Annotated in this window: 49 protein-coding genes and 1 pseudogene; 26 read left to right on the forward strand and 24 right to left on the reverse strand. The window is 64.3% G+C overall.

Features of this window, described 5'->3' with window-relative positions; genetic code table 11:
- The 4 genes from ACFC3J_RS08595 to ACFC3J_RS08610 form a co-directional block, all read right to left on the reverse strand.
- Positions 1–213, reverse strand: a 213-nt coding sequence (locus ACFC3J_RS08595) for a flavoprotein (protein ID WP_375195764.1), incomplete at its 3' end; no start/stop codon positions are given.
- A gap of 54 nt (positions 214–267) precedes the next feature.
- Entirely contained in the window at positions 268–672 is a 405-nt protein-coding gene (locus ACFC3J_RS08600; RefSeq protein WP_375195765.1) for a heme-binding protein, read from the reverse strand.
- 54 nt (positions 673–726) lie between these two features.
- Positions 727–2268: a 2-polyprenylphenol 6-hydroxylase gene (gene ubiB / locus ACFC3J_RS08605; RefSeq protein WP_375195766.1), complete on the reverse strand. Its 1542-nt coding sequence runs from the start codon at positions 2266–2268 to the stop codon at positions 727–729.
- A gap of 6 nt (positions 2269–2274) precedes the next feature.
- On the reverse strand, positions 2275–3006 hold the full coding sequence (locus ACFC3J_RS08610; RefSeq protein WP_375195767.1) for a class I SAM-dependent methyltransferase: 732 nt from the start codon (positions 3004–3006) through the stop codon (positions 2275–2277).
- Between the two features lie 176 nt (positions 3007–3182).
- Here ACFC3J_RS08610 and mutM point away from each other — a divergent pair, with 176 nt between their 5' ends.
- The 4 genes from mutM (at position 3183) to ACFC3J_RS08630 (ending at position 6875) form a co-directional block, all read left to right on the forward strand.
- Entirely contained in the window at positions 3183–3995 is an 813-nt protein-coding gene (mutM, locus tag ACFC3J_RS08615; protein ID WP_375195768.1) for a bifunctional DNA-formamidopyrimidine glycosylase/DNA-(apurinic or apyrimidinic site) lyase, read from the forward strand.
- 120 nt (positions 3996–4115) lie between these two features.
- Positions 4116–4379, forward strand: a complete 264-nt coding sequence (rpsT, locus tag ACFC3J_RS08620) for a 30S ribosomal protein S20 (RefSeq protein ID WP_192667763.1) — start codon at positions 4116–4118, stop codon at positions 4377–4379.
- Positions 4380–4821: 442 nt separating this feature from the next.
- A complete protein-coding gene (gene dnaA, locus ACFC3J_RS08625) occupies positions 4822–6237 on the forward strand; it encodes a chromosomal replication initiator protein DnaA (RefSeq protein ID WP_375195769.1) in 1416 nt (471 codons plus the stop codon).
- Positions 6238–6269: 32 nt separating this feature from the next.
- On the forward strand, positions 6270–6875 hold the full coding sequence (locus ACFC3J_RS08630; RefSeq protein WP_375195770.1) for a peptidylprolyl isomerase: 606 nt from the start codon (positions 6270–6272) through the stop codon (positions 6873–6875).
- 72 nt (positions 6876–6947) lie between these two features.
- Here the strand turns inward: ACFC3J_RS08630 and ACFC3J_RS08635 are convergent, their stop codons facing one another.
- The 4 genes from ACFC3J_RS08635 to secB form a co-directional block, all read right to left on the reverse strand.
- Entirely contained in the window at positions 6948–7598 is a 651-nt protein-coding gene (locus ACFC3J_RS08635) for a DUF4136 domain-containing protein (RefSeq protein WP_375195771.1), read from the reverse strand.
- Between the two features lie 214 nt (positions 7599–7812).
- On the reverse strand, positions 7813–8817 hold the full coding sequence (gene trpS / locus ACFC3J_RS08640; RefSeq protein WP_375195772.1) for a tryptophan--tRNA ligase: 1005 nt from the start codon (positions 8815–8817) through the stop codon (positions 7813–7815).
- Between the two features lie 14 nt (positions 8818–8831).
- Complete coding sequence (gene murJ, locus ACFC3J_RS08645) at positions 8832–10424, reverse strand: murein biosynthesis integral membrane protein MurJ (protein ID WP_375195773.1); 1593 nt, start codon at positions 10422–10424, stop codon at positions 8832–8834.
- A gap of 19 nt (positions 10425–10443) precedes the next feature.
- Entirely contained in the window at positions 10444–10941 is a 498-nt protein-coding gene (gene secB / locus ACFC3J_RS08650) for a protein-export chaperone SecB (RefSeq protein ID WP_375195774.1), read from the reverse strand.
- A gap of 189 nt (positions 10942–11130) precedes the next feature.
- Between secB and ACFC3J_RS08655 the strand changes: the two genes are divergently transcribed.
- The 4 genes from ACFC3J_RS08655 to ACFC3J_RS08670 all read left to right on the forward strand — a co-directional run bounded on the left by ACFC3J_RS08655 (position 11131) and on the right by ACFC3J_RS08670 (position 15359).
- Positions 11131–11787 (forward strand): Tim44/TimA family putative adaptor protein, encoded by a 657-nt coding sequence (locus ACFC3J_RS08655; RefSeq protein WP_375195808.1) that lies wholly within the window; start codon positions 11131–11133, stop codon positions 11785–11787.
- Positions 11784–13037: a murein transglycosylase A gene (locus tag ACFC3J_RS08660; protein WP_375195775.1), complete on the forward strand. Its 1254-nt coding sequence runs from the start codon at positions 11784–11786 to the stop codon at positions 13035–13037. The genes ACFC3J_RS08655 and ACFC3J_RS08660 overlap by 4 nt, the downstream gene beginning before the upstream one ends.
- A gap of 12 nt (positions 13038–13049) precedes the next feature.
- Positions 13050–13583 (forward strand): Smr/MutS family protein, encoded by a 534-nt coding sequence (locus ACFC3J_RS08665; protein WP_375195776.1) that lies wholly within the window; start codon positions 13050–13052, stop codon positions 13581–13583.
- 96 nt (positions 13584–13679) lie between these two features.
- Positions 13680–15359: a putative bifunctional diguanylate cyclase/phosphodiesterase gene (locus ACFC3J_RS08670; RefSeq protein WP_375195777.1), complete on the forward strand. Its 1680-nt coding sequence runs from the start codon at positions 13680–13682 to the stop codon at positions 15357–15359.
- A gap of 46 nt (positions 15360–15405) precedes the next feature.
- Here the strand turns inward: ACFC3J_RS08670 and dapE are convergent, their stop codons facing one another.
- Complete coding sequence (dapE, locus tag ACFC3J_RS08675) at positions 15406–16548, reverse strand: succinyl-diaminopimelate desuccinylase (RefSeq protein ID WP_375195778.1); 1143 nt, start codon at positions 16546–16548, stop codon at positions 15406–15408.
- A 52-nt stretch (positions 16549–16600) separates the two neighbouring features.
- Between dapE and ACFC3J_RS08680 the strand changes: the two genes are divergently transcribed.
- The 8 genes from ACFC3J_RS08680 (at position 16601) to aat (ending at position 22368) form a co-directional block, all read left to right on the forward strand.
- The gene (locus ACFC3J_RS08680; protein ID WP_375195779.1) at positions 16601–17044 is read left to right on the forward strand and encodes a cupin domain-containing protein; all 444 of its coding nucleotides are present in this window, start codon (positions 16601–16603) and stop codon (positions 17042–17044) included.
- Between the two features lie 2 nt (positions 17045–17046).
- Entirely contained in the window at positions 17047–18084 is a 1038-nt protein-coding gene (locus ACFC3J_RS08685) for an LD-carboxypeptidase (RefSeq protein ID WP_375195780.1), read from the forward strand.
- Positions 18085–18361: 277 nt separating this feature from the next.
- Positions 18362–18538, forward strand: coding sequence for a hypothetical protein (locus ACFC3J_RS08690; protein WP_375195781.1), 177 nt, complete (start codon positions 18362–18364; stop codon positions 18536–18538).
- 39 nt (positions 18539–18577) lie between these two features.
- A complete protein-coding gene (locus ACFC3J_RS08695; protein ID WP_375195782.1) occupies positions 18578–18931 on the forward strand; it encodes a hypothetical protein in 354 nt (117 codons plus the stop codon).
- Positions 18932–19090: 159 nt separating this feature from the next.
- Positions 19091–19753 carry a peroxiredoxin gene (locus ACFC3J_RS08700; protein ID WP_375195783.1) on the forward strand — a complete coding sequence of 221 codons (663 nt, stop codon included), beginning with the start codon at positions 19091–19093 and terminating at the stop codon, positions 19751–19753.
- Between the two features lies 1 nt (position 19754).
- Positions 19755–20792 carry an MBL fold metallo-hydrolase gene (locus tag ACFC3J_RS08705; RefSeq protein WP_375195784.1) on the forward strand — a complete coding sequence of 346 codons (1038 nt, stop codon included), beginning with the start codon at positions 19755–19757 and terminating at the stop codon, positions 20790–20792.
- Positions 20789–21541, forward strand: a complete 753-nt coding sequence (locus ACFC3J_RS08710) for a class I SAM-dependent methyltransferase (protein WP_375195785.1) — start codon at positions 20789–20791, stop codon at positions 21539–21541. The genes ACFC3J_RS08705 and ACFC3J_RS08710 overlap by 4 nt, the downstream gene beginning before the upstream one ends.
- A gap of 71 nt (positions 21542–21612) precedes the next feature.
- On the forward strand, positions 21613–22368 hold the full coding sequence (gene aat, locus ACFC3J_RS08715; RefSeq protein WP_375195786.1) for a leucyl/phenylalanyl-tRNA--protein transferase: 756 nt from the start codon (positions 21613–21615) through the stop codon (positions 22366–22368).
- 35 nt (positions 22369–22403) lie between these two features.
- Here the strand turns inward: aat and ACFC3J_RS08720 are convergent.
- The 4 genes and pseudogenes from ACFC3J_RS08720 to ACFC3J_RS08735 form a co-directional block, all read right to left on the reverse strand.
- Positions 22404–22805: pseudogene (locus ACFC3J_RS08720) on the reverse strand (DUF2155 domain-containing protein); the annotation flags it as partial.
- Positions 22802–23200, reverse strand: coding sequence for an NADH:ubiquinone oxidoreductase subunit NDUFA12 (locus tag ACFC3J_RS08725; protein ID WP_375195787.1), 399 nt, complete (start codon positions 23198–23200; stop codon positions 22802–22804). The gene ACFC3J_RS08725 and the pseudogene ACFC3J_RS08720, both read right to left, overlap by 4 nt.
- 46 nt (positions 23201–23246) lie before the next feature.
- Complete coding sequence (locus ACFC3J_RS08730) at positions 23247–23774, reverse strand: DUF192 domain-containing protein (protein ID WP_375195809.1); 528 nt, start codon at positions 23772–23774, stop codon at positions 23247–23249.
- Between the two features lie 40 nt (positions 23775–23814).
- Positions 23815–24342, reverse strand: a complete 528-nt coding sequence (locus ACFC3J_RS08735; protein ID WP_375195788.1) for a regulatory protein RecX — start codon at positions 24340–24342, stop codon at positions 23815–23817.
- Between the two features lie 189 nt (positions 24343–24531).
- Here ACFC3J_RS08735 and ACFC3J_RS08740 point away from each other — a divergent pair, with 189 nt between their 5' ends.
- Positions 24532–26253, forward strand: coding sequence for a fatty acyl-AMP ligase (locus ACFC3J_RS08740; protein WP_375195789.1), 1722 nt, complete (start codon positions 24532–24534; stop codon positions 26251–26253).
- Positions 26254–26421: 168 nt separating this feature from the next.
- Positions 26422–28713 (forward strand): putative bifunctional diguanylate cyclase/phosphodiesterase, encoded by a 2292-nt coding sequence (locus ACFC3J_RS08745; RefSeq protein ID WP_375195790.1) that lies wholly within the window; start codon positions 26422–26424, stop codon positions 28711–28713.
- 7 nt (positions 28714–28720) lie between these two features.
- Here the strand turns inward: ACFC3J_RS08745 and ACFC3J_RS08750 are convergent, their stop codons facing one another.
- From ACFC3J_RS08750 to cysS, 5 genes are all read right to left on the reverse strand, one after another.
- Positions 28721–29470: a ParA family protein gene (locus ACFC3J_RS08750; protein WP_375195791.1), complete on the reverse strand. Its 750-nt coding sequence runs from the start codon at positions 29468–29470 to the stop codon at positions 28721–28723.
- Between the two features lie 124 nt (positions 29471–29594).
- Positions 29595–30320 carry a cupin domain-containing protein gene (locus tag ACFC3J_RS08755; RefSeq protein WP_375195792.1) on the reverse strand — a complete coding sequence of 242 codons (726 nt, stop codon included), beginning with the start codon at positions 30318–30320 and terminating at the stop codon, positions 29595–29597.
- 155 nt (positions 30321–30475) lie between these two features.
- Positions 30476–31846 carry a class II 3-deoxy-7-phosphoheptulonate synthase gene (locus ACFC3J_RS08760; protein ID WP_375195793.1) on the reverse strand — a complete coding sequence of 457 codons (1371 nt, stop codon included), beginning with the start codon at positions 31844–31846 and terminating at the stop codon, positions 30476–30478.
- Between the two features lie 123 nt (positions 31847–31969).
- Complete coding sequence (locus ACFC3J_RS08765; RefSeq protein ID WP_375195794.1) at positions 31970–32329, reverse strand: Rap1a/Tai family immunity protein; 360 nt, start codon at positions 32327–32329, stop codon at positions 31970–31972.
- Between the two features lie 209 nt (positions 32330–32538).
- Positions 32539–34068, reverse strand: a complete 1530-nt coding sequence (cysS, locus tag ACFC3J_RS08770) for a cysteine--tRNA ligase (protein WP_375195795.1) — start codon at positions 34066–34068, stop codon at positions 32539–32541.
- A gap of 309 nt (positions 34069–34377) precedes the next feature.
- Between cysS and ACFC3J_RS08775 the strand changes: the two genes are divergently transcribed.
- The 3 genes from ACFC3J_RS08775 (at position 34378) to ACFC3J_RS08785 (ending at position 36915) form a co-directional block, all read left to right on the forward strand.
- Complete coding sequence (locus tag ACFC3J_RS08775) at positions 34378–35070, forward strand: Bax inhibitor-1/YccA family protein (protein WP_375195810.1); 693 nt, start codon at positions 34378–34380, stop codon at positions 35068–35070.
- 3 nt (positions 35071–35073) lie between these two features.
- Positions 35074–35337, forward strand: coding sequence for a zf-TFIIB domain-containing protein (locus ACFC3J_RS08780; RefSeq protein WP_375195796.1), 264 nt, complete (start codon positions 35074–35076; stop codon positions 35335–35337).
- Between the two features lie 129 nt (positions 35338–35466).
- Positions 35467–36915 (forward strand): mannose-1-phosphate guanylyltransferase/mannose-6-phosphate isomerase, encoded by a 1449-nt coding sequence (locus ACFC3J_RS08785; RefSeq protein ID WP_375195797.1) that lies wholly within the window; start codon positions 35467–35469, stop codon positions 36913–36915.
- Positions 36916–37023: 108 nt separating this feature from the next.
- Here ACFC3J_RS08785 and polA read toward each other — a convergent pair whose 3' ends face one another.
- The 3 genes from polA to ACFC3J_RS08800 are packed head-to-tail and all read right to left on the reverse strand — an operon-like array spanning position 37024 to position 40807.
- On the reverse strand, positions 37024–39810 hold the full coding sequence (gene polA, locus ACFC3J_RS08790) for a DNA polymerase I (RefSeq protein ID WP_375195798.1): 2787 nt from the start codon (positions 39808–39810) through the stop codon (positions 37024–37026).
- A 56-nt stretch (positions 39811–39866) separates the two neighbouring features.
- The gene (locus ACFC3J_RS08795) at positions 39867–40343 is read right to left on the reverse strand and encodes a vgr related protein (RefSeq protein WP_375195799.1); all 477 of its coding nucleotides are present in this window, start codon (positions 40341–40343) and stop codon (positions 39867–39869) included.
- Complete coding sequence (locus ACFC3J_RS08800) at positions 40340–40807, reverse strand: copper chaperone PCu(A)C (protein ID WP_375195800.1); 468 nt, start codon at positions 40805–40807, stop codon at positions 40340–40342. The genes ACFC3J_RS08795 and ACFC3J_RS08800 overlap by 4 nt, the downstream gene beginning before the upstream one ends.
- 179 nt (positions 40808–40986) lie before the next feature.
- Between ACFC3J_RS08800 and dnaK the strand changes: the two genes are divergently transcribed.
- Together dnaK and dnaJ are read left to right on the forward strand one after the other, a co-directional pair.
- Positions 40987–42885, forward strand: coding sequence for a molecular chaperone DnaK (gene dnaK, locus ACFC3J_RS08805; protein WP_375195801.1), 1899 nt, complete (start codon positions 40987–40989; stop codon positions 42883–42885).
- Positions 42886–42949: 64 nt separating this feature from the next.
- Positions 42950–44083 carry a molecular chaperone DnaJ gene (dnaJ, locus tag ACFC3J_RS08810; RefSeq protein WP_375195802.1) on the forward strand — a complete coding sequence of 378 codons (1134 nt, stop codon included), beginning with the start codon at positions 42950–42952 and terminating at the stop codon, positions 44081–44083.
- Positions 44084–44131: 48 nt separating this feature from the next.
- Here dnaJ and ACFC3J_RS08815 read toward each other — a convergent pair whose 3' ends face one another.
- The 3 genes from ACFC3J_RS08815 to ACFC3J_RS08825 all read right to left on the reverse strand — a co-directional run bounded on the left by ACFC3J_RS08815 (position 44132) and on the right by ACFC3J_RS08825 (position 47800).
- Positions 44132–45409 carry an amino acid permease gene (locus tag ACFC3J_RS08815; RefSeq protein ID WP_375195803.1) on the reverse strand — a complete coding sequence of 426 codons (1278 nt, stop codon included), beginning with the start codon at positions 45407–45409 and terminating at the stop codon, positions 44132–44134.
- A gap of 151 nt (positions 45410–45560) precedes the next feature.
- Positions 45561–47363, reverse strand: coding sequence for an acyl-CoA dehydrogenase C-terminal domain-containing protein (locus tag ACFC3J_RS08820; protein WP_375195804.1), 1803 nt, complete (start codon positions 47361–47363; stop codon positions 45561–45563).
- 29 nt (positions 47364–47392) lie between these two features.
- A complete protein-coding gene (locus ACFC3J_RS08825) occupies positions 47393–47800 on the reverse strand; it encodes a MerR family DNA-binding transcriptional regulator (RefSeq protein WP_375195805.1) in 408 nt (135 codons plus the stop codon).
- Positions 47801–47896: 96 nt separating this feature from the next.
- Here ACFC3J_RS08825 and ACFC3J_RS08830 point away from each other — a divergent pair, with 96 nt between their 5' ends.
- From ACFC3J_RS08830 to ACFC3J_RS08840, 3 genes are all read left to right on the forward strand, one after another.
- Positions 47897–48304: a DUF2946 family protein gene (locus tag ACFC3J_RS08830; protein WP_375195806.1), complete on the forward strand. Its 408-nt coding sequence runs from the start codon at positions 47897–47899 to the stop codon at positions 48302–48304.
- 42 nt (positions 48305–48346) lie between these two features.
- The gene (locus tag ACFC3J_RS08835) at positions 48347–50371 is read left to right on the forward strand and encodes a TonB-dependent receptor family protein (protein WP_375195807.1); all 2025 of its coding nucleotides are present in this window, start codon (positions 48347–48349) and stop codon (positions 50369–50371) included.
- 19 nt (positions 50372–50390) lie between these two features.
- On the forward strand, positions 50391–50781 hold a 391-nt coding region (locus ACFC3J_RS08840; RefSeq protein ID WP_375195811.1), incomplete at its 3' end, for a PepSY-associated TM helix domain-containing protein.

Here is a 50781-nt window from a genome sequence, read left to right on the forward strand (position 1 = left end):
CCCGATCTCGCGCTCTTCCTTGAGGTCGAACATGTCCCCATAGACATGATCCTCGGTCAGCACGCCCAGCGACAGCGGCGTCAAGAACTGCGCCGCGCTCTCCGTCAGGACCGCCCGCACGGCAAAGCCCCGCTTGCGCAGCAGCCGCACCAGCTCCAGCGACTTGTAAGCCGCTATGCCGCCGGAAATGATGAGAAGGATGCGTTTGGTCATGACAGGCCCATCATTTGGTCAAGCGAGGGGCCCTTGTCCAGCCCACGCCGCCCGTTACAGGATAGCCGCGATCCCCGCGCGCGCGATCTGGACGTCCTGATCCGACTTCACGCCCGACACGCCGACGGCGCCGACAATGTCGCCGTCCACGATGATCGGCACGCCGCCTTCCAGCATGGCCTGCATTCCCGGCGCGGAGAGCATGGTGATGCGGCCGCCCAGGATCAGATCCTCATAAACCTTCGATTCCCGGCGTCCCAGCACGGACGTCGTCGCCTTGGCGGGCGCCATCTGGGCCGTGCTGGCCGATGCGCCGTCGAGCCGCAGCAGGCCCAGCAGATGCGCGCCGTCGTCCACGACCGCGATCGTCACCGCCCAGCCATTGGCGCGTGCTTCCGCCTCGGCTGCGGCCAGAATGGCCTTGACGTCACTGGCTTCCAGACTGTGCTTGGTCTTCATTCTGATTTCCGTTCAAGAATAGGGGCCGTACCGACCCGGCAAATTGTCGAAACCTTATAGAAAGGTCGTCGCAGCCGCCATGGCGCCCGCGCCCACGACCCCGGCCAGCAATGCCACCACCACATAGCGCCACCCGGCCCCGACGCGGATCAGGCGCACCTCAGCCAAAGGAGGCGGCGGCGGCGCGCCGCCCTTTTCCGGAAAGGCTTCCTCGATCCGCTTCACCAGACCCGGCAGGCGTTGCAGGATGCGCCAGTTCTCGATCAGCGCATCGGCCGCCTTCGCCTCCGGCCCCAGTTCGGAGCGCAGCCACTCCTTCACATAAGGCCCGCTCGTTTCCCACAGGTTGATGTCGGGATCGAGCGAGGTCGCCACGCCCTCCACCATCACCATGGTCTTTTGCAGCAGCAGCAGGTGCGGCTGGGTCTGCATGTCGAAATCGCGGGTGATCGCAAACAGCCCGTCCAGCATCCCGCCGACCGACAGTTCGCGCACGGGCTTGCCGCGCATCGGTTCGCCCACGGCCCTCAGAGCCGTGGCGAACTCCTCGACATTGTGATGGCCGGGGACATATTGCGCCTCGAAGTGGATCTCCGCCACGCGCTTGTAATTGCCGGTGATGAGGCCGTAGAGGATTTCCGCCAGCCACATGCGCGCGCGCCGGTCGATCCGCCCCATGATGCCGAAGTCGATGGCGACGATATCGCCATTGGCGGTGACGAACAGATTCCCCTGATGCATGTCCGCATGGAAGAAGCCCTCGGCAATAGCCTGTCGAAGGAATGCGTTCACCAGCCGCGACGCGATCTCCTTCACATCATGGCCCGCCGCGATCAGCGCGTCCCGATCGGAGATCTTGACCCCCTCGATCCACTCCATCGTCATGACCTTGCCGCTGGTGCGGTCCCAGTCGATGGCGGGCACGCGATAGCCGGGCATCGCCTCCATCGCCTCGCCCAGCTCGGACGCGGAAGCCGCCTCGCGCCGCAGGTCGAGTTCCCGCGCCGTCCAGCGCTTCATGTTGGCGATGACGAGCCGGGGCCGCAGCCGTGCCACTTCTCCGCCCAGCATCTCGACATGGGCGGCGGCCCATTCATAGGTCTGGATGTCGCGGTTGAACTGGTCGGTGACGCCAGGACGGATCACCTTCACCGCCACTTCCCGCCCGTCGATGGTCACCGCCCGATGCACCTGCGCGATCGAGGCCGCGCCCACCGGCTCCTCATCGAAGCGGCTGTAAAGCGCCTCCAGCGGTCGTCCGAAACTCTGTTCGATCTGCGCCCTTATGATCGCGAAGGGTACAGGCGGCAGGGCGTCCTGCAGGCGGAGCAAGTCGTTGGCGGCTTCGTCCCCCACCAGATCCGGCCGCGTCGCCAGCGTCTGTCCCAGCTTGATCGCCGCAGGACCGATGGCCTGAAAGGCGTCGGCATAGCGCGGCTGTTTGGGCACCCGCGCGCCGAACCGCGCCACCCGCACCAGCCGCCGCACTGGCGTCGGCGTCAACGGATCGCGCTCGATCCCGGTGAGGGCGCCATGTCGTGCCAGGGTGCGGCCCCATTTCAGCAGCCGCCAGATATGCGTGATGTGGGAGGACACGGGGCTTTAGATCTTCCACCCGGAATGAATAGCGACCAGCCCGCCGAGGATCGGCTCGACCTTGGTCTGCACGAAGCCAGCCTCGCGGATCATCCTTTCAAACTCCGGCATGGGAGGAAAGCGGCGGATCGATTCGATCAGATAGCGATAGCTGTCCTCGTCATCCGCCAGCAGCTTGCCGAGCTTGGGCACCAGCCTGTGCGAATAGAGGTCATAAACGTCCGAAAAACCGGGCCAGGTGGTGGTGGAAAATTCGAGGCAGAAGAAGCGCCCGCCAAACTTCAGCACGCGGTACGCTTCCCGCAGCGCTCTGTCGATACGGGTAACGTTCCGGATGCCGAACGCGATCGTATAGGCATCGAATTCCCGGTCGCCAAAGCTGAGTTCTTCCGCATTCTGCTCCGACCAGATCAGTCCTTCGAGGCTTTTTTTCTTCGCCCGCTCGACGCCGACAGCCAGCATTTCCGGGTTGATGTCGGACACGGTGACCTGCGCCCCATGCCTGTGCATGCGAAAGGCAATGTCCCCGGTGCCACCCGCCATGTCGAGGATGGTCTCGTCCCTGCGCGGTTTCACGCGATTGACGAACTGGTCCTTCCAAAGGCGATGCGCGCCCGCCGACATGGCATCGTTCATCAGGTCATATCTGGATGCGACGTTGGAGAAGACGGCGCGGACCATCCCCTGCTTTTCGGCGGCTTCGACATCGCGATAGCCAAAGGAAGCGGTTTCACTCATGGCGAGCCTCCTAGAGTGATTTCAAGGGAAATGGAACATTCCCGGCTCCGAAATCGCGGCGAAGGAAGCGCATTGTCCTGGGGAGAGGAAACATCCGATCAGCTGAAATGTCCGTGCGGCGCGTCCGGCGCGATGCGGCCTTTTGCTCCGGCCGGCAGGGCACTACATGAAAAGCCATGCCTGAACTCCCCGAAGTCGAAACTACCGTAGCAGGTCTGCGCTCCGTCCTCGAAGGCGCCGTCCTTGCCCGCGTCGAACCGCGCCGCGCCGACCTGCGCTGGCCGATTCCCGTCGATCTGCGCCAGCGGTTGACCGGCGCGACCGTCACGGCGCTATCCCGCCGCGCCAAATATGGCCTGATCGGCACCGACCGCGGCGACACGCTGATTTTTCATCTGGGCATGTCGGGGCGCTGGCGAATCGATCCGGCGCAGATCGGCGCCCACGACCATCTGCTGATCGAAACGGGGGCAGGGCGGCTGCTCTCGCTGAACGATCCGCGCCGCTTCGGCTCCCTGGATCTCGTCCGCAGCGACGCCTGGGAGAGCTACAACCCCTTCACCCGCATGGGACCCGAACCGCTGGGCCAGCAGTTCGATGCGACGACGCTGGCGGCAGCGCTCAAGGGCAAGGCGACCTCCATCAAGGCGGCGCTGCTCGATCAGCGTATCGTTGCGGGTCTGGGCAATATCTATGTCTGCGAGGCGCTGAACATGGCCGGTATCGCTCCCACGCTCGCGGCAGGCAAGATCAGACGCCCGCGCCTTGGCCTGCTGGTCGAATCGATTCGCGAGGTTTTGACCGCCGCTATCGCGGCGGGCGGCTCGACCCTGCGCGATTATGCCCGGCCGGACGGGGAACTGGGCTATTTCTCCAAGCAATGGCGAGTCTATGGGCGGGAAGGGGAGCCATGCGTCTGCGGGGGGATCATCAGCCGCCGGGTGGATGGCGGCAGATCGACCTTTTTCTGCCCGAAATGCCAGAAATAGCGGGGCGCTCAGCGGTTGACGCCCCCGGTGAACCCCTGTATGGGGCGCACCTTCACGAGAGCCGGTTGGCGAGTCCGGCAGGCTCTTTTCACGAGATTTGACGAGAACCGAGGACAGTAAATGGCCAATACGCCGCAAGCCAAGAAGCGCATCCGTCGCAACGCCCGCCGCGCCGAGATAAACGGCGCCCGCATCAGCCGGATCCGTACCCTGGTGAAGAAGGTTGAAGCCGCTCTTGCCGCTGGCGACAAGGCCGTTGCGACCACGGCGCTTCAGGCGGTTCAGCCGGAACTCGCCCGCGGCGTTGCCCGTGGCGTCCTGCACAAGAACACTGCGGCCCGCAAGTTCGGTCGCCTGACGAAGCGCGTCAGCGCGCTCGGCTAAGCGCCCAGCCCTTTCCATCGTCAGCTCGAAATGGTGCCCGTCCCGCATTAGCGCGGGGCGGGCTTTTCATGTTTCGTTCACGGAACAGTCACTTTCGGAGACCGGCGGAAATCCCGCGATTCTCGCCCGATTCGACAGTAAGAGGCGAAAACGTCCATTTTTAACTGGTTGAATAATAAAGATAATTTTTCAAAGTGGCGTTTTCCGCGGGTTTGCCGAGTCAACGGCTTTATTTCACATTTTTGACTGGCCAAGCCCTTGATCCGGCGAAGAAGGCCTGTCTATTTTGATCCTCAGGCCGCCACTCGAATCGAATTTCCGGCGGTCATCAGAAGGTTGGTTGACGCAAAGGATTGGGAAAGCACCGCCTTTTCCAAGGGACTTTCTGCGTCTTGAAATTGCCCCTGCCTACAGGGGTGCAGTTGATGGGGGTCGACTGTTTATGAAGGATATTACGGCAGTGATTGGTAGTTTGAGCGGTCTTGACACGCAGCAAAATGCGCGCCTGGAGACTGCCTGGGCGACCATTCGCGCCGGCCTGCGCCGGGACATCGGCGCGCGCATGTTCGACCAGTGGCTGAAGGCCGCTCAACTGGGCGACTATTGCCCGGAATCGCAAACCCTCGATCTGCTGTTCGCTTCCGATTTCACCGCCAATTTTGTGTCGGGTCAGTTTGGCGACCGGCTGCGCATGGCATGGCGCTGCGCAGGTGCGAGCGTGCGTGAGGTGCGGCTTCGACGCGCGCCCAATGCAGTTGGCCCGCGGCTTCTGGAGTTGTCCCACGCAGAAACGGCGCCGATACCTGACATGGCGGCAAGTGGTCCCCAAACGCCTGCGTCCAATTTCCAGCCGCGGCACAGCTTTGGCGAGTTCGTGACCGGCGAAACCAATCATCTTGCCTTTTCCGCCGCTCAGGCGATGGCGGGCGAGAGTCAGCCGCGTTTCAGCCCGCTTTTCATTCATGGGGGCACCGGCCAAGGTAAAACGCATCTGCTGCATGCGATTGCTCAGGCCTTCTCCGCCCATTCCCCTTCTGCGCCCGTACTCTATATGTCCGCCGAGCGGTTCATGATGGAATTTGTGAACGCCATGCGTGCGAACGAAACCATGATGTTCAAGGCGCGGCTACGGGCTGCCCGGCTGCTTCTGATCGACGATATTCAGTTCATTGCAGGCAAGGGATCGACCCAGGAAGAGTTTCTGCACACGATCAACGATCTGATCGATTCGGGGGCCCGCATCGTCGTGACCGCGGATCGCGCGCCGCAGATGCTGGACGCGATCGATGCGCGCATCCTGTCCCGTCTGGCGGGCGGCCTTGTGGCTGACATCCGCCCTGCCGGTCTGGATTTGCGCCTTGCGATTCTGGAGGCCAAACGGGCCATCGCCGGTGATCCGCCGGTGCCCGACGCGGTGGTCGATTTTCTGGCGCGCTCGATCCGATCCAATGTCCGCGAGCTGGAAGGTGCCTTCAACAAGCTGATTGCCTATGGGCAACTTACCGGCCGGCCGATCGATCTGGAATTTGCCCAGAGTATGCTGGCCGACGCGGTCCGCGCAAATGCGCGTCGGATCACGGTGGACGAGATCCAGAAGGCATGCGCGGCCCATTACAAGATCGATGCAGCGGAAATGCGTTCCAAGCGCCGTGCCCGCGCCGTGGCGCGTCCGCGGCAGGTGGCGATGTATCTTGCCAAGAAGATGACGCCGCGCTCACTCCCCGAAATCGGACGCATCTTTGGCGGGCGCGACCACAGCACCGTCATTCATGCCGTTCGCACGATCGAGCAGCTGCGCGAAAGCAATCCGGACATCGACGCCGACATCCGCGCGCTTCAGCGCCAGCTGGAAGGCTGACAGAGGGCGCGCTTTGGATTAGGCTTTGCGCCATGATCCGACAGCTTGTCCTCTTTATCTTCGCCTTTCTCTGTCTGGCTCCTGCCGCCGCGCAACCCTCGGCGGCTCCTGCGCCTGTTGATGTCCGGGTTGCGCTGGAGACCGGCGCCGGACGCATCATTGTCGCTGTGCATGTCGCCAAGGCGCCGGTTACCGCCGCCAATTTCCTGCGCTATGTGGATGAGAAAAGGCTGGACGGCACGCTTTTCTATCGCGCCGTCGGCACGGCTGATTACGGCTTCGTGCAGGGCGGGGCACAGAATGATCCCAGGCGCGTCCTGCCGCCGATAAGCCATGAGCCGACGACCCAGACCGGCCTGACCCATGATGACGGGGCGCTCTCCATGGCGCGTTATGCGCCGGGCAGCGCCACGGGGGACTTTTTCATCGTTTTGGGCAAGATGCCGGGCATGGACGCCCATCCCGAAGCCGTGGGGGACAATCAGGGCTTTGCCGTTTTCGCCCATGTGGTCGAGGGGCTGGATGTCGTTAAGGCCTTTCTGGCCGAACCCAGATCCGCCAGTGCAGGCGAGGGCGTCATGAAGGGGCAGATGCTGGAGGCGCCGGTGAAAATATTGACTGCGCGCCGTCTTCCCTGACACAAGGAAGCCCGGCGGTGATGGGCCGCCGGGCGATGGAAACGGCCGCAAGCCGCCTTCGATGGGAAAGGCTCAGCCCTTCTTTTCGGGGGGCAGCGTGATCTTGACATTCTCCCCATTCTGGCCGGGGAAGCCGGTGAACATGGCGTCGATCAGGTTCGGCACCAGATAGGTCAGCTTGTTCGACAGCGATTGTGCCGACGCCTTGCCCTCGAACAGGCGGCGATTGTCGGCTGCGCGGTCGATCTTCATACTGAGGTCGCTGGTGTAAACCGTATAGCTGCTGATGTCGTTATAGCCGCCGGGGCCGAACAGCCACGGATCGTAGAAGCCATACCCCCATGGGCGGCCCCAACGGCCGCGCCAGCCCCAGCCGCCGTAGAAGAAGGGATCGGGCGAGCCGAAGCCCGTCGAACGGACCTTCTCCCGGCCATTGTCGACGCCATAGGAGACGCGCACGATCAGATCGGCCCGGGCCGGATCGCCTGCCGCGACATAGCCCGTCTGGGTCAGGCGCTGGCCGACCAGATCGGCATAGTGCGAAAATTCAAGACCACCGGCGAGACGCGGATCGTCCGCAACGATGGTGAAGCTCTGCCCGGCAGGCGCGGGAAGCTGCTGAAAGCGGGCGACGTCCGCCTTGAAGGAAGTTGCGCAGCCCGACAGTGCCATCATCGCCAAAGCGGGCGCTGCAATCAGGCCGATCTTGTTGAAACGGATCATTTTTCTGCGTCCTGTATCAGGCACTACGCCTGCGAAACATCTTGCGCCCCGCCATAGCAAAACGCAACTGAACATCGTTTGAACGCGCGTAACGGGCGAACGGGCGCAAACCATGTCCTGCCAACCCCTACGACGGCGCGGGCATGATTATTCCGTCACTCCGCGGCGAAGGGCTGCGTTTTTGGGCGGCCCCTGTCACATCCGCTCAACGCTGTCAGCGCATCAATCCCATGGCGTCATAGGCGGCGCGCAGGGTAGGTTCGGCCGCCGCTGCAGCCTTGGCCGCGCCCTTTTCCAGGATCGCGTCCAGCGCAGCGTCGTCGGTGCGCAGTTCCATGAAGCGGGTTCGGATCGGACGGAGCGTCTCCACCAGCAACTCGCCCAGAGCGGGCTTGAACGCGCCAAAGCCCTTGCCCGCAAATTCGGCGCAGACGGCATCGGCGGTGGTGCCCGCCAGCGTCGCATAGATGCCGACCAGATTGTTCGCTTCCGGGCGGCCCGTCAGCCCTTCAGCCGTTTCGGGCAAAGGTTCGGGGTCGGTCCTGGCCTTCTTCACCTTCTGCATGATCGCATCATCTTCGTCGGTAAGGTTGATGCGGCTCATGTCGGACGGGTCGGACTTTGACATTTTCGCCGTGCCGTCGCGGAGCGACATGATGCGCGCCGATTCCTTCGGGATGATCGGGTCGGGCAGGGTGAACAGCTCTACGCCGAAATCGGTGTTGAATTTGGTGGCGATGTCGCGGGCCAGTTCCAGATGCTGCTTCTGATCCTCGCCTACCGGAACATGGGTGGCGTTATAGACGAGGATGTCCGCCGCCTGAAGCACGGGATAGACGAACAGGCCGATCGAGGCGCCCTCGCGGTCCTTGCCGACCTTGTCCTTGAACTGGGTCATGCGGTTCAGCCAGCCGATCCGCGCCGTGCCGTTCAGCAGCCAGCAAAGTTCCGCATGGGCGGGTACCCGCGCCTGATTGAAGAGGACCGAGCGATCCGGATCGATCCCGGCAGCTACCAGCGCGGCGGCCATGTCGCGAACATTGCGGATGCGCTGTTCGCGCCCCTCATGCACAGTGATGGAATGCATGTCGGCGAGGAAGAAGAAGCACTGGCTGTTGCCGTCCATTTCATCCTGCATCCGCACCCAGTTGCGGATCGCGCCCAGATAATTGCCCAGGTGCAGATTGCCGGTCGGCTGGATGCCGGAAAGGACGCGCATTTCTTTATCCGTTCTTATGAGGTTGCACTTTTGCGGCGCATCAGCGCCTTGAGGTCGGACAGCCGATAGGCGCCCGTGACGAAACAGGCCACTCCGTATAGGGCAATTCCCACGCCGACAAGCACGGCCAAAGCGACATAGCGCTGGACCATGACGCCGCCGAGCCAGGGATCGAGCAGCCCTTCGCCCGCGTAGAGCGCCGCGCCCATGGCCGCCGCCGCCGCCGCCAGCCGGGGCAGGCGCCGCCGCAACTGCGCATCGGCGGCGAAATGCCCGCGCTTCACCAGCGTCGAATAGAGCATGGCGACGTTGATGGTAGAGGAGAGCGCCGTCGCCAGCGGCGGGCCGACATGGCCCATGCCTGCCTCAGCCAGCAGCGGGATCAGCAGGATATTGCCGATGATGTTGATGATGATCGACAGCATCGCATAACGCACGGGCGTCTTCGTGTCGCCGCGCGCATAATAGCCGGGCGTCAGCACCTTCACGAGCACATAGGAGGGCAGGCCGATGGAGAATGCGGACAGTGCCCAGCCGCAGCGCTGGGCATCTTCGATCGTGAAGCGGCCATATTGGAACAGACCGCGCACGATCGGTTCGGCCACTGTGATGAAGGCGACGGTGGCGGGCAGGGTCAGGAACAGCGCCAGTTCGATGCCGCGATTTTGCGTGTCCATGGCTTGCCCTTCTTCCCCGCGAGAGAGCAGGCGGGAGATGGTCGGCAGCAATATGGTGCCGAGACCAATGCCGATGAGGCCCAGCGGCAACTGGTTCAGTCGGTCGGCATAATAAATATAGGTGATCGACCCTGAGGCGAGCAGCCAGCCGGAGAGCGCCGTGGATATCAGCAGGTTGATCTGCGACGCGCCCGCGCCCGCTGCGGCCGGTACGATCAGGCGGAGCAGTTCCTTCACATCGGCGTCCAAGCGCGGCCGCTTCAGCTTCATCGACACGCCCGCCCTGTGGCAGGCCCAGATCAGCCAGAGCAATTGCAGCGCGCCGCCGACCGTGACCGAAATCGCCTGCACCCGCGCGGTTTCATATTCGTTATCGCCGTGGAACAGCCACAGTCCGGCGATCATCGCGACGTTAAGGAGGATCGGCGCCGCCGCATTGACCCAGAATTTGTCCAGCGAGTTCAAAATGCCGCCCAGCAGCGACGCGAGGCTGATCAACGCCAGATAGGGCAAAGTGATGCGGGAGAGCATGACGGCGAAGGCGAACTGTTCCGGCGTCGGATGCTGCCGCGAAAAGCCGCCGGAAAGTGCCCAGGTAATCGGCCATGCCGCCGCAATCAGGAGCGCGGTGAAGACCACCAGCACCGGCAGCAGCACCGCCAGCGCGCGTTCGGCAAAATGATAGCCCTCCGCGATTCCGCCCGGCCCCGCCGCCTTACGGTTGAACATCGGGATGAAGGCGGCGGAAAAGGCGCCCTCGGCAAAGAGGGCGCGGAACATGTTCGGCAGCCGGAAAGCGACGCCGTTAAAGGCGTCCGATGCGAAGCCCGCCCCGACATAGCGCGCGGCCAGCGAATCCCGCACCAGCGCGAGCACCCGGCTGGCGAGCGTGAGCCCGCCGACCGAGCCAAGTGCTCGCACCAGCTTCATATCTCAAATACCGATCGACTCAGGCGTGACCGGCCGGTTCGCCCGCGGTCTGGGCCATGGCCTGCGCCTGCTGGACATAGAGGCCGCTGAAATCGATCGGATCGAGCAACAGCGGCGGGAAACCGCCGTCGCGGATCGCATCGGCCAGCACGCGGCGGGCGAAGGGGAAGATCAGGCGCGGCGCCTCGGCCAGCATGAAGGGCTGCATCTGGTCTTCCGGTACGTTGCGCATGCCGAAGATCGCAGCATAGACCAGCTCGACGGCGAAAGCGGTGCCCTGCGGCGCGGTCGCCTTGACCTCGATCTTCAGCGACACTTCAACCACTTCTTCGCCGACCTTGTCGGCGCCGATGTTGAACTGGACGTCGATCTGTGGCTGGTCCTGCCACTGGTAGACGGCAGGCGCGTTCGGGTTTTCGAACGACAGATCCTTCACGTACTGGCTGATCAGCGCGATCTGGGGGGCGGTATCGGCGCCATTGCCAGTGGTCTGAATGGTATCGGCTTCCTCGGCCATCTCGTTTCCCTGGGTCTGTTGTTGGTTGGCAGGCACGATGCCCGCTGATGTTCGATCCGGGCGCTTAGCAGGGGCGGCAGGGCGGGGCAATGCACCTCACGCAAAGGCGCCATTTGAATATGCGGGGAAACATGCCTATGTTGGTTGCGTTACAGTTTTTCAGATTCAGCCCAAAGGGTGCCTGCCTCCGTGTATGTGATCGTCATCCTCGCCATGATTGCCGGTTTTCTGGCGCTGCGGCTCTATTCCGTGCTTGGCAAGCGGACGGGGCATGAGCAGGAACCTGCCCCGCGGCCTGCCGAAGACCGCGCCAAGGTGACCATCGTTCAGCCGCGCCCGGTGCCGGAGATGGCGGGCGATTCGGTGCGGCTGGCCGACGGTCTGATTACGTCCGCCGGCGAAGCGGGCGTGCGCGCGCTAATTGCTGTGGATCGGCATTTCGACGTGCCGCAGTTCGTGGAGGGAGCCAAGGCGGCCTACAAGATGGTACTGGAAGCCTTCTGGCGCGGCGACCGGCAGGAGTTGGAATGGCTGTGCGACGCCGATGTCCTCGCATCTTTTGAAGAGGCCATTGCCGCACGCGAAGCCGAGGGTCATGTTCTTGACAACCGGCTGGTCCGCATCGAGAAGGCGCAGATCGTCGATGCCAGCGTCAATGGACGGATGGCGGAAATTTCGCTGCGCTTCGAAGCCGACATCGCTGCTGTGACCCGCGATCGGGACGGTCATGTCGTCGCAGGATCGCTGACGGACGCGATCAGCACCAACGATATCTGGACCTTCACGCGCGACCTGCGTAGTTCCGATCCCAACTGGAAGCTCAGCGAGACCGACGAGGCGGCATGACGCTGCGTCGGTCGGGGGGGGCGCTTGTTGTTGCGCTGCTGCTGTCCGCATGTGCGGGCGGCGTGATTCCACCGGGGGCAGGCGGCCCCGCGCCGACGCGTCCGTCCCGTGGGGAAACGGCAACCCGGCCCGTGCCCGCAACGCCCCGACCTCCGCTGCCCGTGACGCCCCCCAGCACGACGCCGACGGCCGACACCGCGAATGCTCTGAGTGCCGGCATTACGCGGGGCCCCGACATCGCCAGCCTGATCCCATCCGGCGAACGGTCGCGCCAGGCACTGCAGGCTTTCCGCCTGTCCTGCCCGTCACTGATGAAGCGCACGGACCAGAGCGGCCTGACGCGCGGCTCTGACTGGAACAGCGCCTGCGCCGCTGCATCGAGCTGGCCCGAAGCCTCTGCCAGCGAATTTTTCTCCCGCTATTTCGAACCCGTTCAGGTGGGTGCGGGCGCGGCCTTCGTCACGGGCTATTATGAACCCGAAATCGCAGGATCGCGCACCCGGCAGCCCGGTTACCAGGTGCCGGTCTATCGCCGCCCACCCAATCTGATCGACGTCAATCTCGGCCTGTTTAGCGACAGCCTCAAGGGCAAGACCATCCGCGGCAAGGTGGACGGCAGCAATTTCATGCCCTTCGATGAACGGTCGCAGATCGTTTCCGGCTCGCTGGCGGAGAGGGGGCTGGAACTGGCCTGGGCCGCCGATCCGGTCGAATTCTTCTTCCTTCAGGTGCAGGGCAGCGGGCGGTTGCGGCTGCCCGATGGTGGTATCATGCGCATCGGCTATGACGGGCAGAATGGCCGGGACTATACGGGTATCGGCAAGCTGATGAAGGATCGCGGACTGATCCAGGCCGGATCGATGCAGGACATTATGGCCTATCTGCGCGCTCACCCCGAAGAGGGCAGGGCCATCATGGATGAGAACAAGAGCTTTGTGTTCTTTCGTGAACTGAACGGCACAGGGCCGGTGGGTGCCATGGGCGTGGCGGTGACGCCGGAAGCAACTGTCGCGGCCGACCCCAAATATGTGCCGCTGGGTGCGCCGGTCCTGTTGTCGTTGGACCGGGCAGAACCCAACGGCATCTGGATCGCGCAGGATACGGGCGGCGCGATCAAGGGCGCCAACCGTTTCGACAGTTTCTGGGGCGCGGGCGACAACGCGCGCGCCATTGCCGGGGGCATGTCGGCCCGGGGCAGCGCGCTGGTCCTGCTGCCGATCGGATCGTCGGCGCGGCTCAGCCAGAACTGAGCTTATCGTGCCATGGCCCGGCGGCATCTTTCTTCCGAAGAACAGGCGCTCTGGACGGCGCTGACCAAATCGGTGAAGCCGTTGCGACCGGGGGTGCGGACGGCTGGGCTGACTGCGCTGCCCGTCATTCCCCCCGCCCCGGCAGGGTTAATGCCTCCCGCCATTCCGGTACCCTTTGCCGCGCTCCCTCGAACACCGGCGGCGGTGCTGGATTCCGGCTGGGAACGCAGGATCCGTAACGGAAATCTCGCGCCCGACATGAGCATCGACCTGCATGGCCATAGCCTGGCGGCGGCCCATTCGCGGCTTAACCAGGCGCTCGCTGCGGCGTGGACGCGTGATGCGCGTGTGTTGCTCGTCGTTACTGGCAAACCGCCGAAAAGCGCTTCCTCCCAAGGCGGCTCCCGCCGTGGCGCCATCCGGGGCGAAATCGGCCACTGGCTGGAAACCAGCAGCTATGCCGACCGTATCGCCAGCGTGCGGATCGCGCATCAACGCCATGGCGGCGAGGGCGCGCTCTACATCATTTTGCGGCGCAAAAAATAGGTCTTTTGGCCTGTTCCACTGACCTTTTCTTAACCACTGTCCTTCATATCCGGCTGGCTGGATCCACGGGTGGACCGGATGAAGGCAGGGAGACCCATGCAGGGCGTGACATTGACGAGCCGCGCCACTGCCTTCGCCTGCGCCGCGGGGGCGCTGGTATTCATCCTGTCGCTGGTGCTCGGCCAGTGGCAGGCGACCGACATTGACGGCATCGGCCGCTCGCTTATCATCGCGATCCTCTGCGGCACATTGAGCTGGGCCTCTGCGCGCCGCACTGTGGCCACCACCGCCAGTGCGATCGACAAGGCCACGGAACGACTGCTGGCCGCCGCGCATGGCGACCTGCAGTCGGTCGTGCCGCGCGATATCGGACAGGAATTGCCGGACCTTTCGGTGGCGATGGAAAGCCTGTTCAGCCAGGTGCGCACCAATCTCGACCATGTGCAGGCACTTGCCCTGTTCGATCAGGTGACGGGGCTTGCCAATCGCACCAGCTTTTGCCGTCAGGTCGAACGGATGCTGGCCGAACGCAGCGAGGAGGGGCTGGCCGCGCTGTTCTTCATCGATCTGGATGGTTTCAAGAATGTGAACGATACGCTGGGCCATGCCGCGGGCGACCAGCTGCTGGCCCGCGTCGCTGGCCGCTTGCGCGAAGTGGCGATGGCGCAGGCAGGGGCGGGTTTGGGCGATACCCTGATTGGCCGGCTGGCGGGGGATGAATTCACACTGTTCGTGCCCTCCATGACCGACATGGAAATTGCCGGCCGCATCGCCCGCGCGATCCAGTTCGCTCTGGATGAACGCTTTGATCTGGGCAGTCAGCATATCGATCTGGGCGCGTCCATCGGCATCGCCTGCTATCCCGAACATGGCGATACGCTGCCCGCTTTGCTGCGCTCGGCGGATATTGCCATGTATCATGCCAAGCATCAGGGCCGGAACCGGGCGGAAATGTTTACGGCCGAGCTGGCGCTGGAAGCCGCCGACCGGGCGGAGCTGGAGCGCGATCTGCTGCTGGGCCTGCAGCGTGATGAATTTCTGCTGGAGTTCCAGCCACAGATCGAGGTCGGCAGCGGCCGGGCCGTCACCGCCGAAGCGCTGGTGCGATGGGCGCATCCGGAGCGCGATCTGGTCATGCCCGGTTCCTTCGTTCCGGTCGCCGAAGAGAGTGGGGCGATCGTGGCGCTCGGCGATTGGGTGATGGGTCGCGTGTGCGAAACCGCGGCGCGCTGGGCGCGAGCGGGCATCGCGCAACGCATCGCCGTCAATATTTCCGCTCGCGAATTGGGGCAGGCGGATTTTTTCATGCGGCTGCGCCACGCCATGGACGCGCATCAGGCCCCGCCGGCCATGCTGGAACTGGAGATAAGCGAATCGTTGGCGATGGAGATGAAGGCGCCGACGCACGACCAACTGCGCGCCCTGCAAAGGGATGGCGTGCGGATCGCCATAGATGATTTCGGGACGGGCTATTCCAACCTGTCGCGCCTGCGCGACCTGCCGGTCGACCGGGTGAAGATCGACCGCAGTCTGGTGCGCGATATCGCCATTTCTGCGGAGGCGCGGACGATTTGCAGCGCGGTGGTCGGGCTGATCCAGGGCCTGGGCATGGAGGTGGTGGTCGAGGGCGTTGAAACCGAAGCGCAGATGGAGATGCTGCGCGTGATCGGCTGCACGCTGTTCCAGGGCTATCATCTGGCGCGACCGACGGGAGAAGAGGATTATCTTGCCCGCTTTGCCGTCCCGGAGCCGATGCCGGAACGCAGGTCGGTCTGACCACGCGGAAAAAGCGGCTCCCGCTTTTCCGCGCGAAGTCTAATCCTCAGCCTTTGAGAGCGCGCATCGTCACCAGCCGGTAGATCTCTGCAAGGCCGCGCAGATCGGCCAATGCCACCGCTTCGTCCAGCTTGTGCATGGTCGCGTTGTTGAGGCCGAATTCCACCACCGGGCAGAGATGCGAGAGGAAGCGGGCGTCGGACGTGCCGCCACTGGTCGACAATTCCGCCTCGACGCCGGTGACTTCGCGGATCGCGCCCGCGACCAGATCCGACAGCGTGCCCGGCTGGGTCAGGAAGGGTTCGCCGCTGATCCTGGGTTCCACCGTGCCGCCTTCGCTCGCCGCAAGAGTGGTGATGCGCTCAACCAGTTCCGCGCCGCTATGCTCATTGTTGAAGCGGATCGAGATGCGCGCCTGCGCGGCGGCGGGGATGACGTTGGTGGTCGGGTTGCCGACGTCGAGATTGGTGATCTCGATATTGCTCGCCTGAAACCAGTCATTGCCCTCGTCCAGCACGATCGCATCGATGGCCGACAGAATGCGGACAAGGCGCGGGATCGGATTGTCGGCCAGATGCGGATAGGCGACATGGCCCTGCGTGCCCGCGACGTTGATCCACATATTGACCGAGCCGCGACGGCCGATCTTGATGACGTCGCCCAGCCGCTGCGAAGAGGTCGGCTCCCCCACCAGGCAGAGGTCGGGGCGCAGGCCATGCGCGGCCATGCGGTCCATCAGCGCGAGCGTGCCATAGACCGCAGCGCCCTCTTCGTCGCCGGTAATGATCAGGCTGATCGTGCCGGGCAGGTCGTCGGGCAGGTCATGGAGCGCGGCGACATAGGCGGCGATGGCGCCCTTCATGTCGACGGCGCCCCGGCCGTAGAGCAGTTCGCCGCGCACCTCCGGGGTGAAGGGATCGCTGGTCCAGCCATTGCCGGGCGGCACCACGTCCAGATGGCCGGCGAAGGCGAAATGCGGGCCGGGGCCCGTGGTGCGCCAGGCAAGCAGATTTTCGACCGGGCCGTCAGGCGCCTCGCCCGTCACGAAGCGGTCGACGGTAAAGCCCAGCGGTTTCAGCATCGCTTCCAGCACCGCGAAAACTTCCCCTGTCGCGGGGGTGACGGACGGGGCGGCGATCAGCTTTTCGGTGAGGCTGATCGGGTCGGCATCGGTGCTGGTCATGGTCATCGGCTTGCGTTAGCGAAAGAGGTCACTCTTTGCCAGCGGGAGGAGGAGGTTCATGTCCAAGATCGATCTGGCCGCCATCGAGCAGAGCAACAGGACCGGCTATCCGGCCGAATTTGCCGGTGCGGTGGCCGGGCGATGGGTGCGGCGGCTGGGTCCGGCGACGGGCCTTGCCGATTTTGGCGTCAGCCATGTCGTGCTGAAACCCGGCGCGGCATCCTCGCAACGGCATTGGCATGAGGAGGAGGATGAGTTCGTCGTGATGCTGAGCGGCGAGGCGGTGCTGGTCGAAGAGGGAGGGCGCGAGCTGCTGCGCGCCGGGGACATGGCGGCCTTTCCGAAGGGACGCGCCAATGGCCATCATCTGCTGAACGAGAGCGGCGCGGATTGCGTCTTTCTGGCGGTAGGCCGGGTTCCGCTGGGCAAGGCGCATTATCCCGATATCGACATGGAATGGGACGGGGACGTCTATCGTCGCAAGGACGGGAGCGGCTTTTGAGCATGAACCGGCGTGCCTTGATGGCTTTGTTGGGCGCGGCCATGGCGGTTCCCAAGGCGCTGGCGGCGGCTCCGGCCGGGGCGAGGCCGGGGATCGTGAAGCCGCCCCGCCTGCGATCCGGCGATACGGTCGGGCTGATCGAGCCGGCAGGCTTTACCGACGACGCCTTCGACCTCGATATGGTCAAGGAAACCATCATCGCCATGGGCCTGAAGCCCAAGCCGGCGAAGCATCTGGTCGATCGCTACGGCTATCTGGCCGGGACGGACGCCGACCGGGCGGCGGACGTCAATGCGATGTTTGCCGACCCGGAGGTCCGGGCGGTGTTCGCGACGCGAGGCGGCTGGGGCTGTGCGCGTATCCTGCCCTATCTCGATTTTGCGAAAATCCGGGCCAATCCCAAGCTGTTGATCGGGTTTTCCGATATTACCGCGCTGCATCTGGCTTTTGCGGCGCGGGCGGGTTTCGTCACCATTCATGGTCCCAATGCGGCGAGCAGCTGGCCGCGCTTTTCCTGGGACGCCTTTCGCGCGCTGGCCTTTGACGGGGCGACGCCGACGCTGACCAACCCGGAGGGGCATGAGGACCGGCTGGTGCAGCGGAACGGGCGTATCCGGACCTTTCGAAGCGGGAAGGCGAACGGGCGGCTGCTGGGCGGGAACCTCACCGTCCTGTCGACGCTGATGGGGACGCCATGGGTGCCCGATTTCGAGGGCGCGATCCTGTTCATCGAGGATGTGAGCGAGCAGCCTTACCGGATCGACCGGATGCTGACCCAGCTTTCGCTGGCCGGGGTGCTGGGCAAGGTCGCTGGCGTCGTGTTCGGGCAATGCACCGAATGCGGGCCGAGCGGGGCGTCCTATGGCGGCTTCACCCTGTCCGAAGTGTTGCAGCAGCATCTGGGGGCGCTGAGGGTGCCCGCCTTTCAGGGCGCGCAATTCGGGCATGTTGCGAGCCAGTTCAGCCTGCCGGTCGGGTGCCGGGCGGAGATCGACGCCGATGCCGGGACGATCCGCCTGCTGGAGCCTGCCGTCCGTTAGGGTGACATAGGTGACACGATAGAGCGGCGGAAAAGCGCGGTTTTTCGAAAATTTTCCTATTTCAAAGAGCCGGGTGCCGTTTAGCGGAATGTGGGCGCTGCAGGACAGCGAAATTGTTTGAGGCGCGAACGGGTCCCCGGGGCCTTATTGGTCAACGGCCGCCGCCCCATTAACCATATTCGTCGAGCCGCCCTTTCGGCGAGACGCGCCACCGCGCGCAGCCTTCGGAGTTCGCCGATTCCTCCCTAGAAACTAGCCGTTTACAGGGAGAAGCCGCATGAACATGGACAGCAACGATACTCTATCGGAGCGGGCGGAGCTTCATTTCCTGGCCGCTCTGGTGGATGAACTGATGCGCAAGCTCCTCATTGCCGGCGTGCTGAGCCAGGCGCAGCTCAATGAAATAGAGCAGGCCGTATCGCAGCGCGTCGGGCACGTGCCCCGCGCCTGGTAGGGCTGTTCGCGCGCGGGGGGCTGCGATACACTCGCCATCATGCGCGTGCCCGTCGCCCTTCTTCCGCTCGCGGCCTTCCTTGCCGCCCCGGCGCCTGCGCAGACCCCCGATCGCGCAGGCCATTATTATCTGCGGGGCGTCATGGAAACGGGTTCCGAACTGATGCTGCATCCCGACGGCCGGTTTCAATGGTATCTGGTCTATGGCGCGCTGGACCTGTTTGCCGAAGGACGATGGGCTGAACGCGGCGGCGCCGTGATCCTCACTTCGGAAAAGACGAAGGACGTGCCCGCGCCCGCCTTTCAGACGCTCAGCCTGACCGTCAGGGACAGGGCGCTGGTCCCGCCCGATGGCCATGGCGCCTATGTCCGCCCTGCCGACGAGAAGGATTGATACGCTACCGCCGCCTGCCGCTCCATGGTAGATTTCCCCGCCCGTTCTCGTGCGGGCGCGAGTCTGTGGCGCGGACGCGCTGCAACCATCTATGGCCGCATCATGGTCGCGCAAAACCGGCTCCGGCTTTCGCGCGCGATGCCTGGGCAGGGAGGGATTATGACGCTCTCGATCGGCAGCAAGGCCCCCGACTTCATCGCGCAGACCACGCAAGGGCAGATCCGCTTTCACGAATGGCTGGGCGACGATTGGGGCATCCTGTTTTCGCACCCCAAGGATTTCACCCCCGTCTGCACGACGGAACTGGGCTATCTCGCCCGGCTGGCGCCCGAATTCGCCAGCCGCAACTGCAAGGTGATCGGCCTGTCGGTCGACCCGGTCGGCAATCATGAGCGCTGGCTGGCCGACATCAAGGCCGCGACCGGCGGCGACGTCACCTATCCGATCATCGGCGACAGCGACCTGAAGGTCGCGCAGGCCTATGAAATGCTGCCCGCCAGCGCCGGAGACGCGTCCGAAGGGCGAACCGCCGCCGACAATCAGACGGTCCGCACCGTCTATCTCATCGGCCCGGACAAGCTGATCAAGGCGATGCTGAGCTATCCCATGAGCAGCGGCCGCAATTTCGACGAGGTGATGCGCCTGCTCGACAGTTGCCAGCTGACGGCCAGGCACAAGGTCGCAACCCCGGTGAACTGGAAATGGGGCGAGGATGTCATCATCGTTCCCGCCGTTTCCGACGACGAGGCCAGAGAGCGCTTCCCCGAAGGCTGGAACGCCGTGACGCCCTATCTGCGCGTCGTTCCTCAACCCCGGGACTGACATGTTCTTCGCGGTCTTCCGGGATGGCGAAGGGTGCAAATCCTACATCATCGCCCATGAGGCCTGCGCCGCCGCGGCCATCATCGACCCGGCGCTGGATCTGGTCGACCGCTATCTGGGCGAGGTGAACCGGCAGGGCCTGCGCGTGCGCTACATCATCGACACGCACACCCATGCCGATCATTTTTCCGGTGCGCGGGCGCTGCGGCAGGCGCTGCACGCGCCGATCGTAATGCACCGCTACTCCCCCGCGCCCTATGTCGACATGCATGTGGAGGATGGCCATTCGCTGCCGCTGGGCGACATGCGCATGCGCATCCTCCACACGCCCGGCCACACGCGGGATTCGATGTGCATCCATGTCGAGGATCGCGTCTTCACCGGCGACACGCTGCTGATCGGAGGCACGGGACGCAGCGACCTGCCGTCGGGCGACCCGGCGCAACTGCATGACAGCCTGTTCCACAAGCTGCTCGACCTGCCCGACGACACGCTGGTCTTTCCCGCGCATGATTATAAGGGCCGCGAAGGTTCCACCATCGGGGCGGAGCGCGCCGACAATCCCCGACTGGCCAAGGTGGAGCAGGACGCGTTCGTCGCGCTGATGAACAGCCTCAACCTGTCGGCCCCCACCCACCTTACCGAAGCGCTGCGCACCAACATGTCGGGCGGCAAGACCGTGCGCCAGTTGCTGGCCGAAGCGGGCGCCAGAGTGCCCTTCATGGCGATGGACGAACTGCTCCGCCGTCTGAATGCGCGGGCCAATGATTTCGTGATCCTCGACGTGCGCGAAAGGGACGCCTTCGCCGCCGGTCATGTGCCGGGCGCCATCCACCTGCCGCGCGGCCAGCTGGAACTGCGCGTCAACGATGTGCTGCCCGACCCGGGCGTGGAGGTGCTGACCGTTTGCGAACTGGGCAAGATCTCGACGCTGGCGGCGGCGACGCTGCACGAGCTGGGCTTCAACCGCGCCACCGCGCTTGACGGCGGAATGGCGGCATGGCGAGAGAGGGGTCACCCCGTCGAAAGCGCCCCATGACCTCGACCGACTTCAAGGACCATTTCTCGCAAGGCTCCGCCGGCTATGTCGCCCACCGCCCGGTCTATCCGAAGGACCTTGTGGACCAGCTGGCCGCGATCAGCCCCGGTCATGCCCGGGCGCTCGATTGTGGCTGCGGCAACGGCCAGCTTTCGGTACTGCTGGCGGAACGGTTCGACCGGGTCGACGCGACCGACGCCAGCGCCGCCCAGATTGCGGAGGCTCAGGCGCATCCCCATGTCCGCTACCGCGCGGCGCGGGCCGAAGAGAGCGGCCTGCCGGACGCCAGCGTGGATCTGGTCACCGTGGCCCAAGCCGCCCATTGGCTGGACCTGGACGCCTTCTACGCCGAAGTCCGCCGCGTCGCCCGGCCTGATGCCGCGATCGCGCTCATCACCTACGGCCTCTGGCATGTGGAGGGCGATGTCGACCCGATCATCCAGCATTTCTACAGGCGGACCGTCGCGCCTTACTGGCCGCCCGAACGCCGCCATGTGGAGGACGGCTATCGCAGCCTGCCTTTCCCTTTTCGTGAAACCAGCCTGCCGCCTATGACCATCAACGTCGATTGGCGGCTGGAGGATGTGATCGGCTATGTCGGCACCTGGTCGGCGGTGCGGGCGGCGCGGCAGACCCTTGGCGTCGATCCGGTCGACGCCTTTGCCGCGGAACTGGCGGAGCATTGGGGCGACCCGGCCGTCCGCCGGCGAGTCCGCTGGCCGCTGTCGCTGCGGGTCGGCCATGTTTGAGAATGGGCGGAAAATCGGAGGCGAAAAGTCGCTCTGGCGCGGCGCCCCGTCTGCGGTTAAGTCTTTCTTTGATGACGATTGATCCGCTGGTGCTGCTGCAGGCTTACGCTATCGGCGTGTTCCCCATGTCCGATGATCGCGAGGCGGACGAGGTTTACTGGATCGAGCCGAAACGGCGGGCGATCATGCCGCTCGATGGCTTCCACATCTCCCATTCGCTGGCCAAGACGATCCGGCGGGAGCGGTTTAGGGTCACGGCCAATCGCGATTTCGCCGGGATCGTCCAGCTTTGCGCGCAGGCGGCGGACGACCGGCCGTCGACCTGGATCAACCATCCGATCGAGCGCGCCTACCGGCATCTGCACGACATCGGTTTCGCCCATAGCGTCGAAGTGTGGGAGGGCGAGGAACTGGTCGGCGGCCTTTATGGCGTCGCGCTGGGGCGCGCCTTTTTCGGCGAGAGCATGGTGTCGCGGCGGACCGATGCGTCGAAAGTGGCGCTGGCCTGGCTGACGGCGCGGATGCGGTTCGGCGGCTTCACCCTGCTCGACTGCCAGTTCATGACCGATCATCTGCGCTCATTGGGCGCGATCGAAATCAGCCAGCGCGATTATCTTCAGTCGTTGACCGGGGCGCTGGACGGGGTGCCGCTGGGCGCCGGGCGCGGCGTGCTGGCGGGCGGTTCCGGGGTCTGGGCGGAGCTGGCGTTTTCGCCGCTCGCAGGGGCCGCCCTGGCGGCCGGAACATCGCCCTTGTCGCCCAGCTTCACCGTATCGGGGCCGGTTTCGGGCCAGGACATCGTGCAGCTTCTGACCCAGACGTCATAGACCGGGTGCTGCACGACGTTGCGGTCGGGCCGGTTGAGGAACAGCCAGCCGGAAAAGTTGCGGCGCCATTTATTGTCGGCGGTGCTGCGCACGTCGAGCTGCACGAAGGCGCCGGTTTCCTGGACATTTTCCCAGGGCGCGGTGGTTTCGCAGGCCTGAAGGCGCACGATGGCGTCCCCCACGCGCAGGGCTTCGCCCGGCTTCATCTTGAGGTCGGTGGTGATGCCGTTCCGCTTGTTGAGCAGGCCGATCACCGCCACCCGCTCATTCATCGGCGTGCCCGACAGGGTGGATTCGCCGCCGTTGCGGATCTTCTGCCCCTCGATGCGGACGGGACCGCCCTGATTCTGCGTCGGCAGATCGTCGCCGCCGCAGCCCGCCAGAATCAGCGTGCAGCCGAGAATCGGCAGGAAGCGTCCCGCCGGGCGCCGCATCATGATGCGTCGGGGCTCCACGCCTCATAGTCGCCGGTCGCCTTCTGGCGCAGGCCGCCCTTTTCCAGCGCGCCCGAGGGGCGATAGGCATTGGCTGTGCCGGTGGCGTTGGGGGTGAAGTCCTTTTCCCAGATGCGCGGCGGCGGCAGGAAGCTCTCGGGCGCGCCCTCGATCGAATGATGCAGCCAGCCATGCCATTCGGCGGGCACGCGGCTCGAATCATTGGGGCCGTTATAGATGACCCAGCGGCGCGTCAGGCCGTTGGGGTCCGTGCCGCCTTCATAATAGATATTGCCCTGATGGTCCTCGCCCACCTTGGTGCCCTTGCGGGAGGTGTAGAGCGAGGTGCCGATGGTCGCGCCATCCCACCAGGTGAAGATCTTGCCAAGGATTCCCATGGGCGAAGCGCTTAGCCGCTGCGGCTGGCGCTTGGCAAGGCATGTTCTAGTCGGCGGGGCAGAAATTCAGCCCGTCCCTGGGCCGATGCGCGGCGGGACCGGCGCAATCGCCCCAGCGGACGCGGTCGCCCTGGCCGATGCCCAGTTCCGCCGCGCGGCCGCCGCGCAGTTCCAGCACGGCGGCGACGGGAATGCCCGCGGAAACGGGTTCGCGGGAATAGGGCTGCGCATCGGCCTTCAGATAGGCGATGCTGCCGTCGGTGTGGATGAACAGCATGTCGAGCGGGATCAGCGTGTTCTTCATCCAGAAGCTGGCCGTGCGGGGCGGGTTCATGGGAAAGAGCATGCCGGAATCGGCGTCGAGCGACTTGCGGAACATGAGGCCCTGTTCCTGCTCCTTTTCGGTGCGGGCGACCTCGACGGTGAAGCGGTGGTCGCCTCTGGCGGTGCGGATGACCAGCGGGAGGAGGGCGGCTCGCGCCTCCGTTGCGCCTGTCGCTGCGTTGTCCGCGGGCGGCTTTTGGGCGCAGGCGGCGCAAAAAAGCATAATCACGAGAAAGGGAAAGCGGGGCATCATGTCTGACTAGCGAAATCGGGCGTGCGAGGGGAGGGGGTTAACTTTCCTCCTGCTCCGGCACTTCCCCCGGTCCAGCGTCGGTCCAGCGGCGGGCGGTGGCGTAGCTATGGCCGGCGCGCAGGAAGGCGGCGATCCATTTTTCGCGCTGATTGGGGTCGGGCCGCGCCTGCGCATAGGGGCCAAGCCGCTTGCGCCGGGCGAAACGGTCGGCCGCCTGCCAGCTTTCCGAGGCGGTGACGGCGTCCGCCTCCTCGCGGTCCGCCTCGGCAATGCCGTCGGCGCGCAGGCTCTCCGCGACGCGGCGGGCGCCATAGCCGCGCCGGGCGAGCGAGGCGCTTTTCATCGCCGCATAGCTGGCATCGTCGACATAGTTGAGGTCGGCAAAGCGGTCGGCCAGCCCTTGCGGATCGGCGGGAGCCTCGCCGCCCCATCCGCGTTCCTGAATCTTGCGGTTGAGATAGGCGAGCAGCCGGGCGCGGCTCGTCGCGAAACGGCCGACATAGCGCAGCGCCAGCTCGCGCAAAGCCTCTTCATTGAGGGGGATAGGGGGGCGTCTGCCGGTCATGGACATGCTTCATGCCTGCTGCGCCTTGATTATGCCACAGTCGGGCCGGAATTTTACCGCCCCTTTTGGAGTAGAAGCTCAGGCTGGAATGAAACTATCCGGTGCAAAACCGCTTCAAAGCTGTTAGCGGCGCGCCCGGATGAAGAAATTAAGACATTGGGTGACACCAATATGACGGGTTCGCAAAGCATGATGGCACCGACGCCGACCACCGATGATCTGCCCCGCCGTTTCTCGGATTTCGAGACGCTGGGCGAAGCGCTGGACTATGCTGCGACCGGGCAGCGTGGTCTGAACTTCCACGACGCGCGCGGAAATCTGGCGCGGCCCTACCCGTTCAGCGAACTGCGCGCCGACGCCATCGCCTGCGCCCACCGGCTGATCGCCCATGGGGTGAAGCCGGAAGATCGCGTGGCGCTGGTGGCGGAGACGGGCGCGGATTTCGCGATGCTCTTCTTCGGCATCGTCTATGCGGGCGGATGGCCGGTGCCGCTGCCGCTGCCGACCAGCTTCGGCGGCAAGGAAAGCTATATCGACCAGCTGAACGTCCAGCTGTCGAGCTGCGACCCGATGCTGTTCCTCTTCCCCAAGGAACTGGAAGAGATGGCGGGTGAGAGCGGCCGCCAGAAAAATGTCGAGAGCATCGCTTTTGAGGATTTCATCGCGCGCGAGGCCGTCCCCTGCGATCTGCCGCAGGCGAAGGGCGAGGAAATCGCCTATCTGCAATATTCGAGCGGCTCGACCCGCTTTCCGCACGGCGTTGCGGTGACGCACCATGCACTGCTGAGCAACCTTGCCGCGCATAGCCATGGCATGGAACTGATCGAGAGTGACCGCTGCATCAGCTGGCTGCCCTGGTATCATGACATGGGGCTGGTCGGCTGCTTCCTGTCGGTCGTCGCCAATCAGGTGTCGACCGATTATATGAAGACCGAGGATTTCGCCCGCCGTCCGCTGGCGTGGCTGGATCTGATCAGTCGCAATGAAGGCACCTCGATCAGCTATTCGCCGACCTTCGGCTACGATATCTGCGCCCGTCGCATGTCGAGCCAGACCAAGGCGCAGGATCGCTTCGACCTGTCGCGCTGGCGGCTGGCCGGTAACGGCGCGGACATGATCCGCCCCGACGTGATGCAGAGCTTCGTCGACGCCTTTGGCGACGCCGGGTTCAGCCCAAAGGCATTCCTGCCGAGCTATGGCCTTGCCGAAGCGACGCTGGCCGTCACTATCATGCCGCCGGGCGAGGGCATCATCGTCGAGCTGGTCGAGGAAACAGACCTGTCGGGCGGCGACGCGACCGAGGGCCGTCCGCAGCGCTTCCGCTCGATCGTCAACTGCGGCAAGCCCGCCCGAGATATGGTCGTGGAGATTCGCGACGAGGACGGCGCTGTCCTCAACGAGCGCCAGATCGGCAAGGTGTGGACCACCGGGCCTTCGCTGATGGTCGGATATTTCCGCGATCAGGAGGCGACCGACGCCTGCATGGTCGACGGCTGGCTGGATACGGGCGACATGGGCTATCTGAGCGACGGCTATCTCTACATTGTCGGCCGCGCCAAGGACATGATCATCATCAACGGCAAAAATCACTGGCCGCAGGATATTGAATGGGCGGTGGAGCAGCTGCCCGGCTTCAAACAGGGCGACATCGCCGCCTTTGCCATCACCACGCCGGGCGGTGAGGAAGCGCCCGCAGTGCTGGTGCATTGTCGCACCTCCGACAATGACGAGCGCACCCGTCTGCGCGACCAGATCCGTGAGCGGGTCCGTGCGATCACCGGCATGAACTGCGTGGTCGAACTGGTGCCGCCGCGCACCTTGCCGCGCACCAGTTCGGGTAAATTGAGCCGGTCGAAGGCGCGGAACCTCTATCTGACCGGGGAAATCCGGCCTTACGATATCGCCGCCTGATTCTGTTTTGCAGGGGATGTGCCCCTCGTCATGTGAGCGCATCCTCTTTTTCTTTCCCACCGCCCGGGTTACGGATTGATAACCGGTTGCTGCTAATCCGGTTCGGTGAGACGCGGGCACGGGCCATCTTCTGATCAGCTTTCTCAGGAGCATGTATCGCTCCGGACGATGATGGGTGTTGCCGCAGCGTCCGACGACGCGACCCAGCATGTGCTCGCCTCGCAGCTGAGATCCGCGGACACCGTCGCCTTGCTGCGGCAGGCGATGAACGTCTTTGGCCTCTTCTTTCTCTGGCAGGTGTTCGGGCACCATGGATCGCCGCCGCGCCTGATCCTGTGGAGCGTTGCGCTCGCAGCGTCGATGATGGCCAGCGTCATGATCACCCGCAAACGGCGCGCACGGGCGGAGGTGACGGCGACCGACCTGCGGGTCCATGGTTTGACCGGCCTGTTGCACGGGATGGTCTGGGCCTTGTGCATGATGTCCCTGTCCACCAGTCATGGCGCGGCGCAGCTGGTGGCGCACTGGACGCTGATCAGCTGCATCATGGTGTGCGGCGCGATCAGTTTTGCCGCCACGCCGCTGGCTGCGACCGGCTTTCTGCTGCCCTGCATTGCCGGGCTTTTCTTCATGTTCGACGAGCAGGGGCAGCTGCCGTTGCTGGCGCTGGCCACCAGCTATGCCTTGTCGCTGCTGGTCGGCTGCTACATCTACGCCCGGACCTTCGCCCGCCAGCATAGCGCCAGCGTAAAATTGGAGGAAAAGAGCGAGGTCGTGAGCCTGCTGCTGCGTGAATATGAGCATGGCGGTTCGGACTGGCTGTGGCAGACCGATCCGGCCCGGCGGCTGAACGGTGTGTCCCCGCGGATGGCGGAGATGCTGGGCCGCGCTCCAGCGGAGGTCGAGGGCAATCTGCTCGTGCAGGTGCTGGCCGGAAGCGCGTGGGAAAGCGGCCTGTTCCCGGCCGGATTGCACGAGCTGGCCGATCAGTTGAAGCGGCGGGAAAGCTTCAGCGCCATCGTCCTGCCCGTCGAGGCGCAGGGCGGAGTGCGTTGGTGGGAGCTGTCGGCATCACCCCGCTATGACGAGCAGGGCGCGTTTCTGGGTTTTCGCGGCGTGGGGTCGGATGTAACCGAACAGCGCGAATCGGCCGACCGCATTGCCCAGCTCGCCCAGTTCGATCCGCTGACCGGCCTGCCCAACCGCGCGCATCTGCGCGACGTGCTGGATCAGGCCATGGCGGCGGCGCAGGGACGTCCGCTGGGCTGCGCCTTTCTGATGATCGATCTCGACCGGTTCAAGGCGGTGAACGATACGCTGGGCCATCAGATCGGCGACAAGCTGTTGACGCAGGTTGCGCGGCGGCTGCGCCACATCTGTTCGGGAAGCGAATTTTGCGGGCGCATCGGCGGCGACGAATTTGCCGTCGTCATTCCCGTTGCGGGTGAAAATCGCGGGATCGACAAGCTGGCGGCCTTCATCATCAGCGGCCTGTCCGCGCCCTATCAGGTCGACGAACATACGCTCTATGTCGGGGCCTCGGTCGGGTCGGCGGTGTCGCCGCAGGATGGCAGCGAATCCGAAGCCCTGATCCGCAGCGCCGATCTGGCGCTTTACCGGGCGAAGAGCGAGGGCGGCGGCATGCACTGCGCCTATGAGCCGCAACTGCACGCGCAGGCCGAAGAGCGGCGGCAGCTGGAACTGGCGCTGCGCGACGCGCTGGAAAAGGACCAGCTGCATGTGCTGTTCCAGCCGGTGGTCGAGGCGGAAGGCGGGACCGTCGTGGGGTTCGAGGCGCTGGTGCGCTGGACCCACCCGGAACTGGGACCGATTTCGCCGGTCAAATTCGTGCCCGTGGCGGAGGAGGCCCGGCTGATCGGGCCGATCGGGGAATGGGTGCTGCGGACCGCCTGCATGGAGGCGGCGCGCTGGCCCGACCCGGTGCGGATTGCGGTCAACGTCTCGGCCGAGCAACTGGCGCATCCCAGCTTCGTCGGCGCGGTCGTGTCGGCGCTGGCGCAGAGCGGACTGGAGGCGCGGCGGCTGGAACTGGAGGTGACCGAAAGCGTGTTCGTCAACGCCGATACCGGCGCGCTCAAGACCCTCGACCAGTTGCGCGGGCTGGGGGTGCAGCTGTCGCTCGACGATTTCGGGACCGGCTATTCCTCACTCGGCTATCTCAGCCGGACCCGATTTGACACGATCAAGATCGACCGCAGCTTCGTGGTGGGCGCATCGAACAACAAGGTGGAAAGTCTGGCGATCATCCGCGCCGTGGTGACGCTGGCCGACAGTCTGGGCATGGCGACCACCGCCGAAGGGGTCGAGACGGAGGCCGAACTGGCGATGGTCCGTGGCCTGGGGTGCCGCAAGGTTCAGGGCTATTATTTCGGCCGGCCCATGCCCGCAAAGGATGCGGCGGGCCTGTTCCCGCCGGACCAGTTGCAGGCCCGCGCCTGAAGCGCCTTCACGGCTGCTGAAGCTGGCGTTCCACCGTCGTCCAGAGTGAAGCGAAAGCCTGCGCGGGAGACGAAGAGGCCGCAAATGCGCCCAACGGCTTGCGGCGCACCGCCATCTGTTCGACCGCGCTGGCCATGGGGATGGCGGGCCAGCCGGGCTGCCCTTCAAGCGCGGCGCGGTGGAGGCTGCGGCGCCGGTCGACCATCGAATAGACCGGCATGATCGGCGGATGGCTGCCCCCACGCTGCACCAGATAGCGGGCGACTTCGCCCATGGCGCGCTGGGCGAGCGGGGAAGGGATGACGGGAATGACGATCATGTCCGCCGCGCGCAGCACCTGCTCGCTGGTTTCTGTGAGGCCGGGCGGGCAGTCAAGGATGATACGGTCATAATCGCGCCCCAGCGTGTCGATCAGCTTGGCGAGGCGCTTTTTCTTGTCCATCTCACGGAACAGATGGTCCAGGCTGCGCAGCGATGTGTCGGCGGCGATCAGGTCGAGGCCCGGAACGGTGGAGGGCTGGATCAGCTTGCGAACCTCGACATCCTTGCTGAAGATCGCCTGCGCTGCGTCGCGGCTTTGCGTATCGGTGGAAATCAGCCAGCTTGACGCCGCCTGCGGATCGAGGTCCCAGAGCAGCGTTCGCCGCTTGGAGATGCTTGCTGATGCCCAGGCGAGGTTGATCGCGAAGGTGGTTTTCCCCACGCCCCCCTTGAGGCTGTAAACGGCGATGGTCGCCAATGCCGGTTCCTTTGCCATGAGCGGAGGCTATATTGCTGCACCGCGAAAGCAAGCGGGCAAATCCACGGCCCGGAACCATATGGATGTTACGTTGTCGTGACAGGCCGTTGCCGGATGCGTCCGGCCTGTCCGATGCGGTCTGTTAAGCCGGGCGGTAGATGGCGTAGACCTTCTTCACCTGTTCGCGGCTCTCCCAGCTGCAATGCGCGCCCTGTTCGACCAGGAAGATGTCGTCCTTGCGAAATGTGCCTTCCCGGCCGTCGCCGTCGACGAAGGTGACACTCCCTTCCAACAGATGCATCAGCTCATAATGGCGATAGGGCATGGAGAGGCGATGATAGGGCGTCGAATCCCAGGTGCCGCAGACGAACTCCGTGTCGGTCGAGCGATAGTCGGTGAAGTTGCGGCAGGCGGGCGTGGGACCGACCAGCAGTTCGGCCAGCGGCGCGCCAGAGGGTTCCAGCGGCGCGCCTTCATCGATGGGGATGATGTCGGGTGCGGCGTCCGGGCTGCCGTTGCGGCGCATCGCAATGAGTCGTGTGCCTTCACGCGAGGACCAGGTAAAGCCCGTGCCCTTGGTGATGACGGCGCTCTGGCTGGAGCCGAGCTGGACTGTCTTGTCGGCGCCTTCCAGGGTGAGGGCGCCTTCCAGAAGGATGAGGAACTCGTCGTCCGGCAGAGCGTCGACGCGGCCACGACCTTGCGGCAGCAGGACGAGGCTGATCGACACCGGGCCTTCGGGCAGGTCTAGCTGCGCGCGACTGGCGAGATACGGGTCGCCATGCGCATCAGCGGGGATCGCGGCGCTGTCCGCAAAAGCGCGCAGATCGCGGAAGCTGCGGGTTGCGAGGTCCAGTGCTTCGGTCATGATGGCTCCCTGTCCGGTAAAAACTGGCGTCCAGCTTTAGACCGGCGGAGGCGAAACATTCCGCTCAAGGCAGACGGTGGCGCGGAGGAATGTGCCATAAAAAATCCCGCCCCGTGGCATTTCACGCGGCGGGATCATTTTTCCGTTCCCAAGGGTCAGGCCGCGGCGCGGCGTTCCTTCAGCTCCTCGTTCAGCATTTCCGCAAGCAGGAAAGCGAGTTCGAGGCTCTGCGCGGCATTGAGGCGCGGGTCGCAATGGGTGTGATACCGATCCGCCAACCCTTCATCGGTGATGGCGATGGCGCCGCCGGTGCATTCCGTCACATTCTGCCCGGTCATTTCGGCATGGATGCCGCCGCCGAAGCTGCCCTCGGCGCGGTGCACTGCGAAGAAGCCGCGCACTTCGGCGAGGATGCGGTCAAACGGCCGCGTCTTGTAGCCATTGGCCGCCTTGATGACGTTGCCGTGCATCGGGTCGCAGGACCAGACCACCGGATGGCCTTCGCGCATCACCGCGCGCACCAGCCTGGGCAGGCCCGCCTCGATCTTGTCATGGCCATAGCGGGTGATCAGCGTGATGCGCCCGGCCTCGCGCGTCGGGTTCAATATGTCGAGCAGGCGGATCAGCGCGTCCGGCTCAAGGCTGGGGCCGCACTTCATGCCGATCGGATTGCCGATGCCGCGCAGATATTCGATATGGGCCGAGCCTTCGAACCGCGTGCGGTCGCCGATCCAGACCATATGCGCTGAGGTGTCGTACCAGTCGCCGGTCAGCGAATCCTGCCGGGTCAGCGCCTGCTCATAGGGAAGCAGCAGCGCTTCATGGCTGGTGTAGAAGCTGGTCCCGCCCAGTTGCGGCACCGTATCCGCGCTGAGGCCGCAGGCGCGCATGAAGTCGAGCGCCTGGCCGATCTGGTCCGCCATCGCCTCGAACTTCGCGGCCCAGGGGCTGCGGCCCATGAAATCCAGCATCCAGCCATGGACGCGGTCGAGGCTGGCATAGCCGCCAGTCGAAAAGGCGCGCAGCAGGTTGAGCGTCGCCGCTGACTGGTTATAAGCGCGGATCATGCGCTGGGCATCCGGCTCGCGTGCTTCAGGCGTGAAGGCAATGTCGTTGACATTGTCGCCGCGATAGCTGGGCAGCTCCACGCCGCCGATCGTCTCCGTATCGGCCGAGCGGGGCTTGGCGAACTGGCCGGCCATCCGGCCGACCTTCACGATCGGCAGCTTGGATGCAAAGGTCAGCACCACCGCCATCTGGAGCAGCACGCGAAACGTGTCCCGGATATTGTTCGGGTGGAACTCCGCAAAGCTCTCGGCGCAATCGCCGCCTTGCAGCAGAAAGGCCTCGCCATTGGTCACCTTGGCGAGTTCAGCTTTAAGGCTGCGCGCTTCGCCGGCAAAGACGAGCGGGGGAAACTGGCTGAGCTGTGCCTCTACGGCGCCAAGCGCCTGAGCATCCCGATAGAAGGGCATCTGAATGCCCTTATGCTCCCGCCAGCTTTCCGGCGTCCACTTCGCCGCCACTTTGAGTCTCCCAAAAAGTCTAAAATAGGGGCCGCACCTACGCTGATGTAGGGGTCTGCGCAAGTTTATAGCGATATGGGGCCGGATTCGCCTAACGCACAGGTCAGATCAGGGTGATCGGGGTTATTTCTGACAAGGATATTGATCGTTCAGCGCCACGCTGACCAGGACGGATGCCGGGGCTTTCCGCTGGTCCGGGTAGCGATTGAGATAGGCGATCACGATGTCGCGGACCTTGGCGGCGTCCAGCTGCGCGGGCCAGCAATTGGGCTGGGCGCGGCCAATGAAGACGTCCTTCTTGATGCCGTCCACCACGCCGACGATATAGGCGGTGCAGGCAAGCGCATATTCCGGCGCCTTGTTCCGACATTTGGCAAGCAGGGTCGTGCCTGTTTCAAACATGAATGACTGAGCAGGCGCAGCGGACGGCGTGGCCGTCAGCCCACTCAGCGTGATCGTCGCTGCAATTGCATATCTTAGCATATGCGGAATCTGCCCGTTTACGGGCGCCCTGTCCAAACAGGCCGGCCTGTCCCGCGCACATCCTGCCTCAGCGGAGGGAACTTTTTCAGGGCATGTCGAAATTCGGCCCGCGGCGGGCTGCAAATGGGGTCTATCCGCGCTTCGGCTCAACTTACGTTAAATATGCTGCGCGTGGTTTCTCTTCCCTCAGAGCCGAATTTCCGCACATGCTAGCTGAGCGTCAAACGCCAGTCCCAGCGGAGTGGATCGCCGTCCATCACCTCGACACCGCGAGCGATAAGGGCGTCGCGAATCTCGTCCGACAGCGCGAAATCCTTTTCGGTGCGGGCGACCTGGCGGCGGTCGAGTTCGGCTTCGATTTCTTGAGGAGTGATAGCCGCTTCCTTGGGCTGGACCCGCAGGTCGGCGCGACTGATCGCCAACAGGTTGAGGCCGAGCGCCGAATCGAAAGCCGCGAGCAGGCAGAGCTTTTCGTCCACCGGCACCTTCTTCATTGCGATCGTCTCTTCCAACAGGGGCAGGGCGCGCGGGGTCATCAGGTCGTCGCTGATCGCGGCGTCGAACTGTTCGAGCAGCGGCGCGAGCTTGGGGTGGAGATTGGCGCGCAGGAAATCCAGACGCGGCGACTGCCAGGTCACGCCCTCAGCGCGGGACTTGAGGTTCTCCACGCCCATGACGAGGCGCTTCAGGCGCGTCAGGGCGGCGGCGACGCTTTCCGCGCTGAATTCCAGTTCGCTGCGATAGTGCGCGCCAAGGCACAGCAGACGATAGGCAAGCGGATGCACGCCTGCGTCGATCAGCGAGAAGAGGGTGGTGAAGCTGCCCTTGGACTTGCTCATCTTCCCCTGCCGATCGACGAGGAAGTTGTTGTGCATCCACCATCTAGCGCCGGTAAAGCCCGCAGTGGCGGCGTCCGGCTCGCCGCAACAGGCATGAAACGCCTGATTTTGGGCGATTTCGTTCGGGTGATGGATTTCGCGATGGTCGATCCCGCCAGTGTGGATGTCGAACGGATGGCCAAGGCGGGCCTCGCTCATCACCGAACATTCGAGATGCCAGCCCGGCGCGCCCTTTCCCCAAGGGGAGTCCCATTCCATCTGGCGTTGCTCGCCAGGCGGGGACTTGCGCCAGATGGCGAAGTCGCCGGGGTTGCGCTTGCCTGCAACGGGATCGATCCGGGCGTGCGCCGCGTCGTCGCGGCCGCCTGCCAGCGCGCCATAATCGGGCACGGTGCTGCTGTCGAAATAGAGACCGGTTTCCAGTTCGTAGCAATGGGCGGGCGCGATCTTCTCCGCAAAGGCGATCATCTGGGGAACATAGTCGGTGGCGACCGTCCATTCGCTGGGCGGGATGATGTTGAGGTCGGCGATATTCTGCTTGAAGGCATGAGTGTAGTGGGCCGCGATGTCCCAGATGCTCTTCGCCTGTGCGCGGGCTGCCGCCTCCATCTTGTCATCGCCCGCATCGGCGTCGCTGGTGAGATGGCCGACATCGGTGATGTTGATGATGTGGGTGACGTGGAGGCCTTTCCAGAGCAAGGTGCGGCGCAGCGTGTCGGTAAAAACATAAGCGCGCAGGTTGCCAAGATGGGCGTAATTATAGACCGTCGGGCCGCAGCTGTAGACGCGGGCATGGTCGGGTTCGATGGCTATGAAAGGCTCGACCGTGCGCGTCAGGCTGTTGAACAGGCGCAGGGGGGCGTCGGCATGTTGCTCGGCAGGGGTGAACTTGTCGCTCATGGCGCAGAGCCATGCGGTGGTTCGGGATTGCCGTCAACAGGGGAGAAAGATTGTAACAAATTGTTGCTAACGGGCCGATCCCTTGCATTGGTGAGTTAACCCACCAATATTGCTTGTGCGGGCCGGGCCCCTCTGGCGGCAGGGATGCATGTGACATGCTCCCGCCGTGATGTCGGACCGCATCGAGTGTGCTCGGTGCAGGTTCGTGAGTGTTTGTCCCCCCTCTAAGCCTCACGAAGACCGCGCCGGGCCACTCGATCCGTACTGATGTTAGGATGGAGTATTAACGCCGTGAACAACCCCGTTCGTATGCCGGGCTATGGTGCGAGCCAGACGGCGCAGACCGATGCCGGCCTGCGCGCGCACATGCTGGGCGTTTTCCGCAATATGGGCATCGGTCTGGTCATTACCGGACTGGTGGCGGCTTTCATCGGCAATACGCCGGTGCTTGCCGCAGCGATTTTCGGCACACCCCTGAAGTGGGTGGCGATCTTTGCGCCGTTGGCCTTTGTGTTCTTCTTCAGCTTTCGCATCGAAAAGATGACGACTGCAGGCGCGCGCATGGCTTTTTACGCTTTTGCGGCGGTGATGGGCGTGTCGCTGGCCAGCATCTTCCTGATCTTCACCGGCGGGTCGATCGCGCAGGCCTTCTTTTCGGCGGCCGTAATGTTTCTCGCCATGGCGCTCTGGGGCTATACGACGGGGCGTGACCTGTCGAAATTCGGGTCGTTCCTGATCATGGGCCTGATCGGCATATTGGTCGCAAGCCTCATCAACATCTTCATCGGCTCGTCCGCCATGGCCATGGTGATCTCGATCATCGGTGTCGTGGTGTTCACCGGCCTCACCGCCTGGGACGTGCAGCGCATCAAGTCGGAATATTTCTATTATGCCGGCCATGAAGTGGCGCAGAAGATGCGGGTCATGGGTGCACTGTCGCTTTACCTGAACTTCGTCAACCTGTTCCAGATGCTGCTCAACCTGACCGGCGAGCGGGAGTAAGCGATGCGGGATCAGGCCGCGGTGTCGGCCATGCTCTGCCCGGTCTGTCATGTGGGACTCTCCATGACGGACCGGCAGGGAGTGGAAATCGACTATTGTCCGCAATGCCGGGGCGTTTGGCTCGATCGGGGCGAACTCGACAAGATTATCGAGCGTTCGGCGGGCGGGGTTCCCCCTCCGCAACCCGGCTATCGGCCGGATCGCGATGACGGGCGACATTATCAGAAGAAGCGAAAGAAAAGCTTTCTGGAAGAGCTGTTCGACTGACGGAAAAGCGGCCCTGCTTTCGGGCCGCTTTTTTTTATGCCCTTGTCATAGGCGCTTTCCCGGAATGGCGATATGGAAGGACATCATGGTGTCTCGGCACCTTTTTGCTGTTTTGAACAAGTAGGTTGCATGTCGGATCTGAATGCTAAGGTGACGCCGGTTATTCTGGCGGGAGGATCGGGGACGCGGTTGTGGCCCCTGTCGCGTAAATCCTATCCCAAGCAGTTCGTGCCATTACTGGGCGAGGATACGCTGTTTCGCGCTGTCGTCCGGCGCCTGTCGGGCGCGGGCGAGGGGGTCGCCTTCGCGCGGCCGGTGGTGCTGACCAACGCGACCTTCCGCTTCATCGTGGCCGAGCAGCTGGCGCAGGAAGGCGGCGATGCCGACGCCATCATGATCGAGCCTTCGGTGCGCAATACTGCGCCTGCCATATTGGCGGCGGCGCTTCATCTGATGGCGAAGGACCCGGATGCACTGATGCTGGTGGCGCCTTCCGATCATGTGGTGCCGGATGCCGGGGCTTTCAGGATGGCCGTGAGCAAGGGGCTGGCTGCGGCGCAGGCGGGCGATCTGGTGACCTTCGGCATTGCGCCGACGCGGCCGGAGACCGGCTATGGCTATTTGCAGGTCGTAGCCAGGCCCGATGGATCGGGCGAACCGATCAAGCTGGCGCGCTTTGTGGAAAAGCCCAATGCGCAGCGGGCGGCAGAGATGCTGGCGAGCTGCGATCATCTCTGGAATGCGGGAATTTTCCTGTTCGCGGCGAAGGATCTGATCGCTGCGTTTGAGCAATATGCGCCTGAGGTTCTCGCGGCAGTCGTGCCGGCGGTGGAGCAGGCCGAGGGAGACCTTGGTTTTCTGCGTCTGGCGCCAGAGCCCTGGGAGCATGCGCCGGACATTTCCATCGACTATGCGATCATGGAGCGGGCGGGCAATCTGTCGGTCGTGCCCTATGACTCGGGCTGGTCCGATCTGGGCGGCTGGGATGCGGTGTGGAGTCACGCCGGGCCGGATGGGGATGGCGTGACGGTCAGCGGCGGGGCGACGGCGATCGATTGCAGCGATACGCTGTTGCGGTCGGACAGCGAAGGCATGGAACTGGTCGGCATTGGCCTCAGCAACATCATAGCCGTGGCGATGAACGATGCGGTGCTGATCGCGGACAAGGCGCGCTCGCAGGATGTGAAGCTGGCGGTCGAGGCGTTGAAGGCCAAAGGCGCAATGCAGGCGGAAAGCTTTCCCAAGGATCACCGGCCCTGGGGCTGGGTGGAAGGCTTGCTGGCGGGGGAGCGCTTTCAGGTGAAGCGGATCATGGTGCAGCCGGGGCAGTCGCTGAGCCTGCAGAGCCATTTCCATCGGTCGGAGCATTGGATCGTCGTGGAGGGGACCGCCAAGGTCACGGTCGATGGAGAGGACACGTTGCTGACGGAAAACCAGTCGCTTTACGTGCCTGCCGGGGCGAAGCACCGGGTGGAAAATCCGGGAAAGATTCCCGTTGTGTTCATAGAGGTGCAGACGGGCACCTACCTCGGTGAGGATGATATCGTCCGATATGAGGACCGGTACGCGCGGAATTGAGCCGATATCTCACGTCCGTCATCCCAGCGCAGGCGGAATTCGTCTCCTGACTTTGCACCAGCTTTGACTCATGGGAAATCCCCGCCTGCGCGGGGATGACGGGAAGGATTAATGGGCCGCGCCCCAACTCGGGCCGTGGCCGATCTCGACGCCCAGCGGGACGCTCAGCTTCACGATCGGTTCGGCGGCGCTTTCCATCACGCGGCGGATCACCGCGCTGGCCTGCTCCACGTCGCCCTGCGGCAGTTCGAACACCAGTTCGTCATGCACCTGCAGCAGCATCTTGACCTCATCCAGCCCTTCCGCCGCCAGGGCCGGTCCCATGCGGGCCATGGCGCGCTTGATGATGTCGGCGCTGGTGCCCTGAATCGGGGCATTGATCGCTGCGCGTTCGGCGCCCTGCCGCTCATGCTGGACCGAGGCCTTGATGCGCGGGAACCATGTTTTCCGGCCGAACAGGGTTTCGGTATAACCCCGTGAGCGCGCCTTTTCGATCGTTTCGGTGATGTAGAGGCTGATGCCGGGGAAGCGCTCATAATAGCGGCTGATCATGTCCTGCGCTTCGTCGGCGCTGATCTCCAGCCGCCCGGCGAGGCCCCAGCGGCTGATGCCGTAGAGGATCGCGAAATTGATCGTCTTGGCCCGGCCGCGGGTGTCTCGGTTGACCTCTCCGAACAGTTGCTGCGCGGTGGCGGCGTGAATGTCCTCGCCATTGGCGAAGGCCTCTTTCAGCGCCGGAACGTCCGCCATATGCGCGGCAAGGCGCAGTTCGATCTGGCTGTAGTCCGCCGCGAGAATGACATTGCCCGGTTCGGCGACGAAGGCGTGACGGATCTGGCGGCCGACTTCGGTGCGGATCGGGATGTTCTGGAGATTGGGATCGGTCGAGGACAGGCGGCCGGTCTGCGCGCCGGACAGCGAGTAGCTTGTGTGGACGCGGCTGGTGTCTTTGTTGATCTGGGCCTGAAGCGCGTCGGTGTAAGTGGATTTGAGCTTCGAGAGCTGGCGCCAGTCCAGCACCTTGCCCGCGATTTCGGCGCCCTGGGCCTTCAACTGTTCAAGAATGGTGACGTCGGTGGAATAGGCGCCGGACTTGCCCTTCTTGCCGCCCTTATACCCCATCTTGTCGAACAGGATCGCGCCCAGCTGCTGGGTCGATCCGATGGCGAAGGGCTGGCCCGCGAGGCCATGGATTTCCGTTTCCAGCGCCGCGATGCCGGCGGTGAACTCGGCGGAGAGGCGGGAAAGGGCCTCGCGGTCGACCTTGATGCCTTCATGCTCCATCTTCGCGATTACGGAGACGAGGGGTCGGTCGACCAGTTCGTAGACGCGGGTGGCGCCTTCGTTCGCGATGCGGGTCTTGAACAGCTTCCAAAGCCGCAGGGTGACGTCGGCGTCCTCTGCGGCATATTCGGTCGCCTTGTCGAGCGGGACTTCGGCGAAGCTGATCTGACTCTTGCCGCTGCCGCAGACGTCCTTGAAGCTGATGCATGTGTGATTGAGGTGGACCTTGGCCGCCTCGTCCATGCCGTGGCCCGCGAGGCTCTGCCCGGCGTCGAGGTCGAAGCTCATGACGATGGTGTCGTCATAGGGCGCGATCTCTATGTCGTGGCGGCGCAGGACGGTCAGGTCATATTTGAGGTTCTGGCCGATCTTGAGGACGCTGTCGTCCTCCAGCAGCGGCTTTAACCTGGCGATGACGAGGGCGAGGGGAAGCTGCTGGGGCTTTTCCGCGAACATGTCCTTTCCGCCATGGCCGACCGGGATATAGCAGGCGGCGTTCGGGCCGACGGCAAGGCTGACGCCGACCAGCGCGCAGGACACGCAATCGAGCATGTCCGTCTCGGTGTCGACGGCGACCAGTCCCTCGGCATGGGCTGCGGCGATCCAGCGGTCGAGCGCTTCCTCCGTCACAACCGTTTCGTAGAGGCTGCGGTCGATCGGCGGCTCTTCCTCATGGACCGGGGCGGCAGGCGGCGTGGCTTCGCTGACGGCGGCGGCTGCGGTCGCGACGGCCACGGCGGCGGCGGGCGCCCCGGCGCGGGCGAGCAGCGACTTGAAGCCATGATGTTCGAGGAAGGCCTGCAGCGGCTCCAGCGGGATGCCCTTGAGCGTCAGGTCATCGAGCGGTTCGGGCAGGTCCATCGCATCGTGCAGCGCGACGAGGCGGCGCGAGAGGCGCGCCATGTCGGCATGGGCGATGAGATTTTCCTGCATCTTCGATTTTTTCATGCGCGGCGCGGCCTCGAGCGCGGCTTCCAGGCTGCCATATTCGGTGATGAGCTTGGCGGCGGTCTTGGGACCGATACCGGGGACGCCGGGGACATTGTCGACGCTGTCGCCCATGAGCGCGAGGACGTCGCCAAGCTGCTCAGGGAGGACCCCAAATTTGGTCATGACATACTCGGCGCCGCGCCGCTCATTCTTCATCGTGTCGTACATGTCGACGCCGGGCTGGATGAGCTGCATCAGATCCTTGTCGGAGCTGACGATGGTAACGTGCCAGCCCGCCGCGACGGCGGCCTTGGTGTAGCTGGCGATGATGTCGTCGGCCTCGAAGCCGGCTTCCTCGATGCAGGGGAGGGAGAAGGCGCGGGTTGCGTCGCGGATCATCGGGAATTGCGGGACCAGATCCTCCGGCGCGGGCGGGCGGTTCGCCTTATACTGGTCGTACATGTCGTTGCGGAAAGTGTGGCTGCCCTTGTCCAGCACCACCGCGAGATGGGTCGGGCCTTCCGCCTTGCCCAGCTCATCGGCCAGCTTCCAGAGCATGGTGGTGTAGCCATAGACCGCGCCGACGGGCTGGCCATGCTTGTTGGTGAGCGGCGGAAGCTGATGATAGGCGCGGAAGATATAGCCGCTGCCGTCGACCAGATAGAGATGATTCTGAGGCATGGGGGGAGGGGATAGCGGGTTATTCTCCTCCCCTCCAGTGTGGTTGTGAACGGCGGTCAGGCCATGGGATTCTTGCCGGAAAAAGGCAGCAGCGCCTCATAAACGGCAAGCGGCGGCTTTCCCTCCACCCTGCTCCCCTGCCGCAGCAGAAAGGCGTGGCGCACGATTTCGGCCTGCTGCTCCAGCCCGTAGCGGCGGAAGGGCCTGCCCGGCACGATCTCATAGCCATAACGGCAAAAAGGGTGGCGCATCAGCGGCAGAAACCATTTGCCGCCGCGCTGGGCCTGCCAGACATGGGTCATCTCATGGATGAAATGCCCCTGAAGATGCAGCGGCCCGGCGCAGAAATCCGTGCAGAAAAGGTCGCTCTGCGGATGGAACCAGATGTCGCCGTCGGGCGCCATGGTGACCCGGCTGGGCTGGAACGGCCACCATTTGCGATGGTGCAGCCGCACCTGCCCATAATCGATCGCCGATCCGAAGACCGATCGGGCAAGGGCTGTTTCCGCCTGGGTCAGCGGGCGGCTGGTCAATGGTCTTTGTGCTCGTCGGGCTTGGCGGCGGCGGAGGCGCCCGGCTTCTGGATGATCGCGTCGACCAGCAGCCGGTCGCCATTGGCCAGCAGGAAGGTCAGCGTCATCTTGCCCCGGCTGATGGCGGTGTCGTTGACGCCCCAGAGCATCAGATGCTTGCCGCCGGGCGCGAAGGCGACCGTCGATTTGGCCGGAATGTCGACGCTGTCGAGCGGCTTCATCGACATCATGCCGTTCTCGCTCATGCTCTCATGCATTTCGACTTTCAGCGCATAATCGGTCAGGACGCCGCGCAGCGCCGTGCCCGCGTCGCCGCCATGGGCCACGAAATAGCCGGCGGACGGGGTCTCCTTATTGGGGCTGAGTCGCACCCAGGCCTGATCGATATAGGTGGGCGCGGGATCGCCGCAGGCGGCGAGCGCCAACGGGCTGGCAAGGGCAATAAGGGGTAGAAATGCGCGCATGGCCAGTGGCTTCCTCACTTGTCCCGTTTATGGTCGTTTCTCAACGCTAATCATCTGCCCTTCTTGTGCCAAGCGAAAGCACGCCTATATCCCTTGCGCAAACGGCCTTGCCTTGGCGCTTTCGTGAGGTATGGGGCCGTCAACCGCTGAATGTGATTTTGGGGTTCAAAGAGGACAAGATGGCAAAAGTAATCGGTATCGACCTTGGCACCACCAACAGCTGCGTCGCTGTGATGGACGGCGGTAAGCCCAAGGTGATCGAAAATGCGGAGGGCGCGCGCACGACGCCCTCGATCGTCGCCTTCACCAAGGATGGCGAGCGTCTGATCGGCCAGCCCGCCAAGCGTCAGGCCGTGACCAATCCCGACAACACGATCTTCGCGGTGAAGCGCCTGATCGGCCGCCGCTTCGACGATCCGATGACCAAGAAGGACATGGAGCTGGTGCCCTACAGCATCGCCAAGGGTCCCAATGGCGACGCCTGGGTCAATGCCGGTGGCAAGGATTATTCGCCCTCGCAGATTTCCGCCTTCACGCTCCAGAAGATGAAGGAAACCGCCGAGAGCTATCTGGGCGAGACTGTCACGCAGGCGGTCATCACCGTTCCCGCTTATTTCAACGACGCCCAGCGTCAGGCGACCAAGGACGCCGGCCAGATCGCCGGCCTTGAGGTGCTGCGCATCATCAATGAGCCGACCGCGGCCGCGCTCGCCTATGGGCTGGAGAAGCAGGACGGCAAGACCATCGCGGTTTACGACCTTGGCGGCGGCACCTTCGACATCTCGATCCTGGAGATCGGCGATGGCGTGTTCGAGGTGAAGTCGACCAACGGCGACACGTTCCTGGGCGGCGAGGATTTCGACGCCAAACTGGTGGAATATCTCGCCGAAGACTTCAAGAAGGCCGAAGGCATCGACCTCACCAAGGACAAGCTGGCCTTGCAGCGTCTGAAGGAAGCGGCCGAAAAGGCGAAGATCGAGCTGTCCTCGGCCCAGTCGACCGAAGTCAACCTGCCCTTCATCACCGCCGACCAGAATGGTCCCAAGCATCTGGTGAAGAACATCACCCGCGCCGATCTGGAGCGGCTGGTGGCCGACCTCATCAAGCGGACGATGGAACCCTGCAAGAAGGCGCTGGCCGATGCTGGCGTGTCCGCGAGCGAGATCAGCGAAGTCGTCCTCGTCGGCGGCATGACCCGCATGCCCAAGGTGCGCGAGGCCGTGAAGGAATTTTTCGGCAAGGAGCCGCACACCGGCGTCAACCCGGACGAAGTCGTCGCCATGGGCGCCGCCATTCAGGCGGGCGTGTTGCAGGGCGACGTCAAGGACGTGCTGTTGCTCGACGTGACCCCGCTGTCGCTGGGCATCGAGACGCTGGGCGGCGTGTTCACGCGCATGATCGACCGCAACACCACGATCCCCGCCAAGAAGTCGCAGGTCTATTCGACCGCCGACGACAATCAGCAGGCGGTGACGATCCGCGTGTTCCAGGGCGAGCGTGAGATGGCGGCGGACAATAAGCTGCTCGGCCAGTTCGATCTGGTCGGCATTCCGCCCGCGCCGCGCGGCGTGCCGCAGATCGAAGTCACCTTCGACATCGATGCCAACGGTCTGGTCAACGTCCATGCCAAGGACAAGGGCACGGGCAAGGAACAGCAGATCCGCATTCAGGCTTCGGGCGGTCTGTCGGACGCCGACATCGACCAGATGGTCAAGGATGCCGAGCGTTTCGCCGAGGAAGACAAGAAGAAGCGGGAAGGCGCCGAGGCGAAGAACAATGCCGAAAGCCTGATCCACACCACCGAGCAGCAGCTTTCCGAGCATGGCGACAAGGTGGACGCTTCGCTGAAGGCGGAAATCGAAACCGCGATCGCCGCCACCAGGTCGGCGGTCGAGAGCGGCGACGCTGAAGCGATGAAGGCGAAGGCGCAGGAACTTGCCACGGTCGCCATGAAGCTGGGCCAGGCCATTTACGAGAAGGAGCAGGCGGCTGCGGCGGCTCCGGGTGCGGACGCGCCGAAGGCGGACGATGATGTCGTCGATGCCGAATTCTCGGAAGTGGACGACAACAAGGCGTGAAGCTGATGTGCTTGCCCCGTCAGGACTGCTGTGGTCATGATGGGGCAGGGACGCCGGGGGCGAGATGAGCACCGAAATCGATTATTACGAATTGCTCGAAGTTGAGCGCACCGCCGATGCCGGAGCGATCAAGAGCGCCTATCGCAAGCTGGCGATGAAATATCACCCGGACAAGACCGGGGGCTGCACCGACAGCGAGGCCAAGTTCAAGGCCGTTTCCGAAGCCTATGAGTGCCTGAAGGACCCGCAGAAGCGCGCGGCCTATGATCGGTTCGGTCATGCGGCGTTTCAGAATGGCGGTCCGGGCGGTTTTGGCGGCGGGCGCGGCGGCGCGGGCGGCTTTTCCGATCTCGGCGATATTTTCGAGACGATTTTCGGCCAGTCCGGTTTCGGCGGCGGCAATGGGCGTCAGGCCCAGCGGCGCGGAGCGGACCTGCGCTACGACATGGAAATCACGCTGGACGAGGCCTATCACGGCAAGAAGACCGAGATCGAGATCGAGGTTTCGGCGGCCTGCGAGAGTTGCGACGGGTCCGGCGCGCAGCCGGGCACCGGGGTCAAGAGCTGCGGCACCTGCCATGGCCATGGTCAGGTGCGGGCGCAGCAAGGCTTTTTCGTGGTCGAGCGGACCTGCCCGGCCTGCCATGGCGCTGGTCAGGTGATCGAAAGCCCCTGCCGTTCGTGTCGGGGCGAGGGCCGGGTGGACAGGCCCAAAACACTCTCCGTCAACATTCCGGCCGGTGTCGATGAAGGCACCCGCATCCGCCTGTCGGGCGAGGGCGAGGCCGGGGCGCGGGGCGCGCCTGCGGGCGACCTCTATATCTTTCTGCATGTGAAGCGCCATGCGATCTTCGAGCGGGACGGGACGACCCTGTTCGCCCGTGCGCCGGTCAGCATCACGACGGCGGCGCTGGGCGGCGTGATCGAAGTGCCGGGCCTTGATGGCCAGCGGCATGAAATCAAGATCCCGAGCGGTATCCAGTCAGGCAAGCAGATCCGCCAGCGTGGCGCGGGCATGCCGGTGCTCAACGGGCGTGGGCAGGGCGATCTGGTGATACAGGTCGATGTGGAGACGCCGACAAGATTGACTGCGAAGCAGCGCGAATTGCTGGAGGCCTTCCGTGAGACGGAAACCGGCGAAGAATGTCCGCAGTCGACGGGCTTCTTCAGCAAGCTCAAGGAATTGTGGGGGGACTGATTTTCCTCCCACATGTTCCGGCGGAGGCGGGGGTCCGGAATGCATGGCTCAAATGGCTTTTTTCCGCTCCCGTCGCGCCCAGGCATAAAAGGGGAAGCCTCCCGCCATAAGCAGGAAGCTGGAGCCACTCGCGACCCACCCCGCCCCCCACAGCGTCCAGAGCGCATAGCCAAGGCCGATGAGCGCAGCGGGCACGACCAGCTTCAGCCGCATCGCCGCCAGCGCGCAGCCGACATAGAGCCAGAGAGAAGCCGAAGTCGCGAGCAGCGCCATGGTCGTGAACAGCGATACCAGTCCCTCCAGACTGTTTGCAGCCAGCAACAGTGTACCCAGCATGCCCGACAGCACCAGCGCGCGGATCGGCGTGCCCCGCCCGTCGGTTCCGGCGAACCAACGCGGAAATTCTCCACTGCGGCCCATAGCGAGCGGAACCTCTCCCTTCAGCAGCGTCCAGCCGTTGAGCGCGCCAAGGCAACTGACCGCCGCGAACAGAGAGATGAAGCTGGCCGGGGCGGGCGACCAATAATGGCCGACAAATGCGCCAAAGGGTGATCCTGACTGGCTCTCCGCAACGGGCAGAGTGAGCGCGATGCCGGAACAGACCAGCAGATAGATGAAGCCGGTCGCTGCCGTGCCGATCAGCGTGGCGCGGGGGATCGTGCGGGCGGGATCGCGCACCTTGTCCGCCGCCGCGCTGGCCGATTCGAAGCCCAGCAGCGCCCAGAGCGTCAGGGCGGCCGAGGCTGTGATGCCTGCGCTGGTGAAGCCCTGTGCCGGAAATGCTTCGATTTCGGCACGGCCATTCGCCAGCATGAGCGCCAGCAGGATCATGACGACGACGATGGGGATGAGCTTGATCGCGGTGGTGGCCAGCTGCGCCATGCCCGCCGCCCGCGCGCCGGCCATGTTGATCCCGATGGTCAACCACAAAAAGCCCAGAGAAGTCAGCGCGCCGATGCCCGGCCGGGCCAGCGTTGGCAGGATGCTGCTGAGATTGGCGGTCGCGGCAACCGCGATGGTGACATTGGTGATGACGATCGACAACCAGTAGATCCAGCCGATCGCAAAGCCCGCCAGCGGGCCATAGGTCACAGCGATCATCTGCGAGATATTGGCGTCGGGCATGGCCTGGCTCATGCGGGCGATGACGAACGCCAACACCATTGATCCGGCAATGGTGAACACCCATCCCGCCACTGCATCCCAGCCATAGGGCGCGAGGCTGGCGGGGAGCAGGAACACGCCCGATCCGATCATATTGCCCATGACCAACGCGATGCAGGCGGGCAGGCCAAGGGTGCGGGCTGGTGCGTCCTGCGCGGTCATGGATGTGTGCTTTGCCCCCATGGGCAACACAGCTACAGGCTGCGCGGCGGGCTGCCTAGGGGCGGAGGGTGGCAGTTTGAGGCGGTTTCCGGCCCTTTCCCTCCCGCTTGCGGAAGGGGCAGGGCCGGACAAGGGGCAAGCCCAACCCGCTTTAAGCCGCGAGGAACATTTCCGGGTCGAGCGCCATCAGGCTTTCCGCGCCGCCCTCGATCTTGCGGCGGAGCGAACCGGCATCGGGCATGATCCGCTCAGCGAAGAAACGGGCGGTGATCAGCTTGGCTTCGAGGAATTTCGCGTCCCCTTCGCCTGCGTCCAGCAGCGCCGCCGCCGCCTTCGCCATGCGTAGCCACATGAGGCCGGTCGCGACGATGCCGAGAATGTGCATATAGTGCACCGCGCCCGCCCCGGCATTGTCCGGGTTCTTCATCGCATTCTGCATCAGCCACATGGTCGCCGCGCCGAGTTGGCCGCTGGCCTTTTCCAGCGCTTCGGCGAGAGGGGCCAGTCTCTCATTGCCCTTGGCTTCGGCGACGTCGGTGGCGACAATCTTGAGGAAGGCCTGAAGCGCCCGGCCGCCGTTCATGGGCAGCTTGCGGCCGACAAGATCCATCGCCTGAACGCCGTTGGTGCCCTCGTAAATCTGGGCGATGCGGGCGTCGCGGACATATTGTTCGACGCCATTTTCCCAGATGTAGCCATGGCCGCCGAATACCTGCTGCGACATCACCGCGACATCGAAGCCCTTGTCCGTGCCATAGCCCTTCAGCACCGGCGTCAGCAGCTGGACGAGGTCGTCGGCAGCCTGCCGTTCTTCCTCGGTCGCGGCCTGATGCGCGAGGTCGACTTGCAGCGCGCCCCAGAGCATCAGCGCGCGCAGCCCCTCGGTCAGCGCCTTGGCCTCCATCAACATGCGGCGCACATCAGGGTGGACGAAGAGGGTATCGGCCTTTTCCTCCAAATCCTTGGGGCCGGTCAGCGCACGGCCCTGACGGCGGTCATGGGCGTAGGCGGCAGCGTTCTGATAGGCGATCTCCGCCTGGCCTAAGCCCTGCATGCCGACCCACATGCGCGCCGCGTTCATCATGATGAACATGGCGGCGAGGCCCTTATTCTCTTCGCCGACGATCCAGCCGGTTGCGCCGTCATAATTCATGACGCAGGTGGCGTTGCCGTGAATCCCCATCTTATGTTCGAGCGAGCCGCAGGAGACGGCGTTGCGGTCGCCCAGCGAGCCGTCATCCTTCACGAGGAATTTGGGCACGACGAACAGCGAGATGCCCTTGCTGCCTTCGGGCGCGTCGGGGGTCTTGGCGAGGACGAGGTGGATGATGTTTTCCGACAGGTCATGCTCGCCCGCCGAAATGAAGATCTTGGTGCCGCTGATCGCATAGCTGCCGTCGGCGTTCGGCACGGCCTTGGTCTTGATGAGACCCAGGTCGGTGCCGGCGTGCGGCTCGGTCAGGTTCATCGTGCCGGTCCACACGCCCGACACCATGTTGGGGATATATTTCTGCTTGAGGTCCTCGCTGCCCTTGGCGAGCAGGGCGGACACGGCGCCGCTGGTCAGGCCATGATACATTTCGAAGCTGTGGTTGGATGAGAGCACATATTCTCCCACCGCCGCTGCGACGACATTGGGCAGGCCCTGACCGCCATATTCGGTCGGCGCATGCAGCGTGGTCCAGCCGCCCTCGACATAGGCGTCAAAGGCTGCCTTGAAGCCGGTCGGCGTCTTGACATTGCCATTGGAATCCCGGACGCAGCCTTCCCTGTCGCCCACTGCGTTCAACGGGAACAGGACTTCGGCGGCGAGCTTGCCGCCTTCGGTCAAAATCGCATCCACCAGATCGGGCGTCGCATTTTCGAAGCCGGGCAGGTTGGTATAGCGGTCCAGCCCCACGACATGGTCAAGCACGAAGCGGGTGTCGCGGACGGGGGCGGTATAGCTGGGCATGATCTTCTCCGAGGGCTTTTGTTCTGCTGTTATTTGTCGAGTGCGGACACGAACTCGGCAAGTTCCGCTATGGCGGCGTCGATATCGTCCTTTTGCCGGGTGAGCAGGTCGATGCGCGATTTGCACTTGGCTATGGTGACGCGGCGCTGTTCCTCATGCTCCTCATCCGCGTCATAGAGGTCGATCATCTCGCGAATGTCGGACAGGCTGAAACCAACCCTCTTGCCACGCAGGATCCACGCCAGCCGGGCGCGGTCGCGGCGCGAATAGATGCGGGCAAGGCCCTGCCGTTCCGGCGCAATCAGGCCTTCATCCTCATAGAAGCGAAGGGCACGGGCGGTGACGCCGAATTCTTCGGACAGGTCGGTGATGGTATAGGTCTGCCGGTCGCGATGGTCGGGCAGTTCGATACCGGCGATGCTGCTGCGTTGATCCATGGCGGGTGATGTAACGATGCTTTACGTTTACGTCAAGGTGAGTGTGGTCTTTTGTCCTAGTGACAGGGCAGGCCGTCGCCGCTAGGGCTTCGGGCCATGCTGGGGGAGATCAGACAATCGGAGCGCGCGCGGGGCCTGTTGGCTGCGCTGGCTCTGCTGGTGCTGGCGATCCAGCTGATCGCGCCTTCGGGTTTCATGCCGGTGAGGACCGATCAGGGCGTCGTGGTGACGCTCTGCACCGGCCAGGGCGCCGTCAATATCGTGGTCGAGCGCGAGCATGCGCCGGGCAGGCATGGCTCGCCCGATGACGGCATGCAGGGGCAGCAGCATTGCCCCTTCGCGGCTTCGGTGCAGCCGGTGGTGCCGCCGCTGGCGCTGGCCGATCTGCCGCTGCCCGCCTGGCAGCTGGCCTTCGGGCCGATTGCCTTCGCGCTCAAGACCGGACTGATCGCGCGGCTGGCCGCGCCGCCGCCGCCTTCTTCGGGACCGCCTGCAACCCTGTAGAAAATCCGTTGTTTTCCGGGCTTTTTTCAAGGTTGTTTTCTCATGTCCGTTTTCTCCGTTTCGCGCGGCGCGTCGCTGTGCGCGCTTGCCTGTTCATTGTCCGTCCCCGCTCTGGCCGACGAGGCCGCCGATCAGAGCCGCATCATCGTCACCGCCAGTCCGGAGGTCGAGGAAGCCGCCGCCAAGGTGGTCCGCACGCCGGGCGGGGTCGATGTCGTGTCGGCGGAGGCCTTTGAAGACAAGCTGGCCGTGTCGCTGGGCGATGCGCTGCGCTTCTCGCCTGGCGTCTACACCCAGCCGCGCTTCGGTCAGGAGGTGCGCATTTCGATCCGCGGGTCGGGCCTGTCGCGCGGTTATCATATGCGCGGGCTGACGCTGTTGCAGGACGGCATTCCGATCAACATGGCCGATGATAACGGCGATTTTCAGGAGCTGGACCCGCAGGTCTTTCAGCATCTGGAGGTCTATCGCGGCGGCAATGCGCTGCGGCTGGGCGGATCGACGCTGGGCGGGGCGATCAATGCCGCGACGCCGACCGGGCGGACGGCTCCCGGCGCCGAACTGCGGGTCGATGGCGGATCGTTCGATACGCTGCGGGCCAAGGCGGCCTATGGCTATGCCGACGAGCGGGGCGACGGCTGGGCGGCGCTGACGGCCGATCGGTCGGACGGCGACCGCGATCATGGGCGGCGGCGGGCGCTGCGCTTCAACGGAAATGTCGGGCTGAAGCTGAGCGAGCGGGTCGAGACGCGCTTTTATGCCAGCGTGCAGACGATCCGGCAGAAGCTATCGGGCGCGCTCAATGAAAGCGACGCGCTGAACCATCCGGCCAAGGGCAATTTCGCGCTCGATCAGGCGCGCAACATCGATTCGATCCGCTTGCAGAACCGCACCACGGTTCAGCTGGAGGGCGGGGAGTTGGCTTTCGGAGCCTATTATAACGCCAAGGCGCTGAACCATCCGATCTATCAGCTGGTGGATCAGAAGTCGGAGGATCGGGGCGTGTTCGCCAGCCTTGATCTGGCGGGCGATCTGCGTGGGCTGCCGGTCGAGCTGACGCTGGGCACGCAGGCCCGCTTCGGACAGGGCCAGTTCCGGCAGTTCGTCAATCTGAACGGCAAGCCCGGCGCGCCGACCGCCTATCAGAAGGCGCGGGCACAGACGATCAACAGCTATGGCGAGCTGCGGGTCGCGCCCGCCGGCGGGCTTTGGCTGATCGCGGGCGGCATCTACACCCATGGCGAGCGGCGGCTCGACAACCGCTTCGCCCCGGCGCGGAGCGGGGACGTGTCGTTCGACGCCCTTGCGCCGAAATTCGGGCTGCTGTTCGAGCCGGTTCAGACGGTGCAATTCTATGCGAACTACAGCCGCTCGGTGGAACTGCCGGGCTTTATCGAACTGGGGCAGACGCAGTTCGACACGATGGCCATAGGCTTCGTGCCCCTTCGGCCGCAAAGAGCCTGGACGGCTGAAATCGGGACACGCGGCACGCTTGGCATCGCGCGTTGGGACATCAGCCTGTATCGGGCCGATCTGCGCGGGGAGTTGCTGCAATATGGCGCGGGCAACAGCGCCATTCCCGCAGCGACCTTCAATGCGGATCGGACGCGCCATCAGGGTGTTGAGACGGGGCTGGATTTGAACCTGACGCGTTGGGCGACGCTGCGGCAGGTCTATCAATATAGCGATTTCCGTTTCCGCGACGACGCGCAGTTCGGGAATAACCGGCTGCCGGTGGTGCCGCGCCATTTCTATCGCGCCGAACTGAAGCTGGGGACGGAGAAGCTCAGCATCTCGCCCGCTATCGAGTGGCTGCCGCAGGGGGCCTGGGTGGATTATGCGAACAGCAGGCGGGTTGGGGATTATGCGACGCTGAATCTGGGCGCGCAGGCGCAACTGTGGCCAGGCGTGACGCTGTTCCTGGATGCGCGCAACCTGACGGGCGAGCGGGCCGTGGGGGACATCAGCGCTGTGGTCGACTATTCGAAGCTGGCCCCGGCATCGCGAGCGATCTTCTATCCGATCGAGCGGCGCGCCGTTTATGGGGGCGTTCGTGCGCGCTTCTGACGGCGCCTTTTACCGGGCGATGTGGCGCTGGCATTTCTATGCCGGCCTCATCGTCCTGCCGGTGCTGGCGCTGATGGCGGTGACGGGCGCGCTCTATCTCTACAAGCCGGAGATTGAGCGGGCCGTCTATCATGACCGGATCGTGCTGCGGTCGCAGGGGCAGGCGTTGCCGCTCTCCCGGCTGGTCGCGGCGGTGGAGCAGGCAAGCGGCGGCCATGTGACCCAGCTCCAGCGCCCGGCGAGGGCCGATGAGAGCTGGCGCCTGATGGTCGGCCGGGCGATCTGGTTCGTCGATCCGCATGACGGGCGCGTGCTGGGCAGTCTGGCGGGCGGCGGCGTCATGAAGATGGTGAAGGATCTGCACAGCCTGATGATCACGGGTCCGGTCGGCAATCGGCTGGTCGAGGTGG

Source organism: Sphingobium sp., from assembly GCF_041987595.1.
Classification (GTDB): domain Bacteria; phylum Pseudomonadota; class Alphaproteobacteria; order Sphingomonadales; family Sphingomonadaceae; genus Sphingobium.

What these genes read in the sequence shown, in the direction of transcription:
- ACFC3J_RS08785 (WP_375195797.1), top strand. Translation starts at nt 35,467, where the DNA reads ATGTCGGATCTGAATGCTAAGGTGACGCCGGTTATTCTGGCGGGAGGA.
- dnaA (WP_375195769.1), top strand. Translation starts at nt 4,822, where the DNA reads ATGAAGGATATTACGGCAGTGATTGGTAGTTTGAGCGGTCTTGACACG.
- ACFC3J_RS08610 (WP_375195767.1), bottom strand. Translation starts at nt 3,006, where the DNA reads ATGAGTGAAACCGCTTCCTTTGGCTATCGCGATGTCGAAGCCGCCGAA.
- ACFC3J_RS08710 (WP_375195785.1), top strand. Translation starts at nt 20,789, where the DNA reads ATGACCTCGACCGACTTCAAGGACCATTTCTCGCAAGGCTCCGCCGGC.
- ACFC3J_RS08745 (WP_375195790.1), top strand. Translation starts at nt 26,422, where the DNA reads ATGATGGGTGTTGCCGCAGCGTCCGACGACGCGACCCAGCATGTGCTC.
- ACFC3J_RS08685 (WP_375195780.1), top strand. Translation starts at nt 17,047, where the DNA reads ATGAACCGGCGTGCCTTGATGGCTTTGTTGGGCGCGGCCATGGCGGTT.
- ACFC3J_RS08690 (WP_375195781.1), top strand. Translation starts at nt 18,362, where the DNA reads ATGAACATGGACAGCAACGATACTCTATCGGAGCGGGCGGAGCTTCAT.
- ACFC3J_RS08735 (WP_375195788.1), bottom strand. Translation starts at nt 24,342, where the DNA reads ATGACCGGCAGACGCCCCCCTATCCCCCTCAATGAAGAGGCTTTGCGC.
- dapE (WP_375195778.1), bottom strand. Translation starts at nt 16,548, where the DNA reads ATGACCATGACCAGCACCGATGCCGACCCGATCAGCCTCACCGAAAAG.
- ACFC3J_RS08825 (WP_375195805.1), bottom strand. Translation starts at nt 47,800, where the DNA reads ATGGATCAACGCAGCAGCATCGCCGGTATCGAACTGCCCGACCATCGC.
- ACFC3J_RS08725 (WP_375195787.1), bottom strand. Translation starts at nt 23,200, where the DNA reads ATGGGAATCCTTGGCAAGATCTTCACCTGGTGGGATGGCGCGACCATC.
- ACFC3J_RS08755 (WP_375195792.1), bottom strand. Translation starts at nt 30,320, where the DNA reads ATGACCGAAGCACTGGACCTCGCAACCCGCAGCTTCCGCGATCTGCGC.
- mutM (WP_375195768.1), top strand. Translation starts at nt 3,183, where the DNA reads ATGCCTGAACTCCCCGAAGTCGAAACTACCGTAGCAGGTCTGCGCTCC.
- ACFC3J_RS08705 (WP_375195784.1), top strand. Translation starts at nt 19,755, where the DNA reads ATGTTCTTCGCGGTCTTCCGGGATGGCGAAGGGTGCAAATCCTACATC.
- ACFC3J_RS08780 (WP_375195796.1), top strand. Translation starts at nt 35,074, where the DNA reads ATGCGGGATCAGGCCGCGGTGTCGGCCATGCTCTGCCCGGTCTGTCAT.
- murJ (WP_375195773.1), bottom strand. Translation starts at nt 10,424, where the DNA reads ATGAAGCTGGTGCGAGCACTTGGCTCGGTCGGCGGGCTCACGCTCGCC.
- ACFC3J_RS08765 (WP_375195794.1), bottom strand. Translation starts at nt 32,329, where the DNA reads ATGCTAAGATATGCAATTGCAGCGACGATCACGCTGAGTGGGCTGACG.
- polA (WP_375195798.1), bottom strand. Translation starts at nt 39,810, where the DNA reads ATGCCTCAGAATCATCTCTATCTGGTCGACGGCAGCGGCTATATCTTC.
- ACFC3J_RS08815 (WP_375195803.1), bottom strand. Translation starts at nt 45,409, where the DNA reads ATGACCGCGCAGGACGCACCAGCCCGCACCCTTGGCCTGCCCGCCTGC.
- ACFC3J_RS08775 (WP_375195810.1), top strand. Translation starts at nt 34,378, where the DNA reads ATGCCGGGCTATGGTGCGAGCCAGACGGCGCAGACCGATGCCGGCCTG.
- ACFC3J_RS08830 (WP_375195806.1), top strand. Translation starts at nt 47,897, where the DNA reads ATGCTGGGGGAGATCAGACAATCGGAGCGCGCGCGGGGCCTGTTGGCT.
- trpS (WP_375195772.1), bottom strand. Translation starts at nt 8,817, where the DNA reads ATGCGCGTCCTTTCCGGCATCCAGCCGACCGGCAATCTGCACCTGGGC.
- dnaK (WP_375195801.1), top strand. Translation starts at nt 40,987, where the DNA reads ATGGCAAAAGTAATCGGTATCGACCTTGGCACCACCAACAGCTGCGTC.
- ACFC3J_RS08665 (WP_375195776.1), top strand. Translation starts at nt 13,050, where the DNA reads ATGGCCCGGCGGCATCTTTCTTCCGAAGAACAGGCGCTCTGGACGGCG.
- ACFC3J_RS08695 (WP_375195782.1), top strand. Translation starts at nt 18,578, where the DNA reads ATGCGCGTGCCCGTCGCCCTTCTTCCGCTCGCGGCCTTCCTTGCCGCC.
- cysS (WP_375195795.1), bottom strand. Translation starts at nt 34,068, where the DNA reads ATGAGCGACAAGTTCACCCCTGCCGAGCAACATGCCGACGCCCCCCTG.
- rpsT (WP_192667763.1), top strand. Translation starts at nt 4,116, where the DNA reads ATGGCCAATACGCCGCAAGCCAAGAAGCGCATCCGTCGCAACGCCCGC.
- ACFC3J_RS08750 (WP_375195791.1), bottom strand. Translation starts at nt 29,470, where the DNA reads ATGGCAAAGGAACCGGCATTGGCGACCATCGCCGTTTACAGCCTCAAG.
- dnaJ (WP_375195802.1), top strand. Translation starts at nt 42,950, where the DNA reads ATGAGCACCGAAATCGATTATTACGAATTGCTCGAAGTTGAGCGCACC.
- ACFC3J_RS08835 (WP_375195807.1), top strand. Translation starts at nt 48,347, where the DNA reads ATGTCCGTTTTCTCCGTTTCGCGCGGCGCGTCGCTGTGCGCGCTTGCC.
- ACFC3J_RS08635 (WP_375195771.1), bottom strand. Translation starts at nt 7,598, where the DNA reads ATGATCCGTTTCAACAAGATCGGCCTGATTGCAGCGCCCGCTTTGGCG.
- ACFC3J_RS08670 (WP_375195777.1), top strand. Translation starts at nt 13,680, where the DNA reads ATGCAGGGCGTGACATTGACGAGCCGCGCCACTGCCTTCGCCTGCGCC.
- secB (WP_375195774.1), bottom strand. Translation starts at nt 10,941, where the DNA reads ATGGCCGAGGAAGCCGATACCATTCAGACCACTGGCAATGGCGCCGAT.
- ACFC3J_RS08660 (WP_375195775.1), top strand. Translation starts at nt 11,784, where the DNA reads ATGACGCTGCGTCGGTCGGGGGGGGCGCTTGTTGTTGCGCTGCTGCTG.
- ACFC3J_RS08600 (WP_375195765.1), bottom strand. Translation starts at nt 672, where the DNA reads ATGAAGACCAAGCACAGTCTGGAAGCCAGTGACGTCAAGGCCATTCTG.
- ACFC3J_RS08680 (WP_375195779.1), top strand. Translation starts at nt 16,601, where the DNA reads ATGTCCAAGATCGATCTGGCCGCCATCGAGCAGAGCAACAGGACCGGC.
- ACFC3J_RS08800 (WP_375195800.1), bottom strand. Translation starts at nt 40,807, where the DNA reads ATGCGCGCATTTCTACCCCTTATTGCCCTTGCCAGCCCGTTGGCGCTC.
- ACFC3J_RS08820 (WP_375195804.1), bottom strand. Translation starts at nt 47,363, where the DNA reads ATGCCCAGCTATACCGCCCCCGTCCGCGACACCCGCTTCGTGCTTGAC.
- ACFC3J_RS08630 (WP_375195770.1), top strand. Translation starts at nt 6,270, where the DNA reads ATGATCCGACAGCTTGTCCTCTTTATCTTCGCCTTTCTCTGTCTGGCT.
- aat (WP_375195786.1), top strand. Translation starts at nt 21,613, where the DNA reads ATGACGATTGATCCGCTGGTGCTGCTGCAGGCTTACGCTATCGGCGTG.
- ACFC3J_RS08730 (WP_375195809.1), bottom strand. Translation starts at nt 23,774, where the DNA reads ATGCCCCGCTTTCCCTTTCTCGTGATTATGCTTTTTTGCGCCGCCTGC.
- ACFC3J_RS08740 (WP_375195789.1), top strand. Translation starts at nt 24,532, where the DNA reads ATGATGGCACCGACGCCGACCACCGATGATCTGCCCCGCCGTTTCTCG.
- ACFC3J_RS08700 (WP_375195783.1), top strand. Translation starts at nt 19,091, where the DNA reads ATGACGCTCTCGATCGGCAGCAAGGCCCCCGACTTCATCGCGCAGACC.